The 56752-nt window shown below is 64.9% G+C and carries 55 protein-coding genes (2 of these 55 only partly in view); 12 read left to right on the forward strand and 43 right to left on the reverse strand.

The annotated features are described in order from the left end of the window. From ISG32_RS19375 to ISG32_RS19480, 22 genes are all read right to left on the reverse strand, one after another. Positions 1–302, reverse strand: the 5' end (the start) of a protein-coding gene (locus ISG32_RS19375) for a 4'-phosphopantetheinyl transferase family protein (RefSeq protein WP_194772667.1). It extends 478 nt beyond the left edge of the window; only the first 302 of its 780 coding nucleotides appear in the window; it begins with the start codon at positions 300–302; the stop codon falls past the left edge of the window. Between the two features lie 8 nt (positions 303–310). Then, positions 311–751 (reverse strand): excinuclease ATPase subunit, encoded by a 441-nt coding sequence (locus tag ISG32_RS19380; RefSeq protein ID WP_228529945.1) that lies wholly within the window; start codon positions 749–751, stop codon positions 311–313. A gap of 116 nt (positions 752–867) precedes the next feature. Continuing rightward, the gene (locus tag ISG32_RS19385; RefSeq protein ID WP_194772668.1) at positions 868–2127 is read right to left on the reverse strand and encodes a beta-ketoacyl-ACP synthase; all 1260 of its coding nucleotides are present in this window, start codon (positions 2125–2127) and stop codon (positions 868–870) included. Further along, complete coding sequence (locus ISG32_RS19390) at positions 2124–2879, reverse strand: 3-ketoacyl-ACP reductase FabG2 (protein WP_407645078.1); 756 nt, start codon at positions 2877–2879, stop codon at positions 2124–2126. Before ISG32_RS19390 ends, ISG32_RS19385 begins: the two co-directional genes overlap by 4 nt. Continuing rightward, entirely contained in the window at positions 2879–3343 is a 465-nt protein-coding gene (locus ISG32_RS19395; RefSeq protein WP_194772670.1) for an ApeP family dehydratase, read from the reverse strand. Before ISG32_RS19395 ends, ISG32_RS19390 begins: the two co-directional genes overlap by 1 nt. 36 nt (positions 3344–3379) lie before the next feature. Beyond that, a complete protein-coding gene (locus ISG32_RS19400; RefSeq protein ID WP_194772671.1) occupies positions 3380–4576 on the reverse strand; it encodes a beta-ketoacyl-ACP synthase in 1197 nt (398 codons plus the stop codon). Positions 4577–4581: 5 nt separating this feature from the next. Further along, positions 4582–5223, reverse strand: coding sequence for a DUF3261 domain-containing protein (locus ISG32_RS19405; RefSeq protein WP_194772672.1), 642 nt, complete (start codon positions 5221–5223; stop codon positions 4582–4584). After that, entirely contained in the window at positions 5220–6470 is a 1251-nt protein-coding gene (locus ISG32_RS19410; protein WP_194772856.1) for an NAD(P)/FAD-dependent oxidoreductase, read from the reverse strand. Before ISG32_RS19410 ends, ISG32_RS19405 begins: the two co-directional genes overlap by 4 nt. Positions 6471–6487: 17 nt before the next feature. Beyond that, entirely contained in the window at positions 6488–8920 is a 2433-nt protein-coding gene (locus ISG32_RS19415) for an MMPL family transporter (protein ID WP_228529947.1), read from the reverse strand. 21 nt (positions 8921–8941) lie between these two features. Then, positions 8942–9598, reverse strand: a complete 657-nt coding sequence (locus ISG32_RS19420) for an outer membrane lipoprotein carrier protein LolA (protein ID WP_228529948.1) — start codon at positions 9596–9598, stop codon at positions 8942–8944. Continuing rightward, complete coding sequence (locus ISG32_RS19425) at positions 9595–10035, reverse strand: acyl-CoA thioesterase (protein ID WP_194772673.1); 441 nt, start codon at positions 10033–10035, stop codon at positions 9595–9597. The genes ISG32_RS19420 and ISG32_RS19425 overlap by 4 nt, the downstream gene beginning before the upstream one ends. After that, the gene (locus tag ISG32_RS19430) at positions 10025–11584 is read right to left on the reverse strand and encodes an HAL/PAL/TAL family ammonia-lyase (protein WP_228529949.1); all 1560 of its coding nucleotides are present in this window, start codon (positions 11582–11584) and stop codon (positions 10025–10027) included. Before ISG32_RS19430 ends, ISG32_RS19425 begins: the two co-directional genes overlap by 11 nt. Before the next feature lie 3 nt (positions 11585–11587). Then, on the reverse strand, positions 11588–12601 hold the full coding sequence (locus tag ISG32_RS19435; protein ID WP_194772675.1) for an LpxL/LpxP family acyltransferase: 1014 nt from the start codon (positions 12599–12601) through the stop codon (positions 11588–11590). An 8-nt stretch (positions 12602–12609) separates the two neighbouring features. Further along, on the reverse strand, positions 12610–13377 hold the full coding sequence (locus ISG32_RS19440) for a glycosyltransferase family 2 protein (protein ID WP_194772676.1): 768 nt from the start codon (positions 13375–13377) through the stop codon (positions 12610–12612). Positions 13378–13380: 3 nt separating this feature from the next. Continuing rightward, positions 13381–15084, reverse strand: a complete 1704-nt coding sequence (locus ISG32_RS19445) for an AMP-binding protein (RefSeq protein WP_194772677.1) — start codon at positions 15082–15084, stop codon at positions 13381–13383. A gap of 32 nt (positions 15085–15116) precedes the next feature. Continuing rightward, complete coding sequence (locus ISG32_RS19450; RefSeq protein WP_194772678.1) at positions 15117–15671, reverse strand: COG4648 family protein; 555 nt, start codon at positions 15669–15671, stop codon at positions 15117–15119. A gap of 34 nt (positions 15672–15705) precedes the next feature. Then, positions 15706–15966, reverse strand: coding sequence for an acyl carrier protein (locus ISG32_RS19455; RefSeq protein WP_166066620.1), 261 nt, complete (start codon positions 15964–15966; stop codon positions 15706–15708). A gap of 55 nt (positions 15967–16021) precedes the next feature. After that, entirely contained in the window at positions 16022–16282 is a 261-nt protein-coding gene (locus ISG32_RS19460; RefSeq protein ID WP_194772679.1) for a phosphopantetheine-binding protein, read from the reverse strand. After that, positions 16269–17045, reverse strand: coding sequence for a lysophospholipid acyltransferase family protein (locus tag ISG32_RS19465; RefSeq protein ID WP_194772680.1), 777 nt, complete (start codon positions 17043–17045; stop codon positions 16269–16271). Before ISG32_RS19465 ends, ISG32_RS19460 begins: the two co-directional genes overlap by 14 nt. Beyond that, entirely contained in the window at positions 17038–17793 is a 756-nt protein-coding gene (locus tag ISG32_RS19470; protein WP_194772681.1) for a beta-ketoacyl synthase chain length factor, read from the reverse strand. The genes ISG32_RS19465 and ISG32_RS19470 overlap by 8 nt, the downstream gene beginning before the upstream one ends. 552 nt (positions 17794–18345) lie before the next feature. Further along, complete coding sequence (locus ISG32_RS19475; protein WP_194772682.1) at positions 18346–18759, reverse strand: VOC family protein; 414 nt, start codon at positions 18757–18759, stop codon at positions 18346–18348. A 176-nt stretch (positions 18760–18935) separates the two neighbouring features. Continuing rightward, positions 18936–19739: a hypothetical protein gene (locus tag ISG32_RS19480; protein WP_194772683.1), complete on the reverse strand. Its 804-nt coding sequence runs from the start codon at positions 19737–19739 to the stop codon at positions 18936–18938. A 346-nt stretch (positions 19740–20085) separates the two neighbouring features. On the opposite strand from ISG32_RS19480, the gene ISG32_RS19485 reads away from it, so the two are divergent. From ISG32_RS19485 to ISG32_RS19495, 3 genes are all read left to right on the forward strand, one after another. Beyond that, positions 20086–20721, forward strand: a complete 636-nt coding sequence (locus ISG32_RS19485) for a YbhB/YbcL family Raf kinase inhibitor-like protein (protein ID WP_194772684.1) — start codon at positions 20086–20088, stop codon at positions 20719–20721. An 8-nt stretch (positions 20722–20729) separates the two neighbouring features. Then, positions 20730–21599: a helix-turn-helix transcriptional regulator gene (locus ISG32_RS19490; protein ID WP_194772685.1), complete on the forward strand. Its 870-nt coding sequence runs from the start codon at positions 20730–20732 to the stop codon at positions 21597–21599. A 225-nt stretch (positions 21600–21824) separates the two neighbouring features. Continuing rightward, positions 21825–23036 carry a GGDEF domain-containing protein gene (locus ISG32_RS19495; RefSeq protein WP_194772686.1) on the forward strand — a complete coding sequence of 404 codons (1212 nt, stop codon included), beginning with the start codon at positions 21825–21827 and terminating at the stop codon, positions 23034–23036. 247 nt (positions 23037–23283) lie between these two features. Here ISG32_RS19495 and ISG32_RS19500 read toward each other — a convergent pair whose 3' ends face one another. The 7 genes from ISG32_RS19500 to ISG32_RS19530 form a co-directional block, all read right to left on the reverse strand. After that, positions 23284–24240: an NAD(P)H-dependent flavin oxidoreductase gene (locus tag ISG32_RS19500; protein ID WP_194772687.1), complete on the reverse strand. Its 957-nt coding sequence runs from the start codon at positions 24238–24240 to the stop codon at positions 23284–23286. Positions 24241–24353: 113 nt separating this feature from the next. Then, complete coding sequence (locus ISG32_RS19505; RefSeq protein ID WP_194772688.1) at positions 24354–26144, reverse strand: acyl-CoA dehydrogenase; 1791 nt, start codon at positions 26142–26144, stop codon at positions 24354–24356. Between the two features lie 82 nt (positions 26145–26226). Next, complete coding sequence (locus ISG32_RS19510; protein ID WP_194772689.1) at positions 26227–27159, reverse strand: electron transfer flavoprotein subunit alpha/FixB family protein; 933 nt, start codon at positions 27157–27159, stop codon at positions 26227–26229. 18 nt (positions 27160–27177) lie between these two features. Continuing rightward, on the reverse strand, positions 27178–27927 hold the full coding sequence (locus ISG32_RS19515; RefSeq protein ID WP_194772690.1) for an electron transfer flavoprotein subunit beta/FixA family protein: 750 nt from the start codon (positions 27925–27927) through the stop codon (positions 27178–27180). 237 nt (positions 27928–28164) lie between these two features. Next, complete coding sequence (locus ISG32_RS19520) at positions 28165–29484, reverse strand: mechanosensitive ion channel family protein (protein WP_194772691.1); 1320 nt, start codon at positions 29482–29484, stop codon at positions 28165–28167. Positions 29485–29511: 27 nt separating this feature from the next. Beyond that, a complete protein-coding gene (locus ISG32_RS19525; RefSeq protein WP_194772692.1) occupies positions 29512–30315 on the reverse strand; it encodes an enoyl-CoA hydratase in 804 nt (267 codons plus the stop codon). Positions 30316–30521: 206 nt separating this feature from the next. Continuing rightward, a complete protein-coding gene (locus ISG32_RS19530) occupies positions 30522–31481 on the reverse strand; it encodes a histone deacetylase family protein (RefSeq protein ID WP_194772693.1) in 960 nt (319 codons plus the stop codon). Between the two features lie 37 nt (positions 31482–31518). Here ISG32_RS19530 and ISG32_RS19535 point away from each other — a divergent pair, with 37 nt between their 5' ends. Genes ISG32_RS19535 through mltB form a run of 4 tightly spaced genes read left to right on the forward strand, consistent with a single transcriptional unit; the run spans position 31519 to position 36713 of the window. Then, on the forward strand, positions 31519–32439 hold the full coding sequence (locus tag ISG32_RS19535) for an AAA family ATPase (RefSeq protein ID WP_194772694.1): 921 nt from the start codon (positions 31519–31521) through the stop codon (positions 32437–32439). A 4-nt stretch (positions 32440–32443) separates the two neighbouring features. After that, positions 32444–33481: a DUF58 domain-containing protein gene (locus ISG32_RS19540; protein ID WP_194772695.1), complete on the forward strand. Its 1038-nt coding sequence runs from the start codon at positions 32444–32446 to the stop codon at positions 33479–33481. Further along, positions 33478–35604 (forward strand): transglutaminase family protein, encoded by a 2127-nt coding sequence (locus tag ISG32_RS19545; protein ID WP_407645080.1) that lies wholly within the window; start codon positions 33478–33480, stop codon positions 35602–35604. Before ISG32_RS19540 ends, ISG32_RS19545 begins: the two co-directional genes overlap by 4 nt. Beyond that, a complete protein-coding gene (mltB, locus tag ISG32_RS19550) occupies positions 35601–36713 on the forward strand; it encodes a lytic murein transglycosylase B (protein ID WP_228529950.1) in 1113 nt (370 codons plus the stop codon). Before ISG32_RS19545 ends, mltB begins: the two co-directional genes overlap by 4 nt. Before the next feature lie 50 nt (positions 36714–36763). Here mltB and ISG32_RS19555 read toward each other — a convergent pair whose 3' ends face one another. Further along, a complete protein-coding gene (locus ISG32_RS19555) occupies positions 36764–38047 on the reverse strand; it encodes a branched-chain amino acid ABC transporter substrate-binding protein (RefSeq protein ID WP_194772696.1) in 1284 nt (427 codons plus the stop codon). Between the two features lie 7 nt (positions 38048–38054). Further along, entirely contained in the window at positions 38055–38804 is a 750-nt protein-coding gene (locus ISG32_RS27835) for a DUF2242 domain-containing protein (RefSeq protein WP_323745960.1), read from the reverse strand. Between the two features lie 251 nt (positions 38805–39055). Between ISG32_RS27835 and ISG32_RS19565 the strand changes: the two genes are divergently transcribed. Then, on the forward strand, positions 39056–39442 hold the full coding sequence (locus ISG32_RS19565) for an Hsp20/alpha crystallin family protein (RefSeq protein WP_194772860.1): 387 nt from the start codon (positions 39056–39058) through the stop codon (positions 39440–39442). Between the two features lie 300 nt (positions 39443–39742). Here the strand turns inward: ISG32_RS19565 and argE are convergent, their stop codons facing one another. From argE to ISG32_RS19590, 5 genes are read right to left on the reverse strand one after another with little or no spacing between them, the layout of a single operon-like run. Continuing rightward, positions 39743–40897: an acetylornithine deacetylase gene (argE, locus tag ISG32_RS19570; protein ID WP_194772698.1), complete on the reverse strand. Its 1155-nt coding sequence runs from the start codon at positions 40895–40897 to the stop codon at positions 39743–39745. 42 nt (positions 40898–40939) lie between these two features. Next, the gene (locus ISG32_RS19575) at positions 40940–42142 is read right to left on the reverse strand and encodes an ABC transporter permease (RefSeq protein ID WP_194772699.1); all 1203 of its coding nucleotides are present in this window, start codon (positions 42140–42142) and stop codon (positions 40940–40942) included. Then, the gene (locus tag ISG32_RS19580) at positions 42142–42879 is read right to left on the reverse strand and encodes an ABC transporter ATP-binding protein (protein ID WP_323745961.1); all 738 of its coding nucleotides are present in this window, start codon (positions 42877–42879) and stop codon (positions 42142–42144) included. The genes ISG32_RS19575 and ISG32_RS19580 overlap by 1 nt, the downstream gene beginning before the upstream one ends. Continuing rightward, positions 42876–44267, reverse strand: a complete 1392-nt coding sequence (locus ISG32_RS19585; protein WP_194772700.1) for an efflux RND transporter periplasmic adaptor subunit — start codon at positions 44265–44267, stop codon at positions 42876–42878. The genes ISG32_RS19580 and ISG32_RS19585 overlap by 4 nt, the downstream gene beginning before the upstream one ends. Continuing rightward, the gene (locus ISG32_RS19590) at positions 44264–45700 is read right to left on the reverse strand and encodes an efflux transporter outer membrane subunit (RefSeq protein ID WP_194772701.1); all 1437 of its coding nucleotides are present in this window, start codon (positions 45698–45700) and stop codon (positions 44264–44266) included. Before ISG32_RS19590 ends, ISG32_RS19585 begins: the two co-directional genes overlap by 4 nt. A 440-nt stretch (positions 45701–46140) precedes the next feature. On the opposite strand from ISG32_RS19590, the gene wrbA reads away from it, so the two are divergent. Then, complete coding sequence (gene wrbA, locus ISG32_RS19595) at positions 46141–46743, forward strand: NAD(P)H:quinone oxidoreductase (protein WP_194772702.1); 603 nt, start codon at positions 46141–46143, stop codon at positions 46741–46743. A gap of 153 nt (positions 46744–46896) precedes the next feature. Here wrbA and tsaD read toward each other — a convergent pair whose 3' ends face one another. From tsaD to ISG32_RS19620, 5 genes are all read right to left on the reverse strand, one after another. Then, a complete protein-coding gene (tsaD, locus tag ISG32_RS19600) occupies positions 46897–47937 on the reverse strand; it encodes a tRNA (adenosine(37)-N6)-threonylcarbamoyltransferase complex transferase subunit TsaD (RefSeq protein ID WP_194772703.1) in 1041 nt (346 codons plus the stop codon). 57 nt (positions 47938–47994) lie between these two features. Further along, positions 47995–48417 carry a hypothetical protein gene (locus tag ISG32_RS19605; RefSeq protein WP_194772704.1) on the reverse strand — a complete coding sequence of 141 codons (423 nt, stop codon included), beginning with the start codon at positions 48415–48417 and terminating at the stop codon, positions 47995–47997. 24 nt (positions 48418–48441) lie between these two features. After that, positions 48442–48888: a CBS domain-containing protein gene (locus tag ISG32_RS19610; RefSeq protein ID WP_194772705.1), complete on the reverse strand. Its 447-nt coding sequence runs from the start codon at positions 48886–48888 to the stop codon at positions 48442–48444. A gap of 314 nt (positions 48889–49202) precedes the next feature. Beyond that, on the reverse strand, positions 49203–49919 hold the full coding sequence (locus ISG32_RS19615) for a DUF937 domain-containing protein (RefSeq protein WP_194772706.1): 717 nt from the start codon (positions 49917–49919) through the stop codon (positions 49203–49205). Between the two features lie 224 nt (positions 49920–50143). Continuing rightward, entirely contained in the window at positions 50144–50410 is a 267-nt protein-coding gene (locus tag ISG32_RS19620; RefSeq protein ID WP_194772707.1) for a metal/formaldehyde-sensitive transcriptional repressor, read from the reverse strand. A 63-nt stretch (positions 50411–50473) separates the two neighbouring features. Between ISG32_RS19620 and dmeF the strand changes: the two genes are divergently transcribed. Next, a complete protein-coding gene (dmeF, locus tag ISG32_RS19625; RefSeq protein ID WP_228529951.1) occupies positions 50474–51478 on the forward strand; it encodes a CDF family Co(II)/Ni(II) efflux transporter DmeF in 1005 nt (334 codons plus the stop codon). Here dmeF and ISG32_RS19630 read toward each other — a convergent pair. Together ISG32_RS19630 and baeS are read right to left on the reverse strand one after the other, a co-directional pair. Next, positions 51464–52192 carry a response regulator gene (locus tag ISG32_RS19630; RefSeq protein WP_407645079.1) on the reverse strand — a complete coding sequence of 243 codons (729 nt, stop codon included), beginning with the start codon at positions 52190–52192 and terminating at the stop codon, positions 51464–51466. The genes dmeF and ISG32_RS19630 overlap by 15 nt on opposite strands. Then, a complete protein-coding gene (gene baeS / locus ISG32_RS19635) occupies positions 52189–53685 on the reverse strand; it encodes a sensor histidine kinase efflux regulator BaeS (RefSeq protein ID WP_323745962.1) in 1497 nt (498 codons plus the stop codon). Before baeS ends, ISG32_RS19630 begins: the two co-directional genes overlap by 4 nt. Before the next feature lie 303 nt (positions 53686–53988). Here baeS and ISG32_RS19640 point away from each other — a divergent pair, with 303 nt between their 5' ends. Both ISG32_RS19640 and ISG32_RS19645 read left to right on the forward strand, forming a co-directional pair. After that, a complete protein-coding gene (locus ISG32_RS19640) occupies positions 53989–55203 on the forward strand; it encodes an efflux RND transporter periplasmic adaptor subunit (RefSeq protein ID WP_228529952.1) in 1215 nt (404 codons plus the stop codon). 18 nt (positions 55204–55221) lie between these two features. Then, a protein-coding gene (locus tag ISG32_RS19645; RefSeq protein WP_194772709.1) for an efflux RND transporter permease subunit crosses the window boundary here: on the forward strand, positions 55222–56752 show its start. The gene runs 1637 nt beyond the window's last position; the window shows 1531 of its 3168 coding nt (coding positions 1–1531); the start codon lies at positions 55222–55224; its stop codon lies beyond the right edge, outside the window.

A 56752-nucleotide genomic window follows, 5' to 3' on the forward strand; every position in this document is an offset into this window, starting at 1 on the left:
TCGCCGCCCTGTGCGAAATGTGCAGGGTGCGCGAGCTGCGCGATCGGTGCGTGCTGCACACGCGGAGCCTGTCCGGGCGGCGCATCCAGAGGCCATTGCGCGATCTGCCGCTCATCACCCGCAAGCAGCAGGCGCAGGGCATATCGGCAAGCGATGAATTCTTCACGACGGGCTGGCGCCTGCAACTGCGCCAGCCGGTCCTGTTCCGATGCGGTCAGCCAGGTGTCGAACGCGCTGCGCGCGGCAGCGCTCCACATGGCCGAGCGGGTGGCCACCAACAGCCGGACTGTCGATGTGGCCATCCGATGGATCACTTGGTCTTGGCGTAGGTGCCCTTGAGCGTGACGCCCGCCATGATGTTGCCGGCGGCGCATTGGAAGTTGGAAGGATCCTTCACCTCATTGCGCTTGTTGAAGCTGTGCAGGTCCACCACCGCGTTCGCGCCCTTTTGCTTGGCCGAATCCTGGAAGGCCATCAGCGCGGACAGCGCGGCCCACTTGCAGGCGGTGGCGTCGTCCTTGCCCACGCCGTTGGTCTTCTTGTTGGAGGTGTCATCGCCCAGCTTGGCGGCGATGGCGGGCGTGCGCGCACCGGACATGTAGAACTTCACGCTGCCGTCGAGCTTGCCGTCGGCCATGCCCATCTGGATCACGTCCTCGATCGGGAACATCAGCGCGTCGTTGCGCGCGTGTGCAGCTGTCACGGCGCCCAGCGCCAGCAGTGCCACCATGGCTGTCTTCTTCATGCTCATCTGTCTTCTCCTGTGTTGTGGGTCTCCGACCCGCTGTTGAGTATTGAGTGAATGGTCCGGGAATGCGTCGGCAACGCCTGCTGCACACCCGGTGGTTCCAGGAAGGCGTCCGCGATCTACGCCCTCCAGCGCCTGAAGATCAGCGACGTGTTGATGCCGCCGAACGCGAAGTTGTTCGACATCACCACATCGGTCTGCACCGCGCGTGGCTGGTCGACGATGTAGTCGATGGGCGCGCAGCGCTCGTCCACCTGCGTGAGGTTGGCGTTCTGCGCGAACAGGCCGTCCTTCATCATCTCGAGCGTCATCCAGGCCTCGAGCGCGCCGCACGCGCCAAGCGTGTGGCCCATGAAGCCCTTGAGCGTGCTGACCGGAACACGGTTGCCGAAAATCTCGTAGGTCGCGGCCGATTCGGCGATGTCGCCCTGCTCGGTCGAGGTGCCGTGCGCGTTCACGTAGCCGATCTCCGCAGCCGAAATGCCCGCGTCCTCGATGGCCAGTTGCATGGCCTGCGCCATGGTGGCCGAGTTCGGATGCGTGACATGCGTGCCGTCGCAATTCGTGCCGAAGCCGATCAGCTCGGCGATGATGTTCGCGCCGCGCGCCTTGGCATGTTCCAGTTCCTCGAGCACGAACGTGCATGCTCCCTCGCCAAGCACCAGTCCGTCGCGCGCCGCATCGAACGGGCGCGGCGTGAGGTCTGGCGTGTCGTTCTTCACGCTGGTGGCGAACAGGGTATCGAAGACGGCCGCCTGCGTCGCGTCCAGCTCTTCGGAGCCGCCGGCCAGCATGGCCACCTGCTTGCCGGTCTGGATCGCCTCGAACGCGTAGCCGATGCCTTGGCTGCCCGAGGTGCAGGCGCTCGACGTGGTGATCACGCGACCCGTCAGGCCCAGAAACACGGCGATGTTGACGGCGGCGGTGTGCGCCATCATCTTGATGTAGGTGTTGGCGTTGATGCCCTCGGTCGTCTTGTCGGCGATCATCCGGCCGAAGTCGCCGATGGCGGCGGGCGTGCCGGCGGACGAGCCGTAGGCCACGCCCATCTTGCCGCTCTTGACCAGCGGGTCGTCGAGCAGCCCTGCACTCTCGAGCGCGATCTCGCTCGCACGCGTGGCCATCAGCGCCACGCGGCCCATGCTGCGCATGGTCTTGCGGTTGTAGTGCGCGGGCAGATCGAATGCGGGCACGGTGCAGCCCAACTGCGTGTTCAGGCCCTCGATGTCCTTCCACTCGTGCATGGAGCGGATCACGTTCTTGCCGCTGTGCAACTGCGCGCGCACGGTGGCCCAATCATGGCCGAGCGGACTCAGCGCTCCGATGCCGGTCACCACGACGCGGCGTTTGCCATTGTGATGGCTGTTCAAGGCGCTCATCCCAGCATCCCTCCGTTGACGGAAATGACCTGACGCGTCACATACGATGCGTCCTGCCCCATGAGAAACGACACCACGGCGGCGACTTCGTCCACCGATCCCATGCGGCGCATCGGAATCATGTCCATCGCGTGCTCCAGCACTTCCTCGCTCACCATGTCGGTATCGATCAACCCGGGCGCCACGCAGTTGACCGTGATGTCGCGCTTGGCGAGCTCGATGGCCAGTGACTTGGTGGCCGCGATCACTCCGGCTTTGGCCGCACTGTAATTGGTCTGGCCGCGATTGCCCATCAGCGCCGACACCGATGCCAGCGTGACGATGCGCCCCGGCTTGCGTCTGCGCACCATGGGCATGACGACGGGGTGCAGCACGTTGTAGAACGCATCGAGGTTGGTGTGCACCACGGCGTCCCACTCCTCGCCGCTCATCGCGGGAAAGGCGTTGTCGCGCGCGATGCCCGCGTTGCAGACCACGCCGTAGTAGGCACCGTGCAGCTCCATGTCGGCCTCAAGCGCCGCGATGCTGGCCGCGCGGTCCGCCACGTCAAACTGCAGCACGCGCGCGCTGCGGCCGAGCGCCTCGATGGCTCCCACCACTTCCTTGGCGTGCTCCACGCCGCTGCGGCAATGCACGACGATGTCATGGCCATCGCGCGCCAAACGCAGCGCGATCGCCCGGCCTATGCCCCGGCTGGATCCGGTCACCAGAACGGTCCCCTTGGTGGTCGATTCAGTCGTCATTCCTGTCATCAGCTCTCTGTGTTCTGCAGCGCCTGCACATAGGCGCCGCCGTCTTCGGGTTCGTAGACGGAGATGCGCGCCGTGGCCCGCACCTCCTCATCGGCTCGGATTGTGCAGTCAAACATGCCCAGTCCGTTTTCGCCCATCAGCTCGCACTGCACGCTCACCGTGAGCACGGTGTCCGGAGCGAAGAAGTCAGCACCCGCATCGTACTTGCGTGTGCCCAGCAGAAAACCGAGCTTGACCTGCTGTCCCGCCTGCAACGCGCGCCACCCGGCCCAGGCCGCCACGGTCTGGGCCATGTATTCCAGCCCAACCCATGCGGGCATTCCTTCATCCTGCAGATAGAGACCGTCGCGCGGCACCGTCACCTCGGCCACGGCACTCTCCGCGTCGGCCGCCAGCAGGCGGTCGAGCAGCAGCATCGCGCCGCGATGCGGCACATAGTTCTCGATGGGCAAAAATTCCTTCATCACCAATTCGTCAATCCCGTCATCGTCCATCCCGGTTCAACCCGCCGCGAACAGCAGGGAGCAGTTGCTGCCGCCAAACGCAAAAGAATTGCTGAGCACCGCCCGGGCGCTTCGCCCCAGAGCGTCTTGCGGCCCGGCAATCCGCAACGCGGGCAGGCCCGCATCGGCCACTCCATCCCACCAATGCGCGGGCAACTTGCCCAGCGGATTGTCGTGCAGCACGTGCCAGCAGATCGCAGCCTCCAGCGCACCCGCCGCAGCCAGCGCATGACCCGTCAGCGGCTTGGTCGAGCTGACCGCCGCGCCCGAGCCGAACAGCGTGTGCACGGCCAGACTCTCCATCGCATCATTGTGGGGCGTTGCCGTGCCGTGCAGGTTCACGTAGTCGACCTGATCGGCCGCCATGCCCGCGCGATCCAGCGCCTGCTGCATCGCGGAGATCGCCCCGCGCCCCGTCGGATCGGGTGCGGACATGTGGTGCGCATCCTGGCTCTCCCCCCAGCCCGCGAGCCGCACCGGCCCGCGCTCGCGCGTCATCACGAAGAAGGCCGCAGCCTCGCCGAGATTGATGCCGTGGCGATGGGCCGACAGCGGGTTGCAGCGCTCGGCGGACACCGCCTCGAGCGCGCTGAAACCCGCCACGGTGAACGCGCTCAAGGCATCCACACCACCGGCGATCACCGCATCGACCATGCCGCTCACCAGCAGCCGTGCGCCGCTCGCAAGCGCCTTGGCACCCGAAGAGCAGGCCGTCGACGTCGCATGCACCGGGCCACGGATGCCCAGATGGGTGGCGAGAAATCCCGCCACGTCGCCCAGCTCCTGCACCGTGTAATCAAAGCCTTGCGGAAAAGCGCCCGCGCGCCGATACGCATCGGCAGCGAACATGCCCTCATCAAGGCCGCCCGTGCTGGTGCCCACGATCAGCGCCACCCGCTCGGCACCCACGCGCGCGATCAGCGCATCCATCTGCGGCTTGAGCGGCAGCATCGCCGCCCAGGCCAGCGCGTTGTTGCGCGAGCGTTGTGCAGGCACGGCAAAGTCCAGCGCAGGCAGCTCGACATCGCTTGGCAGACAGCCCAAAGCCAGCGCACGCCCCGGCGAATACTGCTCGGTCACGCGCAAGGTCTGCGGATCGGCATCGGCGAACAGCTGCGCGCGCATCTGCTCCGCACTCGCGCCCAGCGCGCTGATCGCCGAGACGGCATTCAGATAAACGGGAGGTCGCTCCATCACCATCAAAGCCCCGCATTGTTGCTGCACAGATCGGCACCGCCCGGCGTGTCGATGCGCAGCGACCAGTTGCCTTGCGGATAGACGACTTCAAGCGCGCTCGCATCGAGAAACCGCACCTTCACCCGCTCCGCTCCCGCGTACTTCAGCACGCGCTCCTTTGGCGTCGCGTCCAGCGTCCACTGCGCTGGCAAGGCCCGGGCAATCTCCGCTTCGGGCCAGAACGCGAGCTGCACGTCGCTCAGCACCTGCTCGGGCTTGAGCACCGCAGGCCACCAGCGCGAGAGCTGCGGATCGAGCTTGGTTCCGTTCCAGTCCAGCGTGCCGACCATCTGGCCAAGGTTCAGAATCGCGAGCCGCATGCTGCCCGCATCGATTTCGAGCAGCGCATCAAGCTCCTTCGGCGACTGCCCCGGCGGCTGCACGGTCAGGCGCTGCTGTACCGCTGCGGCGCAGCCCAGCGCGGACGGCGCGAGCGCCAGCCACGGCGAGCCCACCTGGCCCGCCACGGCGGCATCGGCCTGGTGGCGAGACGCGGACGCGCAGCCCGCCAGCAAGGCCGCCGAGGCCAAGCCCGCCAGCAAGGCCGCCGAGGCCAAGCCCGCCAGCCAAGTCGAGCAAGCGATGCGGCTCACGGGCGATGTCATGCAAGCGCCTCTTTGGCCTGCTGTTGGCAAAGTTCGCGCAGCACGTTCAGGCGCCGCTGCGGCTCGGCCACGTAGGGGTTGGTATCGTCCCACGCATAGCCCGCAAGAATCGACGAGATCATGCGGCGGATCTCGGGGCTGTGGCGGTCGTGAAAGATCACGTCCTGGAAGCCACCTTCATACCAACCGGAAACGAACGCTCGGAAGGTGTTCACGCCCGCCTGCAGCGGCACCGCGTAGTCGGCCTGCCAATCGACGGTCTCGCCGTTCCATGCGCGAGCGATGCACTTCGCGGCAAGGCTTGCCGACTTCACCGCGATCGTCACGCCGCTCGAGAACACCGGATCGAGGAACTCGCCCGCATTGCCGAGCAGCGCAAAGTTCTTGCCCCACAGCGAGGTCACGTTCGCCGAATAGCCGGTGAGCGTGCGGCCCGGCGTGTCCCACACGGCGTTGCGCAGCACATGCGAGAGCGATGGCGTCTCGGCGATGATCGCGCGCAGGCGCTCCACCTCGGTGCCTTGATATTGCGCCAGATATTCGGGCGTGCCGACCACGCCCTGTGAGCAGCGGCCGTTGGAGAACGGAATGGTCCAGAACCACACGTCGTGGTGCGTGGGGTGCACGCTGATCAGGATCTTCTGGCGGTCCATCTCGCCGAGCGCGATGCGGTCCTCGATGTGGGTGAACAGCGCGCCGCGCACCGGGAAGTCCGAGGGCCGCTCCAGATCGAGCATGCGCGGCAGAATGCGCGCGAAGCCGCTGGCGTCGAGCAGATAGCGCGCGGTCACCGCATACTCCTCGCCCTGCTCCGAACGCACGCGCACCACCGGCTGATCGCCGCTCACGTCAACGGCCGTCACCACGTGGCGATAACGGATTTCCGCGCCCGCCTTCTCGGCAGCATCCGCCAGCACCTTGTCGAAGTTGGCGCGCTGCACCTGGTAGGTCGTGCCCCAGCCCTTGGAGAACTTGTCGCGGAAATCGAAGGCCGTGGCCAGCTCCCCCTTGGCGAAGGCCGCGCCGTTCTTGTGCTGAAAGCCCGCCTCCACCACGTCCTGCAGCATGCCGGCTTCCTCGATGTACTGCATGCTCTGCGGCAGCAGGCTCTCGCCGATGGAGAAGCGTGGAAAGGTTTCCTTCTCGATGATCAGCACCTTGCGGCCCTGCTTGCGCAGCAGCCCCGCCGCCACGGCGCCCGAAGGGCCCGCGCCGATGATCAGAATTTCAGTCTCTTCGACCTTGATGTTGTCCATAACGACCCTCACGCTTTTGCTTTGGATTTGGGCGAAGTGCCCTCTATTGAATGGGAGACTGTAGCCGCAGCGGATGACGCGCCGCCATCGCCGCCATCACGGCCAGCTCGGAACAGCGGCGCGAGCAACAGCACGATGGGCAGGCCGAACATCAGCGTGACGCCGAACGCGCGCAGCGCGGGCGTCTGCGACAGCCCCAGCAGCCCGAACGACAGCCAGGTGCTGCCCGCGCCGATCACCACCGCGAGCCAGGCCTGCGGATCGTCCTCATGCTCCTGCAGATAGATGCCATAGTCGATGCCCACGCCAAGCAGCAGCATCAGCGCGAGCACGTTGAACAGTTGCCACGGCTCGCCCATCAGCGACAGGATGATGACCACCGCAAGACTGGCGAGCACCGTCGGCAGCCAGGCGCGCCACGCGCTGCGGCCAAAGCGGATGCACAGCGCCGCGAGCACCAGCACATGGCCGAGCGCGAGCAACTCGGTCATCGAGATGCGGTAGCGCTTGAGCAGCCCGGAAATCTCCGCTGGCTTGTCCACCCAGGTCACGCCCACCAGTCCCTCAGCCGCGGCCGACAGCGCGGGCAACGCCGCCTGCCCGCGCACACCACGCAGCATCACCATGCTGCGGAACGCACCCTCGCGCTCGCCCAGCCACAGCGGGCGGGCGGCTGCCGAAATCGGCTGCGCCAGCCACGCCTGCACGGTAAGCGGTTCCGCAGCGGCGGAAGTGTCAGGTGCGAACGACTCACCCAGTTGCGCGTTCACGCCGTCGAGCACCACCTTGTTCGCGTGCTGCACCAGAGCCGCATTGCGCGCCTGCAACTGCGCCGAAGGCACCCAGTCGGACACCGCGCTGTAGCCCGTGAGCTCCTTGTCCACGACCAGCGCGTCGAGCCTCTGCTTGAGTGCTTCTTCACGCTGCAGCACCTCTTCGGCGCTCGCGCCCTTGACCAGATAGAACTGCGCCGGGCTCGGCAGCCCGAGTATCTGCCCGACCTGCATCTGCTGCGCGATCAGGCTCGGCGAGCTGTTCTGCAGCTGGCGCACGTCGTCCATGTCGTTGAGCAGATGGCCCTTGCCGATCCACAGCAGCGCCAGCGCACACAGCGCGAGCGACCACGGCAGCGCCCCGCGCCAGCGCGGCCACCAGCCCAGCGTCCTGCCGATGGCGAGCGCCGCACGGCTCTGCGGCACGCGGCCGCGATCCAGCCATGGAAACCAGCAGATCACGGTCAACATCGCGGCCGCGAGGCCCACCACCGAAAACAGCGCCATCTGCCGCAGCCCCGGAAACGCCGCCATGCCGAGCGCAATATAGGCAATCGCACTGGTGCCAAGCGCCAGCCACAACGCTGGCAGCAGGCCGCGCATCAGCGCATGCGGCTTGCTACCCGGCGCACCCTGGCGCGACGCGAAATAGTGAATCCCGTAGTCCTCGGCCACGCCCACGAGGCTCGCGCCAAAGACCAGCGTCAGCAGATGCACCTTGCCGAACACCAGATCCGTCACGCTGAGCGCGACCGCGCAGCCGATCAACAGCGACGTGCCCACCAGCAGCACCGGCCGCAGCGAACGAAAGGCGATCCAGGCGAGCACCAGCACCCCCGCGAGCGAACCCCAGCCGATCACGTTGATCTCGCCGTTGGCCTGCACTGCGGCTGCCTCCGCATGCAGCGGCACGCCGGCCAGAATGAGCTGCGCGTCGGGCGACTGCCTGCGCACTTCGCTCAAGGCATGCTCCATCGCCGAACCGATCACCGGATTGCCCGACAGGCTGAAAGCCGAGCCGTCGAGCGCGTACTGCATCACCACCCACTGCTTGCCGTCGGCCGCCACCCACAGCTCGGAATCGCGTGGCCGCGCCTGGCTCTGCGCCGCGCGCGCCGACCACCACTGCGTCCACAGCCCGAGCGGGTCATTCACCCAATCGGTCAGGCGCGCCTGCGTGGCCGGTTGATAAAGATCCTGCAGCGCGCGCTGCACCAGGCTTTCATCGCTGGCCTTGGCAAGCTCGCCCTGCTGCTGCGTGGTGATGAGATTCGCGCGCCACGGCTGGTAGAAGGCGAGCGCCGACTGCATCGATGATTCGCGCGCAATCGCCTCCTCCTTGAGGCGTGCGCTCGTCTGCGTCTTCAATGCGGCGCGAAAGGTCTGCGCCGCCGCACGCGTCTCGTCCCATTGCGGCGTTCCGAGCAGCACCACGATCTGGCGCTGCATCTGCTCGGAGAGCTGCTGCGTCGCCATCGACACATCGGGCGCCTGCTCGTTGAGCGGCAACAGCGCAAGCACATCGGTGTCGATGCGCCCCTCTTTCCAAAACTGGAACTGATGCACGCACACGGCCAGCACCACCAGCGCCCAGACCAGCGCAGCCACACGCCACAGCACGCCTGCGGGGCGTTCCATGGTGGCCAAGTCGGGAGAAGTGCGCGTCATTCGGTGCGGTTCAATTCATCATCAGCGGAACAGCGCGGCATCGGCATCGCGCAGCGTCTGCTCGGCCGTTGCCTCCTGGATGCGGATGACGCTGCTGTCGCCACGCGCCTCCTGCAGCTTCACTTCACGAACAAAGGCCCCTCCCTGCAGATCGACCGACGCCAGCCACTGCGCAAGCATCGGGTCGCGCGGCACGAGGTACATCTGCCAGCCGCTGGCCTGCGCCTTGCCCGACACCTCGAAGAACTGGCGCAGTTGCACCAGATCGGCCGACATCACGGCGAACAGCATCGCGTTCACGGTGCGCAGCACGGGCTCGTCTTCGGCACGCATCTGCATGCTCACCTCGCCATCGCCGCGCCGCGACTGCAGGCTGTCGGGCTTGACGATCAGCGTCGATTCAAACGGCTTGAGCACATGCCAGACGATGCCCTTGTTCTTCGCGACCACGAACTCGCCGGAGGAGCGCAGCGGCTGCTTGAAGCCCTTGATGCTTTTTTCCTGCTCGAAGTTGCCGCGCACCACCGGCGCGTCCTTGAGCTGCTGCTTGACCTTCTCCAGCAAATCTTGCGTGACCTGGTCCTTGGCTGCAACGGGTGCAGGTTTTTCAGCCATCGCGGCGGGCACCATGGCCAGCAGCGCCGCACAAAGAATGGTCGACTTCAGGATGGACTTCATGGCTGCACCCCCAGCCGCTCCCACAGCACCGGCGGACAGACAAAGCGCATCTCGCGCGTCTGCATGTCCACGGCCACCTGAATCGTATAGGCCGTGTTGATCTTCTGGCCCGTCTCAGCGTCGCTGATCACGTAGTCGATGCGCAGGCGGTTTTCCCATTCGGTGATCGTCGAGCGGATCTTGAGCTTCTGCCCGAAGGTCGCGGGCCGCACGTACTTGAGGCGCATGTCGACCACCGGCCAGCCAAAGCCCGAATCGCGCATGCGTGGGTAGTCGTAGTCGAACTTGGCGAGCAGCGCACTGCGTGCCAGTTCCAGAAAGCGCACGTAGTTGCCGTGGTAGACGATCTCCATCACGTCGATGTCGTAGAACGCGGGCGTGACCTCGATCTCGCAGGTCAGACGCTCGCGCGACGCGAGTTCATTCTCAGTCGGCATACAGGCTCCATGCTTGAGCGCGGATGTCGACCAGCAGACGCTGCAGATCCTTGTCGAGTGCGCGGTCCACTTCGACCAGCGCGACGCGTTCCGCGAGGTCAGCGATCCATGCGCGCATCTCGTCGCCGATCGGCACATCAGGCTGAATGCGCTCGCGCAGCGGTACGGCCTGGCGCGCGGCGATCAGCATCGCGGCGATGACCTGCTCGGTGAGCTCGAGCACGCGCAGCGCGTCGCGCGCGGCGATCGTTCCCATGCTCACCTTGTCCTGGTTGTGGCACTCGGTCGAGCGCGAGAACACCGACGCGGGCATGGTCTGCTTGAGGGCCTCCGCCGTCCAGGCCGACGCGCTGATCTGCAGCGCCTTCAGGCCGTGGTTGATGGCCTGCGTGCGGCCTTGTGCTGCGGACAGGTTCGACGGCAGGCCCTGGCTGTAGCGCGTATCCACCAACAGCGCGAGCTGGCGGTCCAGCAGATCGGCCACGTTGGCGATCGTGTTCTTGAGCGTGTCCATGGCGAGCGCGACGTGGCCGCCGTAGAAATGACCGCCATGCAGCACGCGCTCCTGATCGGGCTCGATCAGCGGGTTGTCGTTGGCCGAGTTGAGTTCGCCCTCGATCAGCTGGCGCAGAAACGGCAGTGCGTCTTCAAGCACGCCGATCACATGCGGCGCGCAACGCAGCGAGTAGCGGTCCTGCAGGCGGTGCGAATTGCGCAGCGGTGCCTCGGCCACCAGATCACCGCGAATGCGCGCGGCCGTGCGCTGCTGGCCCGGATGCGGCTTGGCGGCGAAAAGCGTTTCGTCGAAGTGGTGCGCATTGCCCGCAATGCCGACCACGTTGGCGGCCGTGATGCGGCACGCAAGACGCGCCACGTAGTCCGCGCGCTGCCACGCGAGGCAGGCGAGCGCGGTCATCACCGCCGTGCCGTTCATCAGCGCAAGGCCTTCCTTGGGACGCAGCCGCAGCGGCGTCGCGCCCGTCTGTTCGAGCGCCTGTGCGGCGGGCATGACTTGGCCACGCCACATCACGTCACGCTCGCCGCAGAGCACCGCCGCCACATACGACAGCGGCGTGAGATCGCCGCTCGCGCCCACCGACCCCTCGGCCGGAATGCAGGGCAGGATGTCGTTCGCGATCAGATGCTCGATCTGCTTGAGCAGCGCCCAGCTCACGCCCGAGAGCCCGCGCGAGAGCGACGCGAGACGGCAGGCCAGCACGGCGCGCGTCTCCACCTCGGTCAGAAAGCGACCCGCGCCACAGCCGTGATAGGCGTAGAGATGGTGCGGCAGGTCGGGAATCAGCTCGGGCGGAATCTCCACCGTGCAGGAGTCGCCGTAGCCAGTCGTCACTCCGTAGACGACGCCGTCCTCGCTGAGCAGTCGGTCGAGAAAATCCGCGCCGCGCTGGATGCGTTCGCGAAAGGCCGGCTCGGGCGAGAGCTGCACCTTCGCGCGCTGATGCGCAATCGCCGTGATCTCCTCGATCTGCAACGGACCGCCATCAAAAATGATGAGCGCCGGAGTCGCGTTCTGTGTCATGCCTGTCATCTTCTATCGTTGTGCTGGAGCGGCTGCGGGCTTGTCGTCGGGCCGCTGCGCCTGTGCCCAGAAAGGGAAAAAATTGAACCAGTCGAACGGCGCCTTCGCAAGGCGGTCCTCGACCGCGCGGGCGTACATGCCCGCATAGTCAGCCATCGCCTGCTCGCGCCGTCCACGCGGCAGTTCGACCTGCGCGGCCAACTCGGCGATGCGCAGCGCGTAGCCGCCGCCATTTTCATGGCTTGTCCGCGTGCAGGTCATCAGAAACAGCGGGCACTTGAGCAACGCGGCAATCACATAGGGGCCGCTTGGAAACGCCGCCTCGTGGCCCAGAAACCGCGCGGACGTGGTCTTGCTCTTCTGCACCGGCACGCGGTCACCCGCGATCGCGATGAATTCGCCCTGCGCCACGCGCTCGGACAGCATCATGGCGGTGGCCGCGTTGAAATCGGTGACCTGCAGAAAGCGCACCTTGCTCTCGGGCGCAAGGCGGCGCAGCACGCGGTTGAACTGCTCCGCATGCCTCGTGTGCACCAGCACGTTCAGCCGCAGGCCCTTGCGCCGCTCGGCCAGTACCTGACACAGCTCGATGCAGCCCATGTGCGCGGTGACGAACACACCGCCCTGCCCCCGCTCGATGAGCGCGAGAATCGCCTCGTGCCCGCTGATGTCCACGCGCGACGCGGGATAGCTGCCCGAGATCGCCAGCATCTTGTCGAGGATGACCTGCGCGAACATGCGAAAGTGCCGCAGGCTCTGGCGCCAGCCGGGCGTGGATTTCCAGAGGCCATGCGCCTCCTGCATGCGCTGCAGATACTCGAGCGATGAGCGTCGCGCAATCGGCTTGCTGAGCCAGTAATAGGTGACCACCGGATAGAGGCACAGCAGAAACGGCCAGCGCCCCAGCACCCGATGCACTTGGAACAGAAGCCACATGCCCGCCACGAACGTGCTCTCGCCGATCTGCGCCCAATGCGTGGTGGCGGCAGATTCGTTGGCGAGTGGATTGTCGTTCGTTTCGTGCATCGATGGACTCATGTGAGCGCCCCGCTGCGGCGTCGCCCGGTGAGCTTTCGCGCCAGCAGCACGGGGCTGCGCAGCAGCATGCCGGCGAACAGGCGCGCGTGCATTTTGGAGATCAGCACGTTGTCGCGCAGCACGCGGAAATGCGAGAGCCCGTCCTGCGGATAGGTCACGCGCGTGAGCTGGTTCACGAACGGCACGCCATGCCAGTGCATGCGCACGAGGATCTCGGGGTCGAACTCCATGCGCTTGCCGATGCGTGCGCTGTCCACGGCACGCAGCGCGTCGGCGAGCGGGTAGACGCGAAAGCCGCACATCGAGTCGCGGATGTCCAGCGACAGCGTGTTGATCCACACCCAGATGTGCGTCGCATAGCGGCCATAAAGCCGGGCCTTGGGAACGCTCTCGTCGTAGATCGGTGCACCGCAGATCATGGCAGCGGGATGCTGGCGCGAGGACTCCGCGAAGGCCGCGATGTCGCCGGTCGCGTGCTGTCCGTCGGCATCGATCTGCACCGCATGCGTGAAGCCGCGCTTCTGAGCGTGGCGCATGCCCGCGATCATCGCGCCGCCCTTGCCCTCGTTGACGGCCAGGCGCAGCAGCTCGACGCGTGGCGCGTATCGGAGGGCCAGTTCATCGAGCACCCGCGCACAGTTCGCGTCGGAGCCGTCATCGACCATGATGCAGTCGAGGCCCGCCGCGAGCACGCCGCGCAGCATGGCGTCCATGGTGTCCGGGTGGTTGTAGACGGGAATGATGGTGACGATGGAATGCGCCATGGTTCATGCACCTATGAGCAGACGGCCGCTGGCGTGCGCGCCACGGCGGGAGGTGAATGCAAACTGGATCGCATCCTTTTCGGGTATCCGCTTGAGCTGCACCTCAACGGTGTCGCCCGGCAGAATCGGTTGCTGGAACTTCACGACTTCCGCACGCGCGTAGACGCCCGGAATGTCGAACGCCTGCCGCGCGAGCGTGACCGCCCAGTGCAACTGCGCAACGCCAGGAATCAGCTTGGCCTGCGGGAAATGCCCCTCGAGCACACGCAGCTCGGGCACCACCTGAAGCGTCACATGCGCATCCAGCTCGCTGCGGCTCACCCATTGCGGCGGCGGCATCAGCGGATCGAACAGCGCCAGCAGACTCTGCTGCGTGATCTTGCTCTGCTCGTTCATCGGCATGCGGACCACATAGCGCCAGTTGCGCGGCAGCGCCACGCGCTCGACGACATCCGCCAGCCAGTCACGCAGCGCATGGCCCATGGCCTGGCGACCCTGCGCAAACAGCGCCTGCCAACCCGGCTCGCTCAGCTCAAGTACCATGCCCACCCGCGTGGGCAGATTCGCCCGTTCGATGAGTACGGCGCGCGCCAGCTTCACATGCTCGTGCGCCTGCAGGCGCTGCTCCATCGCCGTCAGCGACACGCGCTTCTCGGCGATCTTCACGATGCGGTCGGCACGGCCCAGCAGCACAAAGCTCGCACCGCCGCTCAGCGGCTCGGCCCGGTCCGCCGTTTCCCACCAGCTCGCCGGATCATCGAGATGGCCGGAGCGCACCGCAAGCAGTCCGCCGTCGTTCAAACGCACGTCGACGCCCGGCAGGGTCTGCCACACGTCGCCATGCTCCGCACGACGACGCCATGCGATGCCGCCGGTCTCGGAGCTGCCGAAGACTTCGGTCGGCGAGTGTCCCAGCGTCGCGAGCGCCAACTCGGCGCCCTGCACCGCAAGCGGTCCACCCGATGAAAAAACCGCCTTGAGCCGCGTGCGCGCATCCCCCCAGGGCAGATGCACCGGCAGTCGGCTCAGCATGGCCGGGCTCGAGATGAGCACGCCGTGCCCTGCCTGCTCCAGCTGCTGCAGCACGTCTTCGGGATAGCGCGCAAAACGCGTCCCCAGCTCGCGCCCCGCCGACAACGGCCAGAGCACGCGGAACAGCAGCCCATAGATATGCTGATGCGACACGGTGGCAAGCACCTGCAGCGCGTCCGCTTGCAGCGCGCTGCCGAAAGCGGCCTGCAGGTTGTGGACCTCGGCGTCGAGCTGCGCGACCTTCTTGACGATGCGCTCGGGCCTGCCGGTCGAACCGGAAGTGAACAGAACAAGACGCGCGGCCTGCATGTCGAAGGGTTGCAACGCGCCTTCGTCGCGCGGCTCCAGCGCCTCGAGCGCATCTGGCAACAGCCCCGCCGTGGCGCTCACCGTGGGCAGCAACTGCGCGAGCGTCGAGGGCTGCACATCACCGAGCAGCACCGGTGTCTTCCCCGCATGCCATGCGCCCCAGAGCGCGGCGGAGAACGCCAGCGTGTCCTCGAAATAAAAGCCCACCTCGTCGCCCGTCACGCGCTCGAACGCCGCCCGCCAGCCACGCGCCATGCGCAGCCAGTCGGCGTGCGCGACGGCACGTCCGTTCACGGTCGCGACCGGACGCCTGTCCGCACCTGCCGCGGCCAACGCCACGTCAGCCAGTGCCACGCTCTGCTTCAACTTGTCATTCCTTGTCTGCTGGGTTCATTCGATCAGTGAGCGGAAGCGCCACTGCGGCGCACCTGCTGGCGCACCAGCCATTCGACACCCATGAGGCAGCCCATGAGGACGTAGGCGATCAACCCGTTGTAGAGCGCCCAGACGGCATCGCTGCCGTACAGGGCGGTGATGGCCGCAGCCGTGCCGTTGAGCACGAAGAAGCCGCACCACACCTGAGTCACCTTGCGCGTATAAGCTATGCCGGAGGGCGGCAGATCGGGCTCGTGCAGACGCGCAAGACGCTCGACGACCGAGGGCGGATGGAACAGGCTGTAGCCAAACACGGCCAGCATCACGACGTTCACCCACACCGGGTAGAGCTTGACCATCAGCGCATCCTGGCTGAGCCACGCGGCCACGCCGAGAATCGCGGCACCACCGGCCACCAGCCACCAGAACCGCTGGCGCACCGCAAGCGCGCGCGCCACGGCCAGGCCCGTCAGCAGCAGGGCGAGCCACTGCGGCGGTATCCGTCCGATCGCGGCATACACCACGAGCGGATAGAGCACCGTCAACACGATCAGGGCCCATTTCACCCAGTTGCGCATGCGGATGGTCCTTGCGTTGCTCGTGCGCCGTGGATCAGGCGGCCTGCGGGTCTTCGTTCACCAGCTTGTGCAGCGCATCGACCACGTCCTGCACGGTGCGCACGGACTTGAACGCCTCCGCGTTCAGGCGCTTGCCCACCAGCGGCTTGAGTTGCACGATCAGGTCCACGGCATCGATGCTGTCGATGTCCAGATCGTCGTAGAGCTTTGCCTCGGGCGTGACGCGCGCGGCCTCGATGCTGAAGTTCTCGTCCAGGATGCGGACGATGTGCTCAAAGATTTCCTGCTTGTTCATGGCCGTATCCAATGAGAAATGAGAGAGTGTCGGGGATGCGAGGAGCCGCGTCGGCTCACTGCGCGCGGTTGCCGGCGACGAATGCCACCAGCGCGTTGACGCTGCTGAAGTGCTGGCGCGTCTGCTCGGAATCGGCGGACATGCTCACGCCGTATTTCTTCTGCAGCGCGAGACCGAGCTCGAGCGCGTCGATGGAATCCAGCCCCAGGCCATCCACGAACAGTGGCTGGGTGGAATCGATGTCCTGTGGAGCGATATCCTCGAGCGCGAGCGACGAGATGATGAGCTCCTTGATTTCCTGTTCAAGCTGAAGCACGTGAGGGTCCTCTGAAAAGATGGTCGGACAGGTAGTCCGTGACTTGTCGCGCGGCCAGCGACTCATTGCCTGCGGCCACGCAGAATTCTTCGATGTCGATGTCCTCTCGAACCTCGAAAATGAAATGCGGCTTGCGCGCCGGAACCTTCCACCAAGGGCGCCCCTTGGGCAGCATCGGCAGGCTGGTGTGGATGTGCACGGGCGTGATGTTCACCCGCCCCTTGACCGCCACGTGCGCGGCGCCGCGCTGCAGCTTCACGTCCCCCACCAGCGGCGTGCGCGTGCCCTCGGGAAAGATGATGAGATTGTTGCCCTCGGCCAGCGAACGGTTGCAGTCTTCCACTAGTTGAGCGCCGCCGCTGTTGCAGATGAAACCCGCCGCATGGATCGGCCCGCGCGTGAACGGATTCCTGAGCAGCGATTCCTTGACGATGCAGTCGGCTCGCGGAATGAACGAGACCAGAAACACCACATCGATCAGCGACGGATGGTTGGCCAGAATCAGCAACCCCTTGCGGTCAAGGCGCTCGAGGTGGCGCACCTCGTACGAGATCACGCCGACGAAATTCATCAGCCCCACGAAGAAGCGGAAACTGTGATGGATCACCGCCTGCGCCGCGTTCTTGCGGCGTTCGGCATCGCGGGTGAACAGCAGCAACAGCGGATAGACGACCAGCCGGATGAACAGCCCCCCAAGGCCGAACATCGCAAAGCAGAAGCCGGTGGCGACGACGCGCCAGCCGCGGTTCAGGCGCTCAAGCATGCAGCCGCTCCCATATCCAGCTCCCACCCTCGCCACGCGCGTGCGTCAAGCCGGGTTGATCGGCCGCCAAAAGAAACTGAAGCACGCGCAGGCCATGGGGCAAAGAGGTGACGTCACAATCAGGAGGCGCGCTTGCCGATGCCGACAGCGCAAAGCTCGGCACACCATCGGACTTGCCGGTGAGCAGCGCCGCCCACGCGAACTCTGAAGGGGTCGATTCGGAGAAGCCCGCGTATTCACCGGGCAGCGGCTCGTCGTAGCAGACCAGCAGCACGTCGGAGGCGCCATCGGCCATCAACCCCAACGCCTCGACCACACCCGCCTCCGGCACGCTGCCCGACGATGCCACGCAGATCGCGTTGGCCACCATGCCGCGCAGAATCGAATGCTGCGCGCCCACGCCGTTGTGCACGGAGAGACCGAAAGCAGTAGGAGACAAAGGCTCGCCGGCGACCTGCGAGCGCAGGAGCGCGAGAGACTTTTCCGCATCGCCATAACGGGACGTCCAGACCACCGGCAGATCCTCCAGCTGTTCCCGTTGCAACACGTCATCGGCCACCAGCACGGCCATCTTGGCCAACCGGCCCAGACGGCGGCGCGCCATCGCCGGCACATGGGAAAGGTCGAGCCCCAGCTCGCCGCCAGGAACAGATGGTGACGGCGACTCGGCCCAACGCTGCCACTCGACGTGCTCGCGCAATCCGCAGGCCACGGCCGAGCTGGCCCGAATGGAAAACTCGACTCTCACACCAACTCCACCATCATCTGTTAGATCTTTGTTCTGTGCACCGAAGCAACCCGTGCCCCGGACATCCGAAGCCTTGCGGCCTGTTCCGATAAAACCTTGCTGCCAGCCGGCCCCTGCTCCGCGCAGCACCCCCGTCAAGCGGTCTTCTCACACTACCAGCGGCTGCCTATCTAAAGACACACGCGATTATGCACAGCTATGAAGCCAAGAAAACCGGATGAGAAGTCTCCCCCCAAGGCTCGAAATTGTACTTTAGGAAACCAGATTAAATACCGCTCACCACGCACTCACTCAGCGCCCTGTTGAATTCCAATAAATTCCGTCATATCAATGACTTACGGATTATCAAAAATCCAAAATCCCTTGCTTTCGCGAAACTTACGGCACGCCATTGAATGTGCATTTGCCTGAATGGAGCACCCGTATTTACCCGTAATGGCTGGACAAACTACGCCCCAAACAAATCGGCCCGAAGCGACATGAGAGCATCGCTTCGGGCCGGCATTCAATTCAGATGGTCGACGCCACCACGCGGCGGCCGACCAAGGCGCTTCAGTGCTCGTACACCTGCTCCCAGCTCACGAAGCCCTTTACTTCAATAGGATTGCCGCATGGATCACGGAAGAACATTGTCCACTGCTCGCCAGGTTCACCCTCGAAACGCACCTGCGGCTCCAGCACGAACTGCGTGTTCGCCGCCTTCAGACGCTCGGCCAGCTTGAGCCAGTCGGGCTTGAGCAGCACCAGGCCCAGATGCGGCATCGGCACCATGTGAACGCCCACGCGCCCGGTGTTCGCCACGGGAAACGGCTCGCCCAGATGCAGCGAGATCTGGTGCCCGAAAAAGTTGAAATCCACCCACGTGTCCGTGCTGCGCCCTTCCGCGCAGCCCAGCACATCGCGGTAGAACCGGCGAGCCTCATCGAGGTCGGTGACGTGATAAGCGAGGTGAAAAAGACTTTGCATAGTGCCGGGAAGATAACACCGAAAACAAGCGGAATCAGCGAACGGAACCGTGCGCCGTGGAATGGAGCGCAACTGCCGCTTTCCGCATCGCAGAAGTCAAGCGTCAGGACCTTCGCCGGCCATCGAATCCAGACCCACGCGGCAGTGCGCAACGCCACTAGCCCTCATCAAGGCGATCAGCGTCCAATCAAATAGTCGGTATATGTTTCGCGCCCATTTGCCGTCGTGCTGACAAACATCGCAGTGAAGTTCCCATTGGCATCAACCTTGATGTCCTGTGCGGTAAACGTCCCATCATCGCCCGGATTGCACACGTAGTTCCCGCTCGCGCTGAGAGACACGCCGCGCAACTCGTAGGAGCCGGTGAACTTGCAGGACTCGCTGCCTCCAGTGGCCACGATCAGAAGGCCAAAGCGACCATCGCGCGCTTCCGTGAAATGGAAGGTGACAGGGTTGCGTTCACCCTTGCTGTCAGCCGCAACCCGGAATCCGCCAAAGTACCTGTCATTCAGTTCGACGGACGCATCGCTGAACACGAACCGGGAAATCTCCTGTGGCTGCTCCCCCGGCAAGGTCATGGTGCCGTGCGTGCTGTCCCTGAACGTGATCTTCACGACACCAGCCGAACCAAGCTCCACCCCGTTCTGAAACGGCCGGCCCAGGGCGGTCCCCTTGGCGTACTCCATCAAAGATCCGGAAAAGCTGTCACCGGCAAGCTTGCCGCTGGCCAGATAGAAAGTGGCTGCACCATCAGCGCGATAGCCGTAATAGGACATCACCAAAGTGTCGCCCTGCGTATCCAGCTGAAATCCACGTCCGGGCTGGCCCGTCTGCTCGGCGGGAAATGACCACATGCCGGAATCCGGCACAACCACGATCGAGGATGCCTGCAGATTGCCCGTGGATTGGGCATGCGTTACGCCTCCTCCAAACACTGCGAACAGGGAGAGAAGCGCGGAAATGATGGCGGGTTTCTTCATGAGAATTTGATGGCGGCCAGTTGCTAGATATTTTCTATTCTATACATAAATATCAATTTGTAACATTTCATTTGATTGCTGCGCGTGCGATGCGGGAGTGTCCGCTGGAATCGCCAAGGAAATATTCAAACAGCCGCCGCCACGAGCGGATTTCCACAAGATTCGGCGTGATTCACATTCACGGCAGATTTACCAAAACAAAGCCTATCAGGTCAAAATGATTCGATTGGGATGATATTTGATCGGATTTGGTGACCCGAATGATTTGCCGCGCTCTACACTTGTGAACATGCATTGCCCCTTGGATGCAATCGTCAATCCCACTCACCTACGGAAAGAACGTCCCATGCAACTCATCAGTCACAGCTTTCAAGACGGTCAGATCATCCCCGGCGAATTCGCGTTCGCGGTACCTGATGCCGCCACGCATGTCGCGCTGTCGTCCAATCGCAACCCACACCTTGCGTGGAGTGATGCACCTCCAGGCACCCAGTCGTTTGTGGTGGTTTGCCATGACCCCGATGTGCCCAGCCGGGGCGATGACGTGAATCAGGAAGGCAGAGAAGTGCCCGCTGCGCTGCCCCGGGTCGACTTTGTCCATTGGCTGCTGCTTGACATTCCAGCCGACACGCATGAAATCCTGGCGGGCGCGCACTCAGATGGTGTGACACCGCGTGGCAAACCCGGCCCCGCCACCATCTCCGGCTTGCGCCATGGCATCAACGACTACACCGGCTGGTTCGCAGGCGATGAGCAAATGAAAGGCGACTACTACGGCTACGACGGCCCCTGCCCACCCTGGAATGACACTCTGATGCACCACTACATCTTCACGGTTTACGCGCTGGCCACACCCACGCTCGTCGTCGCAGGTCCGCTCACGGGCGCCAATGTGCGCACAGCACTGGCATCGGCCCAAGTGCTGGGTCAAGCCAGCTTGACTGGTCTCTACAGCCTGAACCCCAAGATCTTGCTTGCTTGAAGGGTCACATGGGGCCGTCACGCATCACCCATTCCGCATCTGATGAGGATGACGGCAGTGCCCGTTGGCGGTTGCCATCGGGCACACCCATGCTGCGGCGCAGCCTATGCAGCCTTGCGCAGCCGTGTTTGATGAAAGCGCAGCGCACGCCCCGCTTCCTGTTTCATGACGCGACCGTGCTGCTGGTTGCTGCGGGACGGATTGATCTCGACGACACAGTCCAGCAGCTCACCGTCGACACCCCCTCCTCGCTGCTGCTCGTCGAGGCCAACACCAGCGCGCACCTTGTCAAAACACCGGGGGGTGTGGAGCAGCGTTTTCGGTCCATTTTCCTGACGCTCCCCAGCACTCTGCTGGAGACATTCCATCGCACGCGCACCCCGACACAGATGGACAAGGAACGGACTCCTTCTTTCCGCCAAGTGCTGCTGGATGATGACCTGACATCTACGCTGCAGCATGTGCTCGCCAGCGTGGACGCACAGCGCGTGAGCGATGAACGCCTTCAGTACCGGTTGATGGATTTGCTCGCGGCGCTTGCAGAAAGGGGCAGCCTCTTTCAGCAGAGCCCGTTAAACAGTGCCTCGAGGCGATTGCGCACATTGATAAGTGAAGCGCCGGAACAGCAATGGACGGCACGCGAGGCGGGACGCGCTCTTGCCATGAGCGAGGCAACCTTGAGGCGACGCCTTTCAGATGAGCGCACCCGGTTTGAAGACCTGTTGATCGACGTCCGCATGCACCACGCATTGATGCTGCTTCAAACCACATCCTTCCACATATCCGATATCTCGCAAGCCTGCGGATACAAATCACGCGCACGATTTGCTGAACGTTTTCACGCACGCTTTGGCTATTTGCCATCGGCCGTGCGCTGAGCTGCAACGGCAGTCGTTGCAATCATCCGAGCCACGCGGTCCATCGGAGGACTCTGAAGGATTTACAGCCATTCTGGATAGGCGGTGCTCGCCTCATATCGTTTCACGCGAGCCCCAGAATGCCCCGCACCGTTGCACTGAACCGCCCGTGCTCACACGCCCGACAAGTCGCTATCATGTATCGATACGTTTCAAATCCATCACTTCGCTAGCGCTGCCGCTGTCATGCCAATCCCCATGCTCAACCCCGAAACCGCCTTTGCCATGACGGGGCTGTCAGGCTGGTCGCTGGGTGGGCTGCTGTGGGTGGTGACCCGCAGTTTCCCGCGGCAGGGGGTGAGGTGGATCACGGCGTCGATGGGCGTGGTGGGCACGGGGTATCTGCTGATCGCGCTGTCCGACACCTTTCCCACCGAACCCACGTTGCGCACGGCCTATGCGCTGGTGGGTGTGGCGTCGTCGCTGGCGAGTTTGGGGCTGCGGCGTTTTCTGATGCGCAAATGGGATGCATGGGATCTGCTTCTGGCGCTGACGCCGTTGGTGTTCCCGGTGCTGTGGACAGTGTTGTCATGGGGTGACTTCGTCCGCTGGTCGCAACTGAGCAATGCGGGGTTCGTGGTTCAGATCGCGATGCTGTGCACGGTGGTGGTTCATGCGCGCAAGGAGATCGTCGGCAATGGCTGGAAAGTCATGCTGCTCGGTGCCGCGATTCAGGCGATGACCGTTCTGCCTTTCGCGATGCCGAGCAGTCCTCCCGGCACGATGTCGCCCATTCCGCAGTCCATGGCGGGGCAGATCACCGCATGGGCTCTGTGCGCCACGATGTTCCTCAATCTGCAGCTGAGCGTGCTGAGCTATCTGATGCTGCTGCAGGACCGCCGCAGCGCCGCCGAGCGCGTGGCCGCCGAGCTGGATGCGCTCACCCGACTGCCCAACCGCCGCAGTCTGGAGCGGCAACTGTTGCGTCTGCTGCCCGCGTTGCAGCGCGAGGGCATGACGCTGGGCGTGATCCTGCTGGACATCGACCACTTCAAACGGGTGAATGACACTCAGGGCCACGACATCGGCGACCTGGTGCTGCAGCACGTGGCCTCCGTGCTGCGCCAGCATCTGCGGCAGGAAGAATTGCTGGCCCGCTATGGCGGTGAGGAGTTCGTCATCGTGCTCACCCGGACCAGCCTGCCCAGCGCCAGCAAAGTGGCCGAACGCCTGCTGCACGCCGTGCGCGAAACGCCGCTGCAGGTGGAGGGCTTGGCGATGCAGGTCACCGTCAGCGCGGGTCTGCATGTGCAGCCGTTGAAGAACACCGATGCGGCCAGCCCCCTGAATGAACTCTGGCCTCCCATGCTGCGCGAGGCCGATCAGGCAATGTATGAAGCCAAGCGCGCGGGGCGCGACCGGTTTGCGGTATCGGCTGCATCCAATGCCGTAGCCTGACTGCGCTCGGTTTTCAAAAAATGCGGGCTGCCCCGCCAAAAGGAAAGGGCACCCAAGGTGCCCTTCTCCAGTTTTGTGCAAACGTGATGCTTAGAGCGTGTTGACGATCTCAGCGCGAGGCTTGCAGGGTGCGGATCGGGATGGGCTGCAAGGCGCAGCAATGGCTCGTGCTATTACGAGGATTTGCAACGCGGCAGACCGCCCGAGGCGGCGCCTGCAAGACCGTGTGGAGATCGCCAACACGCTCTTATAGCTTGAGGCGATCCCGCGCAGCCGCGTATTCCCGCTTGAGTTGGGCCACGAAATCCGCCGTCGAGCTGATCTTGTCGATGCTGCCGATGCCCTGCCCGCTGCCCCAGATGTCCTTCCATGCCTTGGCTGAGCCGCCGCCGCTGAAACTCATCTTGCTCGGGTCGGATTCGGGCAGGTTCTCTGGATCGAGTCCCGCCGCACGAATGCTGGGCGCGAGATAGTTGCCGTGCACGCCGGTGAACAGGTTGCTGTAGATGATGTCGTCGGAGTTGCTGTCTACGATGGCCTGCTTGTAGGCGTCCGATGCACGGGACTCTTCCGTCGCGATGAAGGCCGAACCGATGTAGGCGAAGTCCGCGCCCATGGCCTGCGCGGCCAGAACCGCGTCACCCGTGGCGATGGAGCCCGAGAGCGCGACCGGGCCGTCGAACCACTGGCGGATTTCCTGGATCAGCGCGAACGGGCTCTTCACCCCCGCGTGGCCGCCCGCTCCGGCCGCGACGGCGATCAGGCCGTCGGCGCCCTTCTCGATCGCCTTGTGCGCGAACTTGTTGTTGATGATGTCGTGCAGCACCACGCCGCCCCATCCATGGACGGCCTGATTCAGGTCTTCGCGCGCACCGAGGCTGGTGATGATGAGCGGCACCTTGTACTTGGCGCAGACCTGCAGGTCGTGCTCCAGGCGGTCGTTGCTCTTGTGCACGATCTGGTTGATCGCGAACGGAGCGGAGGGAGCATCGGGGTGTGCCTTGTCCCACGCGGCCAGCGTTTCGGTGATCTCCGCCAGCCAGTCGTCAAGCTGCTCCGCCGGGCGTGCGTTGAGCGCGGGCATCGAGCCGATGATGCCTGCCTTGCACTGTGCGATCACCAGCGCAGGCGTGCTGACGATGAACATGGGCGATGCGATCACGGGCAGCGCGAGCTTTTGCAGCACGGGTGGCAGCTTGGACATGGCGGGAGTCTCCTGAGATATAGATGTAGGTGTGGGTGTAGGTGTTGCGGTGACGATGAAATCGTCGCCACTGCTCCGCTGGATGCCGGCAGATCAGTGGCGACGGTGCTCGATCAGAACGCTTCCTGCGGCAGCGCCATCACGGTGGATGCGCCGTCGACGATGCTGTCGCGCAGCGCGCCGGTCTTCACGAGGATGTGATCTGCATAGAAGCGCGCGGTGGCGACCTTGGCGTCCATGAACGCCTTGTCTTCGCCCTTGGCGGACAACGCCTGCGCCACGAGCAGCGCGCGCCCCATCTGCCAGCCCGCGACCAGATTGCCGGTGAGCATCAGGTACGGCACGCTGCCTGCATAGACGTCGTTGGGAGATGTCTTGGCGGCACCGGCCATGAAGTCCACCACGTCAAGGAACGCCTTGCGCGCAGTGGCCAGACGCGCGGCGACGGCCTTCGCATCGGCGCTGCCGTTGGCGTTGAGTTCGGCTTCCGTCTTTTCGATCTGCGCGGCGATGGCCTTGGCGGATGCACCGCCGTCGCGCGTGGTCTTGCGGCCCACCAGATCGTTGGCCTGGATGGCGGTCGTGCCTTCATAGATCGTCAGGATCTTGGCATCGCGGTAGTACTGCGCGGCGCCGGTTTCTTCGATGAAGCCCATGCCGCCGTGCACCTGCACGCCGAGGCTGGTGACTTCGAGGCTCATCTCGGTGCTGTAGCCCTTGATCAGCGGAACGAGGAATTCGTAGAAAGTGGCGTTGTCGGCACGCACCTGCGCATCGGGATGAGCGTGCGCCGCGTCGTACGCGGCAGCGCCTGTGAGCGCCATCGCGCGGCAGCCTTCAACGTAGGCGCGCATGGTCATGAGCATGCGGCGCACGTCAGGATGGTGAATGATGGTGGCGCTGCCCTTGACCGAGCCATCGACCGGGCGGCTCTGCACGCGATCCTTGGCGTAGGCCACGGCCTTCTGGTAGGCGCGGTCGGCCACGGCGATGCCCTGCACGCCCACCGAGTAGCGCGCGGCGTTCATCATGATGAACATGTATTCGAGGCCGCGGTTTTCTTCACCGACCAGATAGCCGACGGCGCCGCCGTGGTCGCCGAACTGCAGCACGGCGGTGGGCGATGCCTTGATGCCCATCTTGTGTTCGATGGACACGCAGTGCACGTCGTTGCGGTCACCGAGCGATCCGTCCTTGTTCACCATGAACTTGGGCACGACGAACAGGCTGATGCCCTTCACGCCCTCAGGCGCGCCCGCCACGCGAGCGAGCACCAGATGGACGATGTTGTCCGTCATGTCGTGCTCGCCGTAGGTGATGAAAATCTTGGTGCCGAAGACCTTGTAGCTGCCATCGGGCTGCGGCTCCGCCTTGGTGCGCACGAGCGCCAGATCGGAGCCTGCCTGTGGTTCGGTCAGGTTCATCGTGCCGGTCCACTGGCCGGTCACGAGCTTTTCGAGATAGGTGTTCTTGAGCTCGTCGCTGCCGGCAGTGAGCAGCGCTTCGATGGCACCGTCCGTCAGCAGCGGGCACAGCGCGAAGCTCAGGTTGGCGCTGTTGAGCATTTCAATGCAGGCCGCACCGATGGCCTTGGGCAGCCCCTGGCCGCCGAAGTCGACCGGGTGCTGCAGACCCTGCCAGCCACCTTCGCCATACTGCTTGAAGGCGTCCTTGAAACCCGGCGTGGTGGTGACGACACCATCTTTCCACGACGAGGGATTCAGATCACCCGGAACATTCAGCGGAGCCACGACGCCCTCGCAGAGCTTGGCGCACTCCTCCAGCACGGCTTGCGCGGTTTCGAGTCCTGCATCTTCGAAACCGGGGATCTTTGCAACCTGCTCGATATTGGCGAGGTGCTCGATGTCAAACAGCATGTCCTTGAGGGGTGCGACGTAGCTCATGGTGGTAACTCAATAAAAAATTGCAAAAACTGGCGAAAAAAAGGGCATCGCGCAGGATGCCCCGTTTTGTATCGCCGTCGGCTTACAAGGCCTTGACCAGCTCAGGCACCGCCGTGAACAGATCCGCCACCAAGCCGTAGTCAGCCACCGAGAAGATCGGTGCTTCTTCGTCCTTGTTGATCGCAACGATCACCTTGGAGTCCTTCATGCCGGCCAAGTGCTGGATCGCGCCGGAGATGCCCGCGGCGATGTACAGCTGAGGCGCAACGATCTTGCCCGTCTGGCCGACCTGCAGATCGTTCGGTGCGTAGCCCGCGTCCACCGCAGCGCGCGATGCGCCGATGGCAGCGCCCAGCTTGTCGGCCAGAGGCGTCATCACTTCGGTGAACTTCTCGGCCGAGCCCAGAGCGCGGCCACCGGAGACGATGATCTTGGCTGCTGTCAGCTCGGGACGGTCGTTCTTGGTGACTTCGCGGCCCACGAAAGCGCTCTTGCCGGAATCGGCCACGGCTGCCACGGTGTCCACGGAAGCCGAACCACCGGTTGCTGGAGCAGCATCAAAGCCAGTACCGCGAACGGTGATGACCTTGGTGCCGTCGGTGCTCTGCACGGTGGCGATGGCGTTACCTGCGTAGATCGGGCGTTCGAACGTGTCAGCTGAAACCACCTTGGTGATGTCGCTGATCTGCGCCACGTCCAGCTTGGCGGCGACGCGCGGAGCGACGTTCTTGCCAGCAGCGGTTGCGGGGAACAGGATGTGGCTGTAGTTCGATGCGATGGCGAGAACTTGAGCGGCTACGTTCTCAGCCAGTCCGTCCTTGAGGCTCGCGCCTTCGGCCAGGATGACTTTGGAGACGCCAGCGATCTGCGCGGCAGCTTGTGCTGCGGCGGCTGCGCCTTCACCAGCGACCAGAACGTGCACGTCCGCGTCGCACGCCTTGGCGGCTGTGACGGCGTTCAGCGTGGCGCTCTTGAGCGAAGCGTTGTCGTGTTCTGCAATAACGAGTGCGGTCATTGTTGTTCTCCTTATTCCTTAGATCACTTTGGCTTCGTTCTTGAGCTTGTCGACCAGCGCTGCAACGTCCGGCACCTTGATGCCAGCGCCGCGCTTTGGAGGCTCCGACACCTTCAGCGTCTTCAGACGCGGAGCGACATCGACGCCCAGATCTTCAGGCTTGACGGTGTCGAGCTGCTTCTTCTTGGCCTTCATGATGTTGGGCAGAGTCACATAACGTGGCTCGTTCAAACGCAGGTCGGTGGTGATGACCGCAGGCGTGTTCAGCGCCAGAGTTTCCAGACCGCCGTCCACTTCACGAGTGACGTTGACCTTGTCGCCAGCCACTTCCACCTTCGAGGCGTTGGTCGCCTGCGGCAGATCGGCCAGCGCAGCCAGCATCTGGCCGGTCTGGTTGGAGTCGTCGTCGATGGCTTGCTTGCCGAGAATGACGAGGCCGGGCTGTTCCTTGGCGATCAGCGCGTTGAGCAGCTTGGCGACGGCCAGAGGTTGGAGCTCTTCCGCCGTTTCCACCAGAATGCCGCGATCCGCGCCGATGGCCATCGCCGTGCGCAGGGTTTCCTGGCACTGCGCAACGCCGCAGGACACCGCGATCACTTCCGTGACCACGCCCTTTTCCTTCAGGCGAACGGCTTCTTCGACGGCGATCTCGTCAAACGGGTTCATCGACATCTTCACGTTCGCGATGTCCACACCCGTGCCATCCGATTTGACTCGGACCTTCACGTTGTAGTCCACCACGCGTTTGACAGGGACCAAAACCTTCATTGCTGCGGCTCCTTAAGTTTATTGACTGGTTCAGTTGACGTGTACGTAAACCAAATCATTCTATCCCGCACCGCAGCAACTGCGGCTACTTGAATGGCGAATGATCGGGTTATTTGAAAAATAGAACGGTCGTGCTTTTATGACCCATATCGTAGCAGATATCTTTCGGAATGAGTTCTGAGAAAAACTCCGCCAGTCGCGAACGTGACGCATTGCTGCATCTGTTTCACACTGGGCTCATTCCGAAGAGCCCTCCGCTACCGATCCACCCTTTTGAGGCGAATGTGAAAGTACCGCACCCACGGCGCCTGCGGCATCAGCCAAATGCAGTACGCGTTGTGGATACGGAATGTCGATGCCCGCCTCGCGCAGGCCCTTGAGCATGGCGATATTGACGAGCGATTTGATGTTGGCCGTGCCCGCCGCCGGATCGTTGATCCAGAAGTTCAGGCTGAATTCAATGGCGTCGGCGCCGAAGTTCACCAGATAGGCCACGGGCTCCGGCGTCTTGAGCACCCGCTCTTGGGTTTTTGCGGCTTCCGCCAGGATGCGCTGGACCTGCTCGACATCGCTGTCGTAGCCCACGCCGATCTGGGTGGTGATGTTGAACTTCCTGTCGGCGTCAGTCAGGTTCTCGACGCGCTGCGTGATGATGCTCTCGTTGGGCACGATGGACTCGCGACCATTGCCCGCCCGGATCAGCGTGTAGCGGGTCTTGATGTCGGTGATGCGCCCCTCGAAGCCATCGACCTTCACGTTGTCGCCGATGCGCAGCGAGCGCTCGAGCAGAATCACGAAGCCGCTCACATAGTTGGCCGCGAGCTTCTGCATGCCGAAGCCCAGCCCCACTCCCATGGCGCCGCCGAGCACGGACAGCGCCGTGAGGTCCACGCCCACGGCGGAGAGAGCAAAGAGCAGCGCGACAAGCAGCAGCAGCGCGCGCGTCATGTTGACGAGCACCTTGCGCATCGAGAGATCGGACACCGTCTCGTCCAGCACCCTTCGTTCGAACGTGGCCGAGGCCCAGAGCGCCGCCACCAGCATCAACGCCGCGGAGAGACTGCCCTGGATCAGCGTGAGCAGGCTCAGCTTGGTCTTGCCGAAAGCCAGCGTGATGCCGTCGAGCTCATCCATCACGCCGGGCAGCAGGCCGAGAATCCACAGCACCGCGACGGCCCAAGCCACCCACGAGAAGATACGCTCGATCAGTCGCGCAAAGCTGGAATGGGGAAAGGCGGCCGCAAGCACTCGGGCGATCCAGCGGATCAGCACCAGCGAAGTGAGAATGGGCACCGCCACGCGCAAAAGAAATACCGGCTGAAAATGCTCGAACACCAGCCGCGACGCATACACCAGCACCAGCGCCACGAGCGGGAACAGCACGCCCATGGTGGGCTTGCGGCCAAACCAGATCGACTCCGGCGCATCGGGCCCGCGCCTGCGGCCCCAGAGCATGCTGATGACATATGCCAACGCCAGACAGCCCAGCAGCACCACCACTTCGAGCCAGGTCTGGGAACCCCGAAACTCCTGCAGCAACCGATCAAACCACTCCATGCTTGTCGTTCCTTGCGATGGTTTGAATCAGGCGTTCTTCCACACCGGCTTGCGCTTTTCCGCGAAAGCGCGCGCGCCCTCCTGCGCATCGGCGTCCATCATGTTGACGGCCATCGTCTGACCCGCCAACTGGTAGGCGGACTCGATGCCCATCTCCTGCTGCTGGTGGACCAGCGCCTTGCCCATGGCCACGGCGGTACGCGGCTTGGCGACAATGGAAGCGACGAATTTTTCAACCTCGCCATCAAGCTGGTCAGCGCTCACCACTCGGTTCACGAGCCCCTGCTCCAGCGCGGTCTTCGCATCGATGAAGTCCCCCGTGAGCAGCATCTCCATCGCCACCTTGGCCGGCACGTTGCGCACCAGCGGAACGCTGGGCGTGGAGCAGAACAGCCCATATTGAATGCCGCTGGTGGCGAAACTGGCGTCGTCGCTCGCAACCGCCAGATCGCACTGCGCGACCAGTTGGCAACCGGCGGCCGTCGCCATGCCATGCACCTTGGCGATCACCGGCACAGGGAGCTTGTGGATCGCGAGCATCATGCGGCTGCACTGCGCGAACAGGTCCTGGTAGAACGGCAGCTCGGGATGGGCCGCCATGTCCTTGAGGTTGTGACCGGCACAGAAGGCCTTGCCGCTCGCTGCCAGCACGACGACGCGGGCCGACTCGTCCTTGGCGACGGCGGCAAGCGCCGACTGCAGCGCTGCCAGCATCTCGTGGCCCAGTGCGTTGAAGCGCTTGGGATCATCGAGCGTCAGCGTGACCACGCCACGGGAATCGCGCTCTGCGCGCAGCGGGCCTTCAAAGAATGGAGTGGTGTCGAATGTCATGGTCAGTCAGGATTCGGGGCTTCTGCGACAGGCAAAAAGCCAAACCCGAATATTGACACAACCCGCAGGTCCGTTGGGAGTCCTGCAATTTCAGACATCGCCTGCCCGTCACTCCTGACGGCGTTGACACCGCTCGAGTCCGGCGCGGGCCAAGCGGGAGCCGCCACGCGGCGACTCAGGTTGTCTATCAGAGCGTGTTGACGATCTCAGAGGTCTGCCAGAACTCGGACATGAGCCTCGACGCTGCGCGAGAGCGGCCCCATCATGTAGCCCCCCTCAAGGCAGGAGACGATGCGGTTGCTCGAGAAGCGCCGCGCCACATCCTTGATGCGCTGGGTGATCCAGGTGTAGTCGTGCTCGGTCATGCCGAGCTGGCCCATGTCGTCCTCGCGGTGGGCATCGAAGCCGGCGCTCACGAAGATCATCTCGGGCTTGAAGGCTTCGAGGCGAGGAATCCACATCATCTCGACGATCTCGCGGATGTCCATGCCCTTGGTATAGGCAGGCACCGGCACGTTGACCATGTTGGCGGCCGGATTCTGGTCGCCGCTGTAGGGATAGAACGGATGCTGGTAGATGCTGACCATGAGCGTGCGCTCGTCGCCAGCGAGGATGTCCTCGGTGCCGTTGCCGTGGTGCACGTCGAAATCGACCACTGCCACGCGTTTCAGGTGGTAGCGATCAAGCACGTACTTGGCGGCGATCGCCACGTTGTTGAAGAAGCAGAAGCCCATGGCCTTGTCACGCGTGGCGTGGTGGCCCGGCGGGCGCACGCTGCAGAAGGCATTCTCGATCTCACCCGACATCACCGCGTCGGTCGCCGCGATGGCCGCTCCGGCGGAGCGCAAAGCGGCATTCCACGTGTGGGCATTCATGGAGGTGTCGGTGTCGATCTGCTGATGGGACGGGCCTCCGGCGAGTTGTTCCTCGACCACCCGGTCCGACATTCCGCGCACCGAAGCCACATACATGCGATCATGCGCGAGCTCTATGTCGGAGAGGGACGCCAGAGGAGCCTCGTATCGCTCAAGCGCATCGGCCACGCCGGTGACCAGCAGGCGGTCTTCGATGGCGTCAAGGCGCGCCGGACACTCCGGGTGTCCAGGACCCATTTCATGCTTCCAGCAGTCGCGATGGGTAAAAAATCCCGTCTTGCTCACAGTCATTGAGATGTCTCTTGTAATTTTCGAATAACGTCAGGCCATGCACGCACAGCACAAGATCAAATCACTTCTGGATCAGCTTAACACGGTGATCGTCGGCAAGGAATCCCAAGTTCAGGACTGCGTTGCATGCCTGCTCGCAGGTGGGCATTTGTTGATCGAAGACGTACCCGGCGTCGGCAAAACTACGCTAGCGCATGCGTTGGCCAGCACCTTCGGGCTGCGCTTCTCGCGCGTGCAGTTCACCGCCGATCTGATGCCCAGCGACCTGACGGGCGTCTCCATCTACGAGCGCGGCAAGGAAGCGTTCATCTTTCACCCCGGTCCCGTGTTCGCGCAGGTGCTGCTGGCCGACGAGATCAACCGCGCCAGCCCGAAGACGCAGAGCGCGCTGCTCGAGGCCATGGAGGAGCGGCAGGTATCGGTCGAAGGCGAAACGCGCGCCCTGCCCCATCCCTTCTTCGTGATCGCCACGCAGAACCCGCACGACCAGCTGGGAACCTTTGCGCTGCCCGAGTCGCAGCTCGACCGCTTTCTGATGCGCATCTCGCTGGGCTATCCCGACCGCAACGCCGAGCGCATGCTGCTGGCCGGGTCGGACCGCCGCGACATGCTCGATCACCTGCCGCCACAGCTCTCGCTCGACGAGTTCGAGCAGTTGCAGCAGGCAGTCCTGCGGGTACACACTTCCGACGCGCTGCTCAACTACGTGCAGGACCTGATCACCGCGACCCGCTCGGGCCGCTGGTTCCTGCAGGGCCTGTCACCGCGCGCGGGCATCGCGCTGATGCGCGCGGCCAAGGCCCAGGCGCTGATCAGCGGGCGCGACTACGTGGCGCCCGACGACGTGCAGGCCATCCTGCCGCAGACCGTGGCGCACCGGTTGATTCCGGTTGGTGACGCCGGGCGCGGCGCGGTCGAGCAGGTGCGCGCGATGATCGAAGCCACGCCACTGCCCTGATCGCATGAAGTCCTTCAGTCCGTCTTCTGCCGGCCCGCTGGCGGCGCAGCTGGAACCGGGCGCGCCGGCCGGGCGCGGTCCGCTGGCCGCGCTGCGCCGTCGCTGGCATCGCTGGTGGAACAGCCGCCTGCCGCGCACCAACACGCAAACGCTCACCCAGCGCAACGTCTACATCCTGCCGACCGGCGCGGGCTGGATGCTTGCGCTCACCTTGCTGCTGCTGCTGGTCGGCTCGATCAACTTCCAGCTCAATCTCGGCTACCTGCTGACCTTTCTGCTGGTGGGCTGCGTGGCAGTGAGCATTTACGTCTGCCACTCCACGCTGCGTGGTCTGCAGATGCACCTGCTCGACCCCGCGCCGCAGTTTCTCGGCAGCGGCTGCACGCTGGAAATCCAGCTCAACAGCACACGCAAGCAGCCCCGCCACGCCATCGGCATGACGGTCTACGGCAGCAGCAACTGGGTCTGGGCCGATGTGCCGGGCGCGGGCTCCGCCGCCGTGCAGATCGCCTTCAAGCCCTCGCGACGCGGCCTGCACGACGTACCCACGCTCAAGGCCGAGACCCGCTATCCGCTCGGCACCTTCCGCGTCTGGACGATCTGGCGTCCGGCTGCGCAGGTGTTGATCTACCCCGAGCCGGAAAAGCCCGCACCGCAGCTGCCGCCCGGCGAAGCGCGCTCGAGCGGCTCGGGCAACGCTCCCGCGCGCGGCATTGGCGAGTTCGACGGCGTGCGCGCCTACCAGCGCGGCGATCCGCTCAAGCTCGTGGTCTGGAAGAAGGCCGCCAAGTCCTTCGCCGCCGGGTCGGATGAACTCGTGAGCCGCGACGCCCAGCAGTCGCAGCAACAGGAACTGTGGCTCGACATGGCCGCCACAGGCCTGCAGGCGCCCGAGGCCCGCATCTCGCGTCTGGCCGCATGGGTGCTGCAGGCCGACCGCCTGGGCGTCGAGTACGGCCTGCGTCTGCCCGGCCGCGAGATCGGCCCCGATACCGGTGCCGCGCACCGTCACCGCTGTCTGGAGGCTCTGGCGCTGTGCTGAACGTTCCCCCCCACTCTTCCTCCGGTTCGCGCACGGGCTCGTCCGCGTCGTCCGGCCTGATCCAGCGCCTTACCTCGCTTCCGCGCGAGACCCGCGACACCCTGTGGCTGCTGCTCGTGGTCGGCTGGGTGATCTCGCCCCTCACGCCGCATGTGCCGCCGTGGACCATGCCGTTCGCCTATGCGCTGCTGCTGTGGCGCGCGTGGCTCGCCTGGACCCAGCGTCCGCTGCCCAACCGCTGGGTCAAAGGCGGCCTGCTGCTCATCGCCGTGGTGCTGACCGTCGTCTCGCACAAGACCATCGTCGGCCGGGACGCGGGCGTCACGCTCATCATCATGCTGCTGGTGCTCAAGACGCTGGAGCTGCGCGCGCGGCGCGACGCGATGGTGATCTTCTTTCTCGGCTTCTTCACGCTGCTCGCCAACTTCTTCTTCTCGCAGTCACTGGTGGTGGCCGTGGTGATGCTGCTGGGCCTCCTCGGCCTGCTCACCGCGCTCATCAACTCCAACATGCCGGTCGGCAAGCCGCCGCTCGCCAAGAGCATGCGCACGGCGGCGTGGATGTCGCTGCTCGGTGCGCCCATCATGCTTGTGCTGTTCATGCTGTTTCCGCGCATGGCGCCCCTGTGGGGCATGCCTGGCGAGGACCTGCGGGGCCGCAGCGGCCTTTCGGACGAAATGAAGATCGGCAGCATGGCCTCGCTGGTGCTCGACGAAAGCGTGGCCATGCGCATCAAGTTCGACACGCCCGGCGGCCGCCCGCCCGAGCAGCGCCATCTGTATTTCCGTGGCCCGGTGATGTCGTACTTCAACGGCCAGGAATGGTTTGCCGGCAGCACCTATGAGGCGCGCGCCAACAATGGTGCAGGCACGTCCTCCGCCGAACTGACCGTGCGCGGCGAGCCGATCAAGTACGAAGTCACCATGGAAGCCAACCGCCGCAACTGGCTGCTGCTGCTCGACGCGGCCGACAAGCCTCCGGTGCTGCCCGCAGAGCTGCGCGCGCGGATGTCGCCGTCGCTGCAATGGATCGCCAACCGCCCCATCGTGAATGTGCTGCGTTACACCGCCGAGAGCCACATCGACTTCAGCAGTGGACCGACCGAGCGCACAAGAGAACTCAAGCCCTACGTGCAACTGCCCCATGGCTTCAATCCGCGCACGCAGGAGCTTGCAGAGCAGATGCGCGCCGACCCCGCGCTGCAGGGCAAAGGAAACATGGCCTATGTGAACGCCGCGCTGCAGCGGCTGCGCAGCGGCGGCTACACCTACACCCTGGAGCCCGGACTGACCGGCACCCACAGCGCCGACGAGTTCTGGTTCGACACCAAGCTGGGCTTCTGCGAGCACATCGCCTCGGCCTTCGTGGTGCTGATGCGCGGCCTCGACATTCCGGCACGCATCGTGTCGGGATACCAGGGCGGCGAGATCAACGGCTACGACGGTTACTGGACCGTGCGCCAGGCCGACGCCCATGCCTGGACGGAAGTCTGGGTCGAAGGACGCGGCTGGATTCGCATCGATCCGACCGGCGCCGTGATGCCTTCACGCATCGGTGAATATCGCCGCCTGCAGACACCGCAGGGCGCGCTCGGCGAAGCGATGAGCACCGTCATCAGCCCGACCATGCTCATGCAGATGCGCGCCGCGTGGGAAGCGGTGAACAACCGCTGGAACCAGTGGGTGCTGAACTACACGCAGGAACGCCAGCTCAACCTGCTTCGCTCGCTCGGCTTCGAGACGCCCTCATGGCAGGATCTCGCGCGGCTGCTGGGGCTGATCGCCGGGTTGTCCGCGCTGATCGGCGTGGGCTGGTCTCTGTGGGAGAAAAACCATCAGGACCCGTGGCAGCGCATGCTCCAGACGGTGCGGCAGAAACTCGTCAAGCTCGGCATCGATCTGCCGGTTCACCTGCCTCCGCGCAGCATGGCGCAGCGCATTCGCGCCGAGCGCCCGGATGGCTCGCTCGAGCCGGTCGCGCAATGGTTGCTGCGCGTGGACCAAGCCCGCTATGCGCCGAAGCCCGAGGTCGCGCTCTCGCCGCTGCAGCGCGGTCTGCGCGACCTGCAGTGGCCGGGCACCTCCAACTCGTCGAGCACGCCCGCGCACGCCACCCGTCCATGAAAGCCCTGCCCGCCGTCGTCGTCGCCGCCGCCGCATTTGCACTGGCGGGCCTCGCGGCGCTGGGCACGGCGATGGTGAAGCGCATGCCCGACTGGCTTGCGGCGCCCACCACGCAACGTGCAACGCCTTCGGCACCGCGGTATTTCTCCCGTGACCCGCGCGCGATGGAACTGGCGGACCGCATCGCCGAACGTGCCGTGCTCGACGCGCAATGGACCCGCCAAGCCATCGGCGCGGCGCGAGCGGTCGAGCCGATCAAGCAGCTCGTCTTGCCCGTGGCGCGCACGCACGCCAAAAAGAACTGGCAGGCCTACCGGGCCCGCTTCGTGGAACCGATCCGCATCCGCGCCGGAGTGCGCTTCTGGCAGGAGCACGCCGCCGCACTGCAACACGCCGAAGCCGAATACGGCGTACCCGCCCACATCATCGTGGGCATCCTTGGCATGGAGACCATCTGGGGCCAGCAGACCGGCCGCATCCGCGTGCTCGACGCGCTAGTCACGCTCGCTGTCGAATTCCCCGAAGCCCACCCGCGCGCCGCCGAACGCCGCGCGTATTTCATCGCCGAGCTCGAGCAGTTCCTGCTGCTCATGCATGCGCAAGGCACCGACCCGCGCGAGCCACGCGGCAGCTACGCGGGCGACATGGGTCTGCCCCAATTCATGCCGTCAAGCTGGGCGCGCTACGGCGTGGATTTCGATCACGACGGGCGCATCGATCTATGGACCCCTCAGGACGCGATCGGCTCGGTCGCCAGCTATCTGAGGGCGCATGGCTGGGCTGCGGGCCAGCCCGTGTACTGCGCCATCGATCCTGCGACCGCGCCACCGGCATCACCGGCGTCATTGGCCACCAATGGCCTAACGCCCATGCACAGCATGGCAGCGCTCGAAGAAAACGGCATCCCGCTGCAGAGCGACTGCACACGGAGCCTCGCGTCCGATACCCCGCTCGCGCTGGTCGAACTCGAAAACCGCGAAAGCCCTTCCACCTGGATCGCGGCCACCGGCAATCTGCGCGCCCTCACCCGCTACAACCCGTCACGCTACTACGCAATGGCGGTGACGGAGCTTGGCAAAGCCGTGCAGGCGGAAAAAGACAGCCACTGATGCCTGCCGGCCAAACATGGCATGGCAAGGCATGAGGTGGCGTGGCGTGCTCAGCCCGCGGGCCGCACCATTTTGCAGGTCGTCGGCTGCTCCGCCTTCTCCGCCGCGATCTCGCGGATCACGCGAAAGCCGTAGCCCGAGCCTTCCACATCGAACTTCACGCCGGGCGCGCCCATTTTCTCCATCATGCCCACCACGAGGTTCTGCTGGAACTGGTGGTCCGAGGCGCGCATGCGGCCACGGCGACCGTAGAGCGTCACGTCGGCATTTTCGAGTTGGCGCGCAATGGCGACCACGTCGCTCGCGGTCTGCGCACGTTCAACGGCCTGCGCGAGCGACTCGATCATGAGCTGCATGCGCATGTGGACATAGTCGTCCTGCGGCTTCGGAAATCGCGTGCGGAAGGCCTTGTAGAAGGACTCGCTCTCCGCTGCCTGCACATTGGGCAGCCAGTCCGCCACGGCGATGACCTTGCCCACGCCCGCATCGCCGAGGGCCGCGGGAGCACCTAGCGCATTGCCGTAGAACGTGTAGAACATGCCCTCGAATCCCACATCGCGCGCGGCCTTCACGAGCAGCGTCAGGTCGTTGCCCCAGTTGCCGGTGAAGACGGCCTGCGCGCCGCTGGCCTTGATCTTCACGGCATAGGGCGCGAAGTCCTTCACGCGGCCCATGGGATGCAACTCCTGCGCAAGCACCTTCACGTCCGGGCGCTGTGACGCGAGCTGCTCGCGTGCCTCGCGCAGCACGGCCTGGCCAAAGCTGTAGTCCTGACCGATCAGGTAGATGCCCTTGAGCGCCTTGTCTTCACGGATCACATCCATCAGCGCCGCAATGCGCATGTTGGCATGGGCATCAAAGCGGAAATGCCAGAAGCTGCACTTCTCGTTGGTGAGCGAGGGCTCAACCGCCGAGTAGTTGAGGAACAGCACGCGCTTGTCGGGCTCGCGCTCGTTGTGCTTGTTGATAGCGTCGATCAACGCCGATGCGGTGGCCGACGAGTTGCCCTGCAGTATCACGCGCGCGCCATCGTCAATGGCCGCGCGCAGCGCCGCAAGCGCTTCTTCGTTCTGGCCCTTGCTGTCGTAGCGCTGCAGTTGCAGGCGCGCACCGCTTCGCGCGTTCACGCGCTCGATGGCCCATGCGATGTTGCGCAGCACCGCCTCGCCGGTATTGGCGAACGGGCCGGACATGCTCTCCACGAGCGCCAGCTTGAGCGGCGTGGCGCTCACATGGGCGGCCGCCCAGGCCGAGGTCACGAAAAGCGGCGCGATGCTGGCGCCGAGTGCGAGCGTGCTGGCCTTCAAGAGTGCCGAGCGTCGGGTCGTATTCATCTTGGTTTCAATTCGCCTTGGCGGGTGCGTCTGCTGCAGGAATTTCAGTTGTGGCCTTTTCTGGCGCGGCGGCTGGCAAGGGCATCTCCTGGATCGGCTGCACCTTCGGAACAACGACCGGCGCGGTCACCGGCGTGGCGATGGGCACGGCCTCCACCGTCACCGGCGGCGCGGGCTGCACAGTCGACACGGGCGACACGGACGACGTTTCATTGCGCACCGGATGGTAGGCCGTGACGCTCGGGTTGGATTCCACGTTCATGATCGCGCGGGCCTGCGACTCGGATTCGGGCGAAGGCGCCGTATTGGATGCCACCGGCACGTAGCGATCGAACAGCTGGAAGAACAGCTCATAGAAACGCGGATCGGAGACGGTCTCGCTGCCCACCTTGACCAGCGTGTCCTCCGTCGCGCTCACCGGCAGCGACACCGAGCCGATGGCTCCGACGCCCAGCGACGCCGAGTTGTTGATCTTCTTGATCACATAGCGGTCCTGCAGCGCGCTCGCATAGGCGGCGGTCTTCTCGTCGCCCTTGCCTTCCGGCGCACAGACCACGCGCATCTCGACCTGATAGTGGATCTCGTTGTTGGGCTGGAAGTACTTGCGGCCCGACACCAGTTCGTCGGTGGCCGTGTTCACCAGATAGCCCTGGCTGAGCAACGCGCGGCGCGCGGCTTCGCAGGTTCTCGTCTGCGACGCGTTCACGTGGCGCGTGTACATGCCGGTGTTGTCGAAATCGGCCGGACTGAAGGGCACGGCCGGACGATCCAGACCAGGCATGGAACTGGGCAACGAACCGCAGCCGCTTAACAACAAAGTGGTGCCGACTGCGACGCCGGCAGCCAGCCAGAAGGAATGACGTGGTTGAAGCATACAAAGCGGGGTCGCGCGAGGCGATCTTAAAAATTTGGCAGACATGGCTCTTGAAATGCCTGACTTCTCTCCCATTTTCTCAACAAGCGCGCGACATGTTCAAAAAATGTTCTGAATCCCACAGGAGTCTAGAGATGATTTTCGCACCCGTTATCGGCCGTCATGCAGCATTTGGTATCCCCCGCGTTTCCGACGAGGCCGTGCAACGCTTTCTGCGCAGCACATTGCAGAGCGCAGCCCCCGAAAAGGATGTCCACGTCAGCAAGGATGACAATGGCGTCGTCACGCTGCAACTCGACGTTCCGGGCCTGAGCCGCGAGCAGTTGCAGATCCGCATCGAGGGCAAGCAAGTGCATCTCTCCAGCATTGAAGGTGCGCCTCGCAATGTGCGACGCAGCTGGGAGCTGGCCGATGAAATCGACGCCTCCGCCAGCGGTGCCAAGCTCGAGAACGGGGTGTTGACCCTCACGCTCTCGAAGCTTGCCCCCGTGGACAAGAGCGTGCAGCTCGCGATCAACTGAGGCTTTCGTTATCGTTCACCGAGACCGTTCATGCATAGCAAGGGAAAGGCAGCTCCAGGGCTGCCTTTTCTTTTTTGCTTGTGTTGTTTTACGCTGCCTTTGGCAGCGATTGCTTGGTCGTTTTGGGACGTCGATAAACGCTTTCATGCGTCGTTGCACCTCCTTGCCGTGCAGGAGTACTGTCTGCGTCGGTGGCGCCTAGCCTGAAAGCGTTTCTCGGCGTTGGGGTGGGTGATTCAAACGCCCCGCTCGCTTCGTTGGCCCGCTACCCCAAGACATGGTGAATTCGGAGTCGGCTTTTCAAACCAGCGATTGGCCTATCTTTCGCAGGAAACGCTCGCATGATTCGAGCTGTTCGATGTCTACATACTCATCCGGCTTGTGGGCCTGCTCTATCGAGCCCGGGCCGCACACTACCGTGGGGATGCCCATGTTGAGAAACAGACCTGCTTCGGTGGCGTAGGCGACCTTGCGTTTGTGCTGGTCCGCGGTGAGCGCGCGCACCAGCTGGGTGATGGCGGCGTCTTCGGATGCGTCGAAGGCGGGGGCGTTGGCGCCGATTTCTATGTCGATGCGGGCGTCGGCGAATTCCTTGCGCATGCGCGGCAACAGCTCGGTCTGCACGTAGGCATCGACCTCGCCTTGGATGCGCTCGGCCGACATGCCCGGGAGATTGCGGAATTCGTAGACGAATTCGCAGAGCTCGGGGATGGTGTTGACCGCGATGCCGCCCTGGATCTGGTTGGTGGTCATCGTGGTGAAAGGCACGTCAAAGAATTCGTCGTAAGGGCCGCGCTCCTTGAAGTGCTCGGCGATGTCACGGATGCGGCAGATCAGGCGGGCGGCGTATTCGATGGCGTTCGTGCCGCTCGGCGTGAGCGATGAATGCGCGGCCCGGCCATGCACGCGGCAGCGGTGCACGTTGATGCCCTTGTTGGCCACGACGACCTGCATGCTCGTGGGCTCGCCCACGATGCAGCCGTCGAACTTCGCGCCGCGCAGCTGAAGCTCCTTGAGCATCACCGGCGCACCCACGCAGCCCACCTCCTCGTCATAGGACAGCGCAAAGTGCAGCGGCTTGGCACGCGGCATCGCCTTGTATTCAGGCACCAGCGCCAGCCCAGCGGCGATGAAGCCCTTCATGTCGCAGCTGCCGCGTCCGTAGAGTCGACCATCCCGTTCGGTCAGCACGAACGGCTGGCTGTTCCATTGCTGGCCGTCGACCGGCACCACATCGGTATGGCCCGAGAGCACGATGCCGCCCTCGGTCCGGCCATCGGCTGCGGGCAGCGTGGCGAACAGGTTGGCCTTGTCGCCTGCGGGCGAGTGCATCAGCTCGACGCGTGCGCCTTGCGCCGCCAGCGCATCGCGCACGCATTCAATGAGCTGCAGGTTGGAGTTGCGGCTGGTGGTGTCGAAGGACACCAGTTTTTCCAGCCATTCGCGGGTGTTCATCCAGATCATCGACGCAGTGTACGCTGCGCCGATGACCGGATTTCATTCGTGGCGCAACGCGTCGATCGGATCGAGCCGCGCAGCACGACGCGCCGGGAAGTACCCGAACACCACGCCGATTGCCGCCGAGAACACGAAGCTCAGCAGATTCACGCCCGGGCTGAACATGTAGGGCACCTGCATGAGCTGCGAGAGGCCGAGCGACGCCAGCGTCGCGAGCACGATGCCGATCAGTCCGCCGATCGCCGCGAGCACCACGGCTTCGATGAGAAACTGCAGCAGCACATCGCGCTCCAGCGCGCCGATGGCCAGACGCAGACCGATCTCGCGCGTGCGTTCGGTCACGCTCACCAGCATGATGTTCATGATGCCGATGCCGCCTACCAAAAGGCTCACCGCCGCCACCGCGCCGAGCAGCATGGTCAGCACCTTGGTGGTGCCCGAGAGCGTGTCGGCGAGCTGCTTGGTGTCGAGAATGTTGAAGTTGTTCTCGTCACCCTTGGCGAGCTTGCGCTGCTCGCGCAGCAGGCTGTTCAAGCTGGACTTCACGCGTTCGGGATCGCTTTCGTCCTGCATCGAAATCAGCAGCGTGTTCACCCGCGTGTTGCCGGTCAGGCGGCGCTGCATGGTCTTCAGCGGGATCAGCACCATGTCGTCCTGGTCGTTGCCGAACGCGCCCTGCCCCTTGGAGCCGAGCACGCCGATCACCTCGCACGAAAACGCCTTCACGCGCAGGCGCTCGCCGAGCACGTCATCCTTGCCGAAGAGCTCGCGGCGCACGGTCTCGCCGATGATGCAGACGGCCGAACCTGCCTTCATCTCATCGGCGGTGAACTCCCGGCCCTGCACCAGCGGCCAGTTGCCGGTGACGAGCCAGGCGTTGGTGCTGCCGATCACGCTGCTCGACCAGTTGCGGCCGCCCGCGACCAGCGTCGCGGCGGAGCGCGCCTCGGGCGCCACCGCGAGAATGCCGCCGATCTGTTGGGCGATGATGTCGGCATCGGTGTCCTTGAACGAGGGCGCGGTCGCCGATCCCGGCCCCATGCGCTGGCCCGGCCGCACCTGCAGCAGATTGGTGCCAAGGCCCGAAATCTGCTCCTGCACCGCGCGCGTCGCGCCGTTGCCCAGCGTGACCATGGTGATCACCGCGCTCACGCCGATCACGATGCCGAGCACCGTGAGAAACGAGCGCAGCAGGTTGCGGCGGATGGAACGCAATGCCAGCCAAATCGTGTTGAACAGCATCAGTGGGCCTCCGCCGGATTCGCCCGCAGCATGAACGGCTCGTTGGGCACGTCGCTGTCCATCATGCCGTCCTTGAAGCGCACGATGCGCCGCGCGTAGGCCGCCATGTCGGGCTCGTGCGTCACCATGATCACGGTGATGCCGTGCTCCACGTTGAGCTGCCAGAGCAGCTCCATGATCTCGTAGCTGCGCTGCGTGTCGAGGTTGCCGGTAGGCTCATCGGCGAGCAGCACCAGCGGCTCGGTCACGATGGCGCGCGCGATCGCCACGCGCTGCTGCTGGCCGCCCGACAGCTCGGACGGTCCATGGTGCTCCCAGCCCGTGAGCCCCACCGCAGCCAATGCTTTTTTCGCCGCGGCGTGACGCTCGGCGGGCGCTTCGCCGCGATACAAAAGCGGCAGCTCGACGTTCTCCTGCGCCGAGGTGCGCGGCAGCAGGTGAAAGCCCTGGAAGACGAAGCCAAGGTACTGGCGACGCAGGAGCGCACGCTCGTCGCGCGTGAGGTTCTCCACATGCGCGCCCTTGAAAAGATACTCGCCGGTGGTGGGCCGGTCCAGACAGCCGATGGTGTTCATCGCCGTGGACTTGCCCGATCCGCTCGGCCCCATGATGGCCACGAAGTCGCCCTGCGCGATCTGCAGGTTCACGCCCTTGAGCGCCTGAAACGCGAGCGCGCCCGTGCCGTAAGTCCTCGTCACGTTGCGCAGCTCGATCAGCGGAGTCGCGCTCGTCGTCATCCCTTGGCTCCCTTCGCTCCCGCAACGCGCTGATCGGTGATCACGCGCATGCCCGGCTGCAGCTGGTCGCCGGTGACCTCGGTGCTGCGGCCATCGGAGATGCCGGTGTGCACCAGAACAGGACGTGCCGTGCCGCCCTCGTCGACCCAGATGCGGCGTTCGCCCGCAGGCAAGGCGGGCTCGTCCCCGCCCTTGCCCGATCCGCCGCCCATGCGCGGTGGGCGTGGCATGAGCTGGCCCATGATGCCGCCGCCGCTGCCACCGCTGCCCTTGGCCTTGTCACCCCCAGCGCCCGAAGGCCCCGAGGCGGGTGCCGGAGCCCCTGCGGCCGCGCCCGACGGCGTGAAGCGCAGCGCCGCGTTCGGCACCAGCAGCACGTCCTTGCGCTGCGTGGAAACGATGGTGGCCGATGCCGTCATGCCGGGACGCAGCGTGCGGTCCTCGTTGTTCACGTTCAGGCGCGTGGTGTAGGTCACCACGTTGTCGGTGGTCGTCGATCCGAAGGCCACGCGCGCCACCTTGGCGGGAAAACTGCGGCCCGGCCAGGCGCTCACGGTGAAGCTCGCACTCTGGTCCTGCTGGACGCTGCCGACATCGGCCTCGTCCACGTTCACGTCCAGCCGCAACTGCGACAGATCTTCGGCCAGCGTGAACAGCGTCACGGCCTGCAGCGATGCGGCCACGGCGTTGCCGGGCTCGACCGCGCGCGTGAGCACCACCCCGTCGATCGGCGAGACCACGGACGCCTTGGACAGATTGGTCTCATCGGACGCAAGCGCCGCCTTGGCGTCGCGCACCGACGCGGAGGCCGAATTCTGCGATGCGATCGCGCGGTCCAGCGTCGCCTTGCCGGTGTCCATCTCGCTCGCCGCCGGCACCTTGCCGCCCGAGATGCGGTGCACCTCCTGCAGACGCTTGAGGCTGGCCTCCGCCTCCGCCGCCGTGGCGTTGGCCTCGGCGAGCTTGGCCTGAGCCGAGGCGAGCGACGCGCGCGAACGCTCGACCTGCGAGCGCAGCTTGGTCGGGTCGAGCTCGACCAGCACCTGGCCCTTCTTCACATGGTCGTTCACGTCGACCAGCACCCGCGCCACCGTGCCCGAGAGTTCGCTGCCGATGGTCACCGAGCGCGTGGGCTGCAGCGTGCCGTTGGCCATCACGGTGAGCGTGATGTCGCCCTTGACTGCCGGTTGGCTCACGAACTGCGGTGCGGCCTTGGCTGCACTGTTCTTGCTCCACGCATAGACGCCGCCCGCCGCCACGACCAGCGCGGCCACGCCGAGCCAGACCGTCGTGCGCTGCCACCATCTGCGCGACGCGCCGGTGCCCAGCAGATCGCGCTTGGCCTGTTCTGCGGAGGTGGATGTGGGGTTCTGCTGCTGCTCGCTCATGGCTTACCTGCCTGGGAAATCTGTGAATCGGGTGGGGTGTCGGCATTGGCCAATTCGGGGGACCAGCCGCCGCCCAGCGCCTTGTAGAGACGCACATGGTCCTGCAGCAGGCTGGCCTCGGTGCTCACCACGCTGTCCTGCGCGGAGAGCAGGCTGCGCTGGGTCTCCAGCACGGTCTGGAAGTCCACCAGCCCGCTGCCGTACTGCTGCAGCGCAAGCAGACTGGCATTTTCAGCCGCCTCGGCCGCGATGCGCAGTTCCGCCAGTCTGGCGCCGTCGCCCCCGATGGTGGAGAGCGCGTCCTCGACCTCCTTGAGCGCCGTGAGCACCGTGGTCTGGTAGCCGCTGCGCGACTGCTCGAGCGCGGCGATCTGCGCCTCTACCTGAGCGCGCAGCGCACCTCCGTCGAACACCGGCACCGACAGCCCGCCAAGAATCGAGGCCGCCACGGCGGAGCCGCCGCTCAGGGCGCCCAGCGTCGCCGCGCCCAGCCCCAGCGATCCGCTGAGTTTGAGACTCGGATAGCGCGAGGCCTGGGCCTGATCGACCCGCGAGAGCGCAGCGCGTACCTGCTCGCCCGCCTGCCACACATCGGGACGCTGGCGCAGCGTGTCGGCGGGAAATCTCAAGGTCAGTTGCTGCGGCACCTGCGGCATGTTGTGTACCGCCGCAAGCTGCCGGTCCAGCGCTTCGGGCGTTTGCCCGGTCAGCACGGCAAGGCCGTGACGGCTCTGCGCAATGGAGCTCTCGAGCGCGGGCAACTGCGCCGCCGTCTGCTGCACCTGCGTGCGCGATTGTTCGACCACGAGCGAGGTGGTCAACCCCGCCTGACGCCGCCACTCGGTGATCTGCAGGGTTTCGCGCTGGCTCTTGAGATTGTTCTCGGCGATCACGAGGCGCTGCTGCGCGCCGCGCAGATCGACATAGGCCAGCGCCACCTCGGCCGAGAGCGACACGCGCGCGCCTTCAAGAGCCGCGCGGGTGGCGGCCAGATCCGCCTCGCTCGCCGCAACGCCCGCCTGCAGCTTGCCGAACAGATCGATCTCCCAGCTCGCGTCGAGCCCGGTGCTCAGGTAGTTCGAGCTGCCGTTGTTGCCCTGCCGCGAACGCTGTGCCGACGCCGATGCGCCTGCGCTGGGCAGAAGGCCCGCACGCGTCTGCTCGGCCTGCGCACGCGCCTGCACGACCGCCTGCTGGGCACCGCGCAGACCGGGATTGGCGGCAAGCGCCTGCTCAATCAGCGCGGTCAGCTGCGCATCGCCGAGCTGATCCCACCAGCGAATCAGTGCTTCGTCAGCCCCCGTGGTCTGCGACGCGCCCGCGCCCGTCCAGTTCTGCGGCACCGCGATCTGCGCGCTCTCGCCTGGAAGGCTGCGATCGACGGACAGCGTCGAACACCCCGCGATCAGCAGCGCCAGCCCCAGAACGCTCATCCTCGTGAGCGACCTGCCCGCCAAGCCCGCCGTGGGCGGAGGCTCCCGCCGTGAAAAAGTGGTTGGAGAATAAATGTGGAACATGATTGACTTTCGACTGCCTCGCCGCCCATCCGGCCCACGGAATCCTCCCGTGCTGCAAGCGCATCTCGATTTGTAACTTTCGTCGATTGTCACCCCGCCTTTTGTAGCGCTGACATCGGGCGTGTGAAGCCTCTGTAAACAATCAAAAGAATCGCGAATCGACACGTTGATTCGGGCAGTCATCCGACAGAAAGCACCGGACAACTCGCGAAGAATGCTGCCATTGCGCACTTTCTATCAGAACGCACTGTCTCAGAGATCGAGACAATGAATTCGCCGATTGGCGACACAATGCGTCCATCGACTCCTTCAGCGTAGACAACCCACCCAACCACCACTCCCATCAAGGAATCCAAATGGCAAAAGTTCTCGTGCTCTATCATTCCATGTACGGTCATATCGAATCCATGGCCGACGCCATCGCCGAAGGCGCCAAGAGCGTGCCCGGCGCTGAGGTAACGATCAAGCGCGTGCCCGAAACCATGCCCACCGACGTGTTCAAGAACGCTGGCGGCAAGGCCGATCAGGTCGCTCCCGTGGCCTCCCCCGCCGAACTGGCGGACTACGACGCGATCATCGTCGGCACCCCCACCCGCTTCGGCAACATGTCGGCGCAGATGCGCAACTTCTGGGACCAGACCGGCGGCCTCTGGGCCAAGGGCGCGCTGGTCGGCAAGGTGGCGAGCGTGTTCGTCTCCACCGGCACCGGCGGCGGCCAGGAAATGACAGCCGTGACGACCTGGGCCACACTCGCTCACCATGGCATGCTGATCGTTCCCGTCGGCTACCGCTTCCCCGAGCAGACCAACCTGACCGCTGTGAAGGGCGGCAACTCGCCCTACGGCGCCACGACCATCGCCGGTCCGGACGGCTCGCGCCAGCCCCATTCCGACGAATTGCTCATCGCCCGTGGTCAGGGCAAGGCAGTGGCCGAACTGGCCGTGAAGCTGGCCCGATAAGCTGAGAAGAATCACACCCTGAGTCGCTTCGCGGCTGCCCCCTGCGCCGCGTCAGATGCGTGCATGGTGGGAGGCGTGAGGCCCCCAGGGGCCACTGATTCTCAAATGACAAACGGCTCCCTCGGGAGCCGTTTGTCATTGTGGGTGAATGGATCAGACCAGCGTGTCGAGCGGCCAGCGCGGCTTCACGTCGAAAGCGTATTCCACGTTCGCCTGCTCACGCCCGGCCTGCAGACGCATCGCGGCGGCCATGGCGATCATGGCGCCGTTGTCGGTGCACAGGTGCAGTTCCGGATAGTGCACGCGGATCTTGCGGAGTGCGCAGGCTTCGTTGAGCTGCTCGCGCAGCAGCCTGTTGGCGCCCACGCCACCGGCCACCACCACGCGCTTCATGCCGGTCTGATCGAGCGCGGCCAGTGTTTTCTTGACCAGCACCTCGACGATCGCGGCCTGCGTGCTCGCGGCCAGATCGGCCTTGCGCGCTTCGAGTTCATCGCCAAGCTTCTTGGCCTGCGTGAGCACCGCCGTCTTGAGGCCCGCGAAGGAGAAATCAAGATCGCCCGAATGCAGCAGCGGCCTTGGCAGCTTGAACGCTTTGGGATCGCCACCCTCGGCGAGCTTGGAGAGCACCGGGCCACCGGGATACGGAAGGCCCATCAGCTTGGCGGACTTGTCGAACGCCTCGCCCGCCGCGTCGTCAATCGTTTCGCCCAGAATCTCGTACTCGCCCACGCCATCCACGCGCATGAGCTGCGTGTGACCGCCGGACACCAGCAGCGCCACGAAGGGAAATTCCGGCGGATCGGCGCTCAGGAACGGCGACAGCAGATGCCCTTCCAGGTGGTGCACGCCGAGCACCGGCTTGTCCAGCGACGCCGCGAGCGAGCAGGCCACGCCAGCGCCCACCAGCAGCGCACCGGCCAGGCCCGGGCCGCGCGTGAAGGCGACGACATCGACATCGGTCAGCGAGACACCCGCGTCCGTGAGCACCTTCTGGGTGAGCGGCAGCGCGCGGCGGATATGGTCACGGCTGGCCAGTTCGGGGACAACGCCGCCATAGGCGCGGTGCATCTCGATCTGGCTGTGCAGCGCATGCGAAAGAAGTGCGGGCACGCCCCCATCGTCCGGCACGCGCACAAGGGCCACGCCGGTTTCATCACAGGAGGATTCGAACCCAAGAATCAACGAACTCATGGGTCCCAAGTGTAGTGGCGCGCGCGATTCAAGCCGGCCAAAGGGACAAGCCCGCCCTCACCCGGAATCGCCGAGAGCGCTCGAGCTCACCGCCGCATTCAGCGTGAACGGCGTATCGCGTGCGCCGGGCAGGCTCGCCGGATCGAGCCGGTAGACGCCCCGGATCACCACGGTGAGGCCGTCATGGCGCGAGCGGTGGAACTCGAGCCGCGTGACGTCCACCGTCTGGTGCGCATTGGCCAGATAGACGCTGCCGTCGATGTAGCCGTCGTCCGGGTTCACCGGAAAGTCGAAGCTTTTGCCCGCCAGCGGGGCGAGCATCACCGACGGCAGTTCGATGCCGTCGAGCCGGATCGCGGTGTCGATCAACTCACCTGCGTGCAGAAACGGGGTAAGCATGACGTACAGGCTCGCGTCACCCGGCTCGCCGCTCAGGATGGCATGCCGCGCCTTGAGCAGCGAAGGGGAAAGATCGTCCATGGACGCCGGGCCGTTCCGCTCCGCTCAGGACATGGCGTTGCCGGTGATGTACTGCTCCATCTGCTCGATCAGGAACTGCTGGTGCTGCATGATGTTCTTGACCAGATCGCCGATGGAGATCAACCCCACCACCTTGCCGCCGTCCACCACGGGCAGATGGCGGATGCGGTTGTTGGTCATGAGGCCCATGCAGTCCTCGACGCTGTGGTGCGGCTCGACGAAGCGCACGGCGCGGGTCATCACGTCGGAGATCGGGGTGTCGCCCGACGAGCGCCCCAACAGCACCACCTTGCGAGCGTAGTCACGCTCGGAGAAGATGCCCTCGATGCGGCCGTTGGCGTCGAGCACCATCAGCGCGCCAATGCCCTTTTCTGCCATGATTTTCAGCGCGCTCAGAATCGTTTCGGCGGGTGGAACAGAGTACACCTGAGCTTCAGGCTTGGACTTCAGAACTTCGGCAACCGTCGTCATATCGAGCTCCCAGATCAGACCAGTGGATGAGTCATCACTTGCTTGGCAAGTGCGGCCGTTGCAGTCTTCCATCCATTCATGGCAGGCCATTGACAATGAATTGAAGATTCAACACAAAGACAGTGTTGACCAAGCCGCTGCATTGCGCAACTGGGCGTCATCCCCATCAGGGTTTACCGCTGCAACGGAATGCAACTCCTCTGCGATCACCGCCGTTTTCGGGTCACAAAAAATGGCCGCGTCCCTTGCCGGGAGGCAGCCATTTTTGTGGATGGGCGACAAGGTCCGCGCCAGCGGACCCGCAAGCCGATGGGTCAGCGGCGATTGCCCAGGAAGGTCGTGCCCATCTTGAGCAGATCGCCAATGCCGACCTGGCCGTCGCCGTCCTGGTCAAGCAGGCTGCCCAGCAGACCGCCGCCGAGGCCGCCCTGCTGCTGCACGCGGCTCTTTTCCTGGCCGAGCATATTGCCCAGACCGCCGGAATCCATGCCGCCTGCGCTCACCCGGTTGGCCAAAAATGCCATGACGATGGGGGCCAGCATCTGCAGCAGCTGGCCACCGCCTGCGCCCAGGCCGGTCGCCTGACCCACGCCTGCTTCGGCGCGACCCCGGTTGGCGCCGAAGATGTGACCCAGGATGTCGCCACCGGCGGAGGCCGACGCCCCGCCACCGCCCATGCCGCCACCCAGCACGCTGCCCAGCAGGCCACCCAGCCCGCCCGCGCCAGCGCCACCGGCACCGCCGCCGAGCACGGAGCCCAGCAGTCCGCCCAGATCGAGGCCGCCCGCGCCCATGGCACCCTGGGCCGAAGGCATGTGGTCACGCTCCAGCGCACCGAACAGGGCCTCCGCGCCGCCCGGTTGCTGCGCGTTGTGGCCCAGTGCGCCGAACAGCATCGGCAGCGCGGCACCCACGGCGTTGTCAGCATCCGCTGTGCTGGTGCCCAGTTGCTGGGCAATCTGCTGCAGCGGCGCGCCACGCAGTTGCTCCATCAGTTCGGCGGCCAGGGAAGAGGTGTCATTGGATGTCATGGACGGTCCTTCAAGAAATGAGTCCACGCAGCCGGACTGACTGCGGGGGAAGCGATGTTATTCGGCGAACAGGAATCTACACAGTTGCATGTCCCTACTCGAGACAGGCGGACGATAGTTAACAAATCAGACCGCCTTTCCACGTTCACCATTTTGCACGGGCTTGGAGTCCGCCACGGGGAAAGCGGCCGAAAAAGGGGGCATCGGCCCGCAAGCCAGAAAGACTACTTGAGGTAGCCCCGGAGGACCTCGAGCACCGGTTCGAGCTCCTGCGCCGCCTCCTTGCTGTGCACCGCCACATGCTCGCGCACATGGCTTTCGACGAGCTTGGACATCAGCCCCTGCGTCGCGCCGCGGATCGAGGCGACCTGCTGCAGGATGGCGCCGCAGTCGTCCTCGGCCTCGAGCGCGCGCTCCAATGCCGCGACCTGCCCCGCGATGCGTCGCACGCGGGCGAGCAGCGCCTTCTTGTCCGAGATGGTGTGAGACACGACAAAACACTCCTTGCAAAAGAGAAGATAGGATAGGGGGGTACCCTATATTTCAAATACCCAATGACTTCCTCATTGTCGCCCCGAATGCCGTTGACCGGCGCGCATTCGCACCAGTTCGGCGCCGCCAACCCCATGGCCGAGAAGAACACGCTGCGCGCCACCCTCATCACGCTGGTCATGATGGTGGTGGAGATCACCGGCGGCTACTGGCTCAATTCGATGGCGCTGCTGGCCGATGGCTGGCACATGAGTTCGCATGCACTGGCGCTGGGCATGGCGGTGATCGCCTACGTGCTGGCGCGGCGCCTCGCAAGCGATGCGCGCTTCACCTTCGGCACCTGGAAGATCGAGATCCTCGGCTCGTTCAGCAGCGCGCTGCTGCTGTGTGGAGTGGCGCTGCTGATGTTCGCGCAGTCCGTCGAGCGGCTGTTCGCGCCCCGGCCCATCCACTATGACGAGGCCATCGCGATCGCCGCGCTCGGTCTGCTCGTGAACCTGCTCTGCGCCTGGCTGCTGAAGGATGCGGACCATGGTCACGATCATCACCATGAGCATGGACATGGACATGGACATGGACATGCAAATGATGGGCACGCCGGGCACAGCGCACATGAGCACCGCGACATGAACCTGCGCGCGGCCTACGTGCACGTCATGTCGGATGCCGCCACCTCGGTGCTCGCGATCGTCGCGCTGCTCGGGGGCAAGCTCTGGGGCGCACAGTGGCTGGACCCGCTGATGGGCATCGTCGGCGCGGTGCTGGTTTCCGTGTGGGCATGGGGCCTGCTGCGCCAGTCGGGCCGTGTCCTGCTCGACGCCGAGATGGACGCGCCTGTGGTGCAGGAGGTGCGCGACGTGATCCGCGATGAATTCCCCGCGGCCCGCATCGTTGACCTGCATGTCTGGCGCGTCAGCAAAGACCAATACGCCTGCATCCTCGCGCTGGCGAGCCCCTCTCCGCTTGCGGCGGACGTCGTGCGCCGGGCCCTGTCCATCCATGAGGAACTGGTGCACGTGACCGTCGAAGTGCAGGCCGCCTCCGACGAGGAACTAGCCGCGGCCTGAAAGCTCCAGCCGGAAGCCCACGCCGTACACGGAGCGGATCAGATCGGCCGACGCATCCACGGCCTCGAGCTTGCGTCGCAGGTTCTTGATGTGGCTGTCCACCGCACGGTCGTTCACCGATCGCGGATCGTCATGCAGCCGCGCCAGCAGCTGGTCGCGCGTGAACACATGGCCCGGCGCCGACAGCAGCACTCGCAGCAGCCGGAACTCCACCGGCGTGAGCGGCAGCAGCGCCCCCTTGTAGTAGGCGCGATAGGCCTCGACGTCCATGCGGATCGGCGACTGGGCGCTCAGCCGGTCCTGCTGGCGGTCGTTCTGCACCTGCACGCGCCGCAGAATGGTGCGCACGCGCGCGATCACCTCGCGCGGGCTGAAAGGCGTCTTGCAGATGTAGTCATCCGCGCCCGACTCAAGCCCGTCGAGCCGGTCCGCCTCCTCCACGCGCGCGGTAAGCATGATCACCGGCATGTCGCTGAAGGTGCGCAGCTCGCGGCACAGACTGAGACCGTCGCGGCCCGGCAGCATCAGGTCGAGCAGCACCAGATCGGGCTGCTGGCTGCGCACCTGATCGATGACCGCCGCGCCGTCCGCGATCCAGCTTGCCTCGAAACCGGCGGCGCGCAGATAGTCCATGAGCAGCGAGGCGAGCTTGGGCTCGTCCTCGACGACGAGCACGCGGGCCGTTCTGGTCGATTCCGGATTCGCGGACATCATGCGCGCGCCTCCTCAGCGGCCGCATCGTCGCGCGCGAGCGGCAGGCGCACCGTCATCAGCAGCCCGCCGAGCGGGGAGTGCCGCGCCTCGATCCCGCCGTCATGCGCCTCGATGATGCGGCTGCAGATCGCCAGCCCCAGCCCCGCGCCGCCACTGGCGCGGCTGCGCGAGCCTTCGACGCGGTAGAAGCGATCGAAGATGCGCGTGAGATGTTCGTCATCGACGCCGGGCGCGGAGTCGCTGAGGCTCAACACTGCCTGATCCATCCGGGATTCAGCAGAGATCGCCACCACCCCACCCCGGTCGGTGTAGCGCAGTGCGTTCTCAAGCAGATTGCAGATCAGCTGCTTGAGCCTGCGCGCATCGCCCCGCACCACCAGTTCGCTCGCGTGGTACTGCACATCGAGAGCGATGCCCGCGTCGGCCAACCGCTGTTCATATGCCGGCACCGCCGCGCGCAGCAGTTCCACCAGATCCAGCGGCGTGTGCTGAAACGTCATCGCGCCCGCCTCGGCAAGCGAGAGGTCGTAGAGATCGCTGACCAGCTTGTTGAGCGTCGCGACCTCCGCCTGCAGTGACTTGATCGACTCGCGGGTGAGCGGCCGCACGCCGTCTTCCATCGCCTCGAGCTCGCCGTGCAGAACGCCAAGCGGCGTGCGCAGCTCGTGCGAAAGATCGGCCATGAAGTCGCGCCGCATGCCCTCGTTGCGCTCCATCACGCGGGCCATGTGGTTGAAGTCCGAAGCCAGCTGCCCCACCTCGTCGCGCGGTCCGCTCGACTCATTCACGTCCACGCGGATCGAATAGTCGCCGTCCGCAAGCCGCCGCGTCGCCTTCGCCATTTCGCGCAGCGGCTTGAGCAGCATGCGCGCCACCCACAGCGCGACCAGCGCGGCCATCAGCACCGAGACCGCGCCCATGGTCCAGCTCGCGCGGTACTGGCTGCGCTCGAACCGCACGTCGCCCGCCGCCGTCACGCTCTGGAACGGCGCGGTGACGATGTAGCCGACGATCTTTCCGTCCACCTCCAGCGGCTCGTGCTTGCCCTTGCCGCGCGTGTCGGACAGGCCGACGACGAACTTCCCGTCGGCATCGAGCAAGGTGGTGCGCAGCAGCGCGCCGGTGAGTTCGGCCAGTGGCGGTGACGGATGTACCGAGTGGTGATGGCCGTGCACATCGGTCTGCGGCTCCGCATGCGGGTCAACCGGTGGCAGCGGCCGCAACAGGCTGAACCAGCGCCTGCGCTCGCCACGCAGAAAGTCCCAGTTTTCGCCGTTTTCCCTGTACGCCTCAATGATGCGCGGGCGCGCGGCCTCCAGCCGCTGGGCCTCCTGTTCGTTCAGGTAGCCGAGAAAACCGCGGTTGAAACTCCATTGCGCGGCCAACGCCATCGCCACGACGACGCACACTGCCGTGAACAGCACCGCCAGAAACAGCTTGGCGGTGATGCCCGGCGCCAACCGGCTGAAGAAAGCTTTGGACTGGGAACCCACAACAAGGAGGGCATGCGCCCCCGGCCATGAAAACCGGCCATTAAACATCAATCCTTCAGAATGGAGCTATCAACGGGTTTCTCGGTACGTGAACTGCCGTTCCAAAGCCCGAGAATGTCGCAGCCCCGGCCGACTCCAAGGTTTCTCCCATTTTGGCGTTCACAATGAACGCTTACACGTGATTTGCGCCTTTTCATGAATTCAGCAGCTCCAGCCAAAAACGCCCAAAACGCAGCCCTTTGCGAGCCCACCCCCGCCCCAACCGCATGGATTGGCGCGCAAAGCTCCGGCATTTCACGTCTTTTGCTGATTTCCAGCTGCGTTCTCGCGCTCGCAGCCTGCTCTGACAAGAGTGCCAAGGCCCCTGCCCCAGCGGGACCCGCCGAGGTCGGCGTGTTCACCGTGAACCCCGAGCGGCAGGTGGTCACCAACGAGCTGCCGGGGCGCACGAGCGCATTCCTCACTGCAGAAATCCGCCCTCAGGTCGGTGGCATTCTGCAAAAGCGCCTGTTCACCGAGGGCGCGACCGTCAAGTCCGGCCAGGTGCTCTACCAGATCGACCCTGCCACCTATTCCGTCGCCCTGAAGAGTGCGGAGGCCGCGCTCGCCAAGGCCCGCGCCTCGCTCGGCACGGCCCAGACCAACGCCCGGCGCAATGCCGAGCTGGTGAAGATCGACGCGGTGAGCCGCCAGGTGCATGACGACAGCCAGGCCGCCGTGCTCCAGGCCCAGTCCGACGTGGCCGTGGCCACCGCCAATGTGGAGACCGCGCGCATCAACGTCGGCTACACCCAGATCAAGTCGCCGATCGCCGGCCGCACGACCACCTCGACGGTCACGCCCGGAGCGCTGGTCACCGCCAACCAGACCAATGTGCTGACCACCGTCTCGCAGATCGATCCGCTGTACGTAGACTTCACCCAGTCGAGCGGCGAGGTGCTGGCGCTCAAGAACGCCCTGTCCTCCGGCCGCCTGCAGGGCACGGGCAAAGACGAAGCCCGCATTCTCATCAGGCTCGACGACGGCAGCGACTACGCCCATCCCGGCCGCCTGCAGTTCAGCGGCGTGAACGTCAATCCGACCACCGGTTCGATCACGCTGCGCGCCATCGTGCCGAACCCGGACGGACTGCTGATGCCCGGCATGTACGTGCGAGGCATGCTGCAGAGCGGCGTGAACGACAGCGCGCTGCTCGCGCCGCAGCAGGCCGTCACGCGCGACCCGGCCGGCAACGCCAGCGTGCTGCTGGTCGGCGCCGAGAACAAGCTCGAGCGCCGCCGCATCGTCACCGGCGCGGCGCTGGGCAGCCGCTGGGAAGTGGTCTCGGGGCTCAAGGCCGGGGATTCGATTCTGGTCGACGGCACGCTGCGCGTGAAGGAAGGCGACACGGTCAAGCCCGTGCCGTGGACACCGCGCAGCGCCAACAAGGCCGTGACCGGCGATGACGCCAGCACCACCGCGCCGGCCGTCCCTGCGGCCCCAGCCGCCAGCGCTGCCAGCGCCGCCGCTTCGCGCTGATCGAGAGACGGCTTCACCATGGCTCAGTTCTTCATCAACCGCCCCGTGTTCGCATGGGTGCTCTCCATCGTCATCATGCTCGCGGGCGCGATGTCCATCTGGACGCTGCCCCTCGAGCAATACCCCGACATCGCGCCACCGCGCGTGACGCTCAACACCATCTACACCGGCGCCAGCGCCGAGACCGTGGAAAACTCGGTCACCCAGGTGATCGAGCAGCAGCTCAAGGGTCTGGACAACCTGCTCTACATGAGCTCGACCAGCGACTCCGCCGGCCGCTCGCGCACCACGCTCACCTTCGCTCCCGGCACCAACATCGACGTGGCGCAGGTGCAGGCGCAGAACAAGCTGCAGGGTGCCGTCAACCGCCTGCCCGAATCGGTCAAGAGCCGGGGCGTGTTCGTCAACAAGGGCGGCAACGACTATCTCGTCACCTACGTGTTCACCTCGCCCGACCCGAGCGTCACGCAGGTGCGCATCGGTGACTATCTCACCAGCAACGTGGTCGACGTGATCGCCCGCGTGGACGGCGTGGGCGACGTGACCGTGTTCGGCACCAACTACGCGATGCGCATCTGGATGGACCCGGCGCTGATGGAGAAGTACGCGCTGATGCCCTCCGATCTGGTGGCCGCGCTCAACAACCAGAACGTGCAGGTTTCCGCCGGCCAGCTCGGCCAGTTGCCCGCCGTGAAGGGCCAGATGCTGAACGCGACGATCACCGCGCGCTCCAAGCTGCAGACCATCGACGAGTTCAAGGAGATCGTGCTCAAGTCGGCGCAGGACGGCTCGGTCGTGACCATGGCCGACGTGGCGCGCGTCACGCTCGAGGGCGACAACCTCACGGTGAAGTCCATCCTGAACGGCCAGCCCGGCGCGGGCATGGGCATCGTGCTGGCCGACGGCGCCAACGCGATGAAGGTGGCGGAGGACGTGCAGAAGAAGCTCAACGAGCTCTCCGCCTACTTCCCCGACGGCATCAAGGGCGTGGTCAGCTCGGACAGCACGCCGTTCGTGCGTGCCTCCATCGAGGAGGTGGTCAAGACGCTGGCCGAGGCCATGGTGCTGGTGACGCTGGTGATGTTCGTCTTCCTGCAGAACCTGCGCGCCACGCTGATCCCCGCCATCGCGGTTCCGGTGGTGCTGCTGGGCACCTTCGGCGTGCTCTCGGCCATGGGCTACTCGATCAACATGCTGACCATGTTCGCCATGGTGCTGGCCATCGGTCTGCTGGTGGACGACGCCATCGTGGTGGTCGAGAACGTCGAGCGCGTGATGAGCGAGGAAGGGCTCGGCCCCAAGGAAGCCACGCAGAAGTCGATGGCCGAAATCACGCCCGCGCTGGTCGGCATCGGCCTCACGCTGTCCGCCGTGTTCATTCCGATGGCCTTCTTCGCAGGCTCGGTCGGCGTGATCTACCGCCAGTTCTCGGTCACCATCGTCGCCGCGATGGCGCTGTCGGTGTTCGTGGCGCTCACGCTCACGCCCGCGCTCTGCGCCACCCTGCTCAAGCCGATGACGCACGGCCACCACGACCGCCCGATCCGCC

The organism is Diaphorobacter caeni, from assembly GCF_015354245.1.
GTDB lineage: Bacteria > Pseudomonadota > Gammaproteobacteria > Burkholderiales > Burkholderiaceae_C > Diaphorobacter_A > Diaphorobacter_A caeni.

Coding starts and splice junctions, on each gene's coding strand:
- ISG32_RS19380 (WP_228529945.1), bottom strand. CDS start 751: ATGAGCATGAAGAAGACAGCCATGGTGGCACTGCTGGCGCTGGGCGCC.
- ISG32_RS19385 (WP_194772668.1), bottom strand. CDS start 2,127: ATGAGCGCCTTGAACAGCCATCACAATGGCAAACGCCGCGTCGTGGTG.
- ISG32_RS19390 (WP_407645078.1), bottom strand. CDS start 2,879: ATGACAGGAATGACGACTGAATCGACCACCAAGGGGACCGTTCTGGTG.
- ISG32_RS19395 (WP_194772670.1), bottom strand. CDS start 3,343: ATGAAGGAATTTTTGCCCATCGAGAACTATGTGCCGCATCGCGGCGCG.
- ISG32_RS19400 (WP_194772671.1), bottom strand. CDS start 4,576: ATGGAGCGACCTCCCGTTTATCTGAATGCCGTCTCGGCGATCAGCGCG.
- ISG32_RS19405 (WP_194772672.1), bottom strand. CDS start 5,223: ATGACATCGCCCGTGAGCCGCATCGCTTGCTCGACTTGGCTGGCGGGC.
- ISG32_RS19415 (WP_228529947.1), bottom strand. CDS start 8,920: ATGACGCGCACTTCTCCCGACTTGGCCACCATGGAACGCCCCGCAGGC.
- ISG32_RS19420 (WP_228529948.1), bottom strand. CDS start 9,598: ATGAAGTCCATCCTGAAGTCGACCATTCTTTGTGCGGCGCTGCTGGCC.
- ISG32_RS19425 (WP_194772673.1), bottom strand. CDS start 10,035: ATGCCGACTGAGAATGAACTCGCGTCGCGCGAGCGTCTGACCTGCGAG.
- ISG32_RS19430 (WP_228529949.1), bottom strand. CDS start 11,584: ATGACAGGCATGACACAGAACGCGACTCCGGCGCTCATCATTTTTGAT.
- ISG32_RS19435 (WP_194772675.1), bottom strand. CDS start 12,601: ATGCACGAAACGAACGACAATCCACTCGCCAACGAATCTGCCGCCACC.
- ISG32_RS19440 (WP_194772676.1), bottom strand. CDS start 13,377: ATGGCGCATTCCATCGTCACCATCATTCCCGTCTACAACCACCCGGAC.
- ISG32_RS19450 (WP_194772678.1), bottom strand. CDS start 15,671: ATGCGCAACTGGGTGAAATGGGCCCTGATCGTGTTGACGGTGCTCTAT.
- ISG32_RS19455 (WP_166066620.1), bottom strand. CDS start 15,966: ATGAACAAGCAGGAAATCTTTGAGCACATCGTCCGCATCCTGGACGAG.
- ISG32_RS19465 (WP_194772680.1), bottom strand. CDS start 17,045: ATGCTTGAGCGCCTGAACCGCGGCTGGCGCGTCGTCGCCACCGGCTTC.
- ISG32_RS19475 (WP_194772682.1), bottom strand. CDS start 18,759: ATGCAAAGTCTTTTTCACCTCGCTTATCACGTCACCGACCTCGATGAG.
- ISG32_RS19480 (WP_194772683.1), bottom strand. CDS start 19,739: ATGAAGAAACCCGCCATCATTTCCGCGCTTCTCTCCCTGTTCGCAGTG.
- ISG32_RS19485 (WP_194772684.1), top strand. CDS start 20,086: ATGCAACTCATCAGTCACAGCTTTCAAGACGGTCAGATCATCCCCGGC.
- ISG32_RS19490 (WP_194772685.1), top strand. CDS start 20,730: ATGGGGCCGTCACGCATCACCCATTCCGCATCTGATGAGGATGACGGC.
- ISG32_RS19495 (WP_194772686.1), top strand. CDS start 21,825: ATGCCAATCCCCATGCTCAACCCCGAAACCGCCTTTGCCATGACGGGG.
- ISG32_RS19500 (WP_194772687.1), bottom strand. CDS start 24,240: ATGTCCAAGCTGCCACCCGTGCTGCAAAAGCTCGCGCTGCCCGTGATC.
- ISG32_RS19505 (WP_194772688.1), bottom strand. CDS start 26,144: ATGAGCTACGTCGCACCCCTCAAGGACATGCTGTTTGACATCGAGCAC.
- ISG32_RS19510 (WP_194772689.1), bottom strand. CDS start 27,159: ATGACCGCACTCGTTATTGCAGAACACGACAACGCTTCGCTCAAGAGC.
- ISG32_RS19515 (WP_194772690.1), bottom strand. CDS start 27,927: ATGAAGGTTTTGGTCCCTGTCAAACGCGTGGTGGACTACAACGTGAAG.
- ISG32_RS19520 (WP_194772691.1), bottom strand. CDS start 29,484: ATGGAGTGGTTTGATCGGTTGCTGCAGGAGTTTCGGGGTTCCCAGACC.
- ISG32_RS19525 (WP_194772692.1), bottom strand. CDS start 30,315: ATGACATTCGACACCACTCCATTCTTTGAAGGCCCGCTGCGCGCAGAG.
- ISG32_RS19530 (WP_194772693.1), bottom strand. CDS start 31,481: ATGACTGTGAGCAAGACGGGATTTTTTACCCATCGCGACTGCTGGAAG.
- ISG32_RS19535 (WP_194772694.1), top strand. CDS start 31,519: ATGCACGCACAGCACAAGATCAAATCACTTCTGGATCAGCTTAACACG.
- ISG32_RS19540 (WP_194772695.1), top strand. CDS start 32,444: ATGAAGTCCTTCAGTCCGTCTTCTGCCGGCCCGCTGGCGGCGCAGCTG.
- mltB (WP_228529950.1), top strand. CDS start 35,601: ATGAAAGCCCTGCCCGCCGTCGTCGTCGCCGCCGCCGCATTTGCACTG.
- ISG32_RS19555 (WP_194772696.1), bottom strand. CDS start 38,047: ATGAATACGACCCGACGCTCGGCACTCTTGAAGGCCAGCACGCTCGCA.
- ISG32_RS19565 (WP_194772860.1), top strand. CDS start 39,056: ATGATTTTCGCACCCGTTATCGGCCGTCATGCAGCATTTGGTATCCCC.
- argE (WP_194772698.1), bottom strand. CDS start 40,897: ATGAACACCCGCGAATGGCTGGAAAAACTGGTGTCCTTCGACACCACC.
- ISG32_RS19575 (WP_194772699.1), bottom strand. CDS start 42,142: ATGCTGTTCAACACGATTTGGCTGGCATTGCGTTCCATCCGCCGCAAC.
- ISG32_RS19580 (WP_323745961.1), bottom strand. CDS start 42,879: ATGACGACGAGCGCGACTCCGCTGATCGAGCTGCGCAACGTGACGAGG.
- ISG32_RS19585 (WP_194772700.1), bottom strand. CDS start 44,267: ATGAGCGAGCAGCAGCAGAACCCCACATCCACCTCCGCAGAACAGGCC.
- ISG32_RS19590 (WP_194772701.1), bottom strand. CDS start 45,700: ATGAGCGTTCTGGGGCTGGCGCTGCTGATCGCGGGGTGTTCGACGCTG.
- wrbA (WP_194772702.1), top strand. CDS start 46,141: ATGGCAAAAGTTCTCGTGCTCTATCATTCCATGTACGGTCATATCGAA.
- tsaD (WP_194772703.1), bottom strand. CDS start 47,937: ATGAGTTCGTTGATTCTTGGGTTCGAATCCTCCTGTGATGAAACCGGC.
- ISG32_RS19605 (WP_194772704.1), bottom strand. CDS start 48,417: ATGGACGATCTTTCCCCTTCGCTGCTCAAGGCGCGGCATGCCATCCTG.
- ISG32_RS19610 (WP_194772705.1), bottom strand. CDS start 48,888: ATGACGACGGTTGCCGAAGTTCTGAAGTCCAAGCCTGAAGCTCAGGTG.
- ISG32_RS19615 (WP_194772706.1), bottom strand. CDS start 49,919: ATGACATCCAATGACACCTCTTCCCTGGCCGCCGAACTGATGGAGCAA.
- dmeF (WP_228529951.1), top strand. CDS start 50,474: ATGACTTCCTCATTGTCGCCCCGAATGCCGTTGACCGGCGCGCATTCG.
- ISG32_RS19630 (WP_407645079.1), bottom strand. CDS start 52,192: ATGATGTCCGCGAATCCGGAATCGACCAGAACGGCCCGCGTGCTCGTC.